Source organism: Pseudomonas sp. BCA17 (genome assembly GCF_004519405.1).
GTDB lineage: Bacteria > Pseudomonadota > Gammaproteobacteria > Pseudomonadales > Pseudomonadaceae > Aquipseudomonas.
The window spans coordinates 287766-345436 of the sequence record NZ_SGWI01000007.1; the positions used below are offsets into that span (position 1 = coordinate 287766).

Annotated in this window: 52 protein-coding genes and 3 pseudogenes (2 of these 55 cut by a window edge); 26 read left to right on the plus strand and 29 right to left on the minus strand. The window is 60.6% G+C overall.

Annotated features, from left to right (window positions below):
* The 12 genes and pseudogenes from hutI to EXW71_RS24070 all read left to right on the plus strand — a co-directional run.
* Positions 1–1163, plus strand: the 3' portion of a protein-coding gene (gene hutI, locus EXW71_RS24015; protein WP_134660426.1) for an imidazolonepropionase. It extends 43 nt beyond the left edge of the window; 1163 of the gene's 1206 nt are visible here — the last part of the coding sequence; its start codon lies beyond the left edge, outside the window; it ends in the stop codon at positions 1161–1163.
* Between the two features lie 11 nt (positions 1164–1174).
* Complete coding sequence (gene hutG, locus EXW71_RS24020) at positions 1175–1975, plus strand: N-formylglutamate deformylase (RefSeq protein ID WP_134660427.1); 801 nt, start codon at positions 1175–1177, stop codon at positions 1973–1975.
* 216 nt (positions 1976–2191) lie between these two features.
* Positions 2192–3139 carry a choline ABC transporter substrate-binding protein gene (locus tag EXW71_RS24025; RefSeq protein ID WP_134660428.1) on the plus strand — a complete coding sequence of 316 codons (948 nt, stop codon included), beginning with the start codon at positions 2192–2194 and terminating at the stop codon, positions 3137–3139.
* 69 nt (positions 3140–3208) lie between these two features.
* Positions 3209–4138, plus strand: a complete 930-nt coding sequence (locus EXW71_RS24030) for an alpha/beta hydrolase (RefSeq protein ID WP_134660429.1) — start codon at positions 3209–3211, stop codon at positions 4136–4138.
* A 103-nt stretch (positions 4139–4241) separates the two neighbouring features.
* On the plus strand, positions 4242–5213 hold the full coding sequence (gene pip, locus EXW71_RS24035; protein WP_123716247.1) for a prolyl aminopeptidase: 972 nt from the start codon (positions 4242–4244) through the stop codon (positions 5211–5213).
* The gene (dtd, locus tag EXW71_RS24040) at positions 5210–5647 is read left to right on the plus strand and encodes a D-aminoacyl-tRNA deacylase (RefSeq protein ID WP_134660430.1); all 438 of its coding nucleotides are present in this window, start codon (positions 5210–5212) and stop codon (positions 5645–5647) included. The genes pip and dtd overlap by 4 nt, the downstream gene beginning before the upstream one ends.
* Before the next feature lie 266 nt (positions 5648–5913).
* A complete protein-coding gene (locus EXW71_RS24045) occupies positions 5914–7659 on the plus strand; it encodes a glucan biosynthesis protein G (RefSeq protein ID WP_134660431.1) in 1746 nt (581 codons plus the stop codon).
* Positions 7652–10260 (plus strand): annotated as a pseudogene (mdoH, locus tag EXW71_RS24050) (glucans biosynthesis glucosyltransferase MdoH). The gene EXW71_RS24045 and the pseudogene mdoH overlap by 8 nt, the downstream one beginning before the upstream one ends.
* A gap of 148 nt (positions 10261–10408) precedes the next feature.
* On the plus strand, positions 10409–11209 hold the full coding sequence (locus EXW71_RS24055; protein WP_123716244.1) for a transporter substrate-binding domain-containing protein: 801 nt from the start codon (positions 10409–10411) through the stop codon (positions 11207–11209).
* A 218-nt stretch (positions 11210–11427) separates the two neighbouring features.
* Complete coding sequence (locus EXW71_RS24060; RefSeq protein WP_134660432.1) at positions 11428–12225, plus strand: transporter substrate-binding domain-containing protein; 798 nt, start codon at positions 11428–11430, stop codon at positions 12223–12225.
* Positions 12226–12398: 173 nt separating this feature from the next.
* Entirely contained in the window at positions 12399–13358 is a 960-nt protein-coding gene (locus EXW71_RS24065; protein ID WP_134660433.1) for an amino acid ABC transporter permease, read from the plus strand.
* Positions 13351–14085, plus strand: a complete 735-nt coding sequence (locus EXW71_RS24070) for an amino acid ABC transporter ATP-binding protein (RefSeq protein ID WP_134660434.1) — start codon at positions 13351–13353, stop codon at positions 14083–14085. The genes EXW71_RS24065 and EXW71_RS24070 overlap by 8 nt, the downstream gene beginning before the upstream one ends.
* A 3-nt stretch (positions 14086–14088) precedes the next feature.
* Here the strand turns inward: EXW71_RS24070 and EXW71_RS24075 are convergent, their stop codons facing one another.
* From EXW71_RS24075 to ubiE, 12 genes and pseudogenes are all read right to left on the minus strand, one after another.
* On the minus strand, positions 14089–15996 hold the full coding sequence (locus EXW71_RS24075) for a methyl-accepting chemotaxis protein (RefSeq protein ID WP_134660435.1): 1908 nt from the start codon (positions 15994–15996) through the stop codon (positions 14089–14091).
* 128 nt (positions 15997–16124) lie between these two features.
* Positions 16125–16997 carry a methyl-accepting chemotaxis protein gene (locus EXW71_RS29490; RefSeq protein WP_372241344.1) on the minus strand — a complete coding sequence of 291 codons (873 nt, stop codon included), beginning with the start codon at positions 16995–16997 and terminating at the stop codon, positions 16125–16127.
* Positions 16983–18041 (minus strand): annotated as a pseudogene (locus EXW71_RS29495) (methyl-accepting chemotaxis protein); the annotation flags it as partial. The gene EXW71_RS29490 and the pseudogene EXW71_RS29495, both read right to left, overlap by 15 nt.
* Before the next feature lie 167 nt (positions 18042–18208).
* On the minus strand, positions 18209–18916 hold the full coding sequence (locus tag EXW71_RS24085) for a 16S rRNA (uracil(1498)-N(3))-methyltransferase (protein WP_123716238.1): 708 nt from the start codon (positions 18914–18916) through the stop codon (positions 18209–18211).
* Positions 18913–19704: a twin-arginine translocase subunit TatC gene (tatC, locus tag EXW71_RS24090; RefSeq protein ID WP_123716237.1), complete on the minus strand. Its 792-nt coding sequence runs from the start codon at positions 19702–19704 to the stop codon at positions 18913–18915. The genes EXW71_RS24085 and tatC overlap by 4 nt, the downstream gene beginning before the upstream one ends.
* Positions 19701–20102 carry a Sec-independent protein translocase protein TatB gene (gene tatB, locus EXW71_RS24095; protein ID WP_123716236.1) on the minus strand — a complete coding sequence of 134 codons (402 nt, stop codon included), beginning with the start codon at positions 20100–20102 and terminating at the stop codon, positions 19701–19703. Before tatB ends, tatC begins: the two co-directional genes overlap by 4 nt.
* A gap of 10 nt (positions 20103–20112) precedes the next feature.
* Positions 20113–20391 (minus strand): twin-arginine translocase TatA/TatE family subunit, encoded by a 279-nt coding sequence (locus EXW71_RS24100; RefSeq protein ID WP_012721795.1) that lies wholly within the window; start codon positions 20389–20391, stop codon positions 20113–20115.
* A 25-nt stretch (positions 20392–20416) separates the two neighbouring features.
* Positions 20417–20749 (minus strand): phosphoribosyl-ATP diphosphatase, encoded by a 333-nt coding sequence (locus tag EXW71_RS24105; RefSeq protein WP_053253935.1) that lies wholly within the window; start codon positions 20747–20749, stop codon positions 20417–20419.
* Positions 20750–20751: 2 nt separating this feature from the next.
* A complete protein-coding gene (hisI, locus tag EXW71_RS24110) occupies positions 20752–21144 on the minus strand; it encodes a phosphoribosyl-AMP cyclohydrolase (RefSeq protein WP_012721796.1) in 393 nt (130 codons plus the stop codon).
* Between the two features lie 41 nt (positions 21145–21185).
* Positions 21186–22790 carry a ubiquinone biosynthesis regulatory protein kinase UbiB gene (gene ubiB, locus EXW71_RS24115; protein ID WP_123716234.1) on the minus strand — a complete coding sequence of 535 codons (1605 nt, stop codon included), beginning with the start codon at positions 22788–22790 and terminating at the stop codon, positions 21186–21188.
* Positions 22787–23410, minus strand: a complete 624-nt coding sequence (locus tag EXW71_RS24120; protein ID WP_134660437.1) for an SCP2 domain-containing protein — start codon at positions 23408–23410, stop codon at positions 22787–22789. The genes ubiB and EXW71_RS24120 overlap by 4 nt, the downstream gene beginning before the upstream one ends.
* Positions 23410–24180, minus strand: a complete 771-nt coding sequence (ubiE, locus tag EXW71_RS24125) for a bifunctional demethylmenaquinone methyltransferase/2-methoxy-6-polyprenyl-1,4-benzoquinol methylase UbiE (RefSeq protein WP_025858682.1) — start codon at positions 24178–24180, stop codon at positions 23410–23412. Before ubiE ends, EXW71_RS24120 begins: the two co-directional genes overlap by 1 nt.
* Positions 24181–24325: 145 nt before the next feature.
* On the opposite strand from ubiE, the gene EXW71_RS24130 reads away from it, so the two are divergent.
* The 3 genes from EXW71_RS24130 to EXW71_RS24140 all read left to right on the plus strand — a co-directional run bounded on the left by EXW71_RS24130 (position 24326) and on the right by EXW71_RS24140 (position 26079).
* The gene (locus EXW71_RS24130) at positions 24326–24601 is read left to right on the plus strand and encodes a polyhydroxyalkanoic acid system family protein (RefSeq protein ID WP_071482648.1); all 276 of its coding nucleotides are present in this window, start codon (positions 24326–24328) and stop codon (positions 24599–24601) included.
* A gap of 104 nt (positions 24602–24705) precedes the next feature.
* Positions 24706–25128 (plus strand): phasin family protein, encoded by a 423-nt coding sequence (locus tag EXW71_RS24135; RefSeq protein WP_123716232.1) that lies wholly within the window; start codon positions 24706–24708, stop codon positions 25126–25128.
* Positions 25129–25140: 12 nt separating this feature from the next.
* The gene (locus EXW71_RS24140; RefSeq protein ID WP_134660438.1) at positions 25141–26079 is read left to right on the plus strand and encodes a phasin family protein; all 939 of its coding nucleotides are present in this window, start codon (positions 25141–25143) and stop codon (positions 26077–26079) included.
* 66 nt (positions 26080–26145) lie between these two features.
* Here the strand turns inward: EXW71_RS24140 and EXW71_RS24145 are convergent, their stop codons facing one another.
* The 6 genes from EXW71_RS24145 to EXW71_RS24170 form a co-directional block, all read right to left on the minus strand.
* Positions 26146–26673, minus strand: coding sequence for a fimbrial protein (locus tag EXW71_RS24145; RefSeq protein ID WP_123716230.1), 528 nt, complete (start codon positions 26671–26673; stop codon positions 26146–26148).
* Positions 26674–26691: 18 nt separating this feature from the next.
* A complete protein-coding gene (locus EXW71_RS24150; RefSeq protein WP_134660439.1) occupies positions 26692–27633 on the minus strand; it encodes a fimbrial protein in 942 nt (313 codons plus the stop codon).
* A gap of 55 nt (positions 27634–27688) precedes the next feature.
* Positions 27689–30256, minus strand: coding sequence for a fimbria/pilus outer membrane usher protein (locus EXW71_RS24155; RefSeq protein ID WP_134660440.1), 2568 nt, complete (start codon positions 30254–30256; stop codon positions 27689–27691).
* Between the two features lie 140 nt (positions 30257–30396).
* Positions 30397–31125, minus strand: a complete 729-nt coding sequence (locus tag EXW71_RS24160) for a molecular chaperone (RefSeq protein WP_256657111.1) — start codon at positions 31123–31125, stop codon at positions 30397–30399.
* A gap of 45 nt (positions 31126–31170) precedes the next feature.
* Positions 31171–31947, minus strand: a complete 777-nt coding sequence (locus EXW71_RS24165) for a molecular chaperone (RefSeq protein WP_134660442.1) — start codon at positions 31945–31947, stop codon at positions 31171–31173.
* A gap of 76 nt (positions 31948–32023) precedes the next feature.
* Positions 32024–32605, minus strand: a complete 582-nt coding sequence (locus EXW71_RS24170; protein ID WP_123716225.1) for a fimbrial protein — start codon at positions 32603–32605, stop codon at positions 32024–32026.
* A 337-nt stretch (positions 32606–32942) separates the two neighbouring features.
* Here EXW71_RS24170 and EXW71_RS24175 point away from each other — a divergent pair, with 337 nt between their 5' ends.
* Complete coding sequence (locus EXW71_RS24175; protein WP_256657110.1) at positions 32943–33638, plus strand: response regulator transcription factor; 696 nt, start codon at positions 32943–32945, stop codon at positions 33636–33638.
* A gap of 22 nt (positions 33639–33660) precedes the next feature.
* Here EXW71_RS24175 and EXW71_RS24180 read toward each other — a convergent pair whose 3' ends face one another.
* The 10 genes from EXW71_RS24180 to EXW71_RS24225 form a co-directional block, all read right to left on the minus strand.
* Complete coding sequence (locus EXW71_RS24180) at positions 33661–34281, minus strand: TetR/AcrR family transcriptional regulator (RefSeq protein ID WP_134660443.1); 621 nt, start codon at positions 34279–34281, stop codon at positions 33661–33663.
* 28 nt (positions 34282–34309) lie between these two features.
* Positions 34310–35992, minus strand: a complete 1683-nt coding sequence (phaC, locus tag EXW71_RS24185; RefSeq protein ID WP_134660444.1) for a class II poly(R)-hydroxyalkanoic acid synthase — start codon at positions 35990–35992, stop codon at positions 34310–34312.
* 89 nt (positions 35993–36081) lie between these two features.
* Complete coding sequence (gene phaZ / locus EXW71_RS24190) at positions 36082–36927, minus strand: poly(3-hydroxyalkanoate) depolymerase (RefSeq protein ID WP_123716222.1); 846 nt, start codon at positions 36925–36927, stop codon at positions 36082–36084.
* A 148-nt stretch (positions 36928–37075) separates the two neighbouring features.
* On the minus strand, positions 37076–38755 hold the full coding sequence (phaC, locus tag EXW71_RS24195) for a class II poly(R)-hydroxyalkanoic acid synthase (protein WP_123716221.1): 1680 nt from the start codon (positions 38753–38755) through the stop codon (positions 37076–37078).
* Between the two features lie 248 nt (positions 38756–39003).
* Entirely contained in the window at positions 39004–39381 is a 378-nt protein-coding gene (locus tag EXW71_RS24200) for a gamma-butyrobetaine hydroxylase-like domain-containing protein (RefSeq protein ID WP_134660445.1), read from the minus strand.
* Between the two features lie 99 nt (positions 39382–39480).
* Complete coding sequence (gene hslU / locus EXW71_RS24205) at positions 39481–40818, minus strand: ATP-dependent protease ATPase subunit HslU (RefSeq protein ID WP_134660446.1); 1338 nt, start codon at positions 40816–40818, stop codon at positions 39481–39483.
* Positions 40819–40855: 37 nt separating this feature from the next.
* The gene (hslV, locus tag EXW71_RS24210) at positions 40856–41386 is read right to left on the minus strand and encodes an ATP-dependent protease subunit HslV (RefSeq protein WP_003171209.1); all 531 of its coding nucleotides are present in this window, start codon (positions 41384–41386) and stop codon (positions 40856–40858) included.
* A gap of 255 nt (positions 41387–41641) precedes the next feature.
* Positions 41642–42343: an SPOR domain-containing protein gene (locus EXW71_RS24215; RefSeq protein WP_123716218.1), complete on the minus strand. Its 702-nt coding sequence runs from the start codon at positions 42341–42343 to the stop codon at positions 41642–41644.
* A 1-nt stretch (position 42344) separates the two neighbouring features.
* The gene (argS, locus tag EXW71_RS24220; RefSeq protein ID WP_134660447.1) at positions 42345–44081 is read right to left on the minus strand and encodes an arginine--tRNA ligase; all 1737 of its coding nucleotides are present in this window, start codon (positions 44079–44081) and stop codon (positions 42345–42347) included.
* 127 nt (positions 44082–44208) lie between these two features.
* Entirely contained in the window at positions 44209–46428 is a 2220-nt protein-coding gene (locus tag EXW71_RS24225) for a primosomal protein N' (RefSeq protein WP_134660448.1), read from the minus strand.
* 216 nt (positions 46429–46644) lie between these two features.
* Between EXW71_RS24225 and rpmE the strand changes: the two genes are divergently transcribed.
* The 3 genes from rpmE (at position 46645) to EXW71_RS24240 (ending at position 49143) form a co-directional block, all read left to right on the plus strand.
* On the plus strand, positions 46645–46863 hold the full coding sequence (gene rpmE, locus EXW71_RS24230) for a 50S ribosomal protein L31 (protein ID WP_010213765.1): 219 nt from the start codon (positions 46645–46647) through the stop codon (positions 46861–46863).
* Positions 46864–46898: 35 nt separating this feature from the next.
* Entirely contained in the window at positions 46899–47693 is a 795-nt protein-coding gene (locus EXW71_RS24235) for a thermonuclease family protein (RefSeq protein ID WP_134660449.1), read from the plus strand.
* Between the two features lie 181 nt (positions 47694–47874).
* The gene (locus tag EXW71_RS24240) at positions 47875–49143 is read left to right on the plus strand and encodes a malic enzyme-like NAD(P)-binding protein (protein WP_123716214.1); all 1269 of its coding nucleotides are present in this window, start codon (positions 47875–47877) and stop codon (positions 49141–49143) included.
* Between the two features lie 229 nt (positions 49144–49372).
* Here EXW71_RS24240 and EXW71_RS24245 read toward each other — a convergent pair whose 3' ends face one another.
* Positions 49373–51838 carry a penicillin-binding protein 1A gene (locus EXW71_RS24245; RefSeq protein WP_123716213.1) on the minus strand — a complete coding sequence of 822 codons (2466 nt, stop codon included), beginning with the start codon at positions 51836–51838 and terminating at the stop codon, positions 49373–49375.
* Positions 51839–52067: 229 nt separating this feature from the next.
* Here EXW71_RS24245 and pilM point away from each other — a divergent pair, with 229 nt between their 5' ends.
* The 7 genes and pseudogenes from pilM to EXW71_RS24280 all read left to right on the plus strand — a co-directional run.
* Entirely contained in the window at positions 52068–52724 is a 657-nt protein-coding gene (gene pilM / locus EXW71_RS24250) for a type IV pilus biogenesis protein PilM (protein ID WP_123716296.1), read from the plus strand.
* Positions 52721–53272, plus strand: coding sequence for a PilN domain-containing protein (locus tag EXW71_RS24255; protein WP_134660450.1), 552 nt, complete (start codon positions 52721–52723; stop codon positions 53270–53272). Before pilM ends, EXW71_RS24255 begins: the two co-directional genes overlap by 4 nt.
* Complete coding sequence (locus EXW71_RS24260; RefSeq protein WP_134660451.1) at positions 53269–54231, plus strand: pilus assembly protein PilP; 963 nt, start codon at positions 53269–53271, stop codon at positions 54229–54231. Before EXW71_RS24255 ends, EXW71_RS24260 begins: the two co-directional genes overlap by 4 nt.
* 141 nt (positions 54232–54372) lie before the next feature.
* Positions 54373–55626 (plus strand): annotated as a pseudogene (locus EXW71_RS24265) (type IV pilus secretin PilQ); the annotation flags it as partial.
* A gap of 4 nt (positions 55627–55630) precedes the next feature.
* Positions 55631–56149 (plus strand): shikimate kinase AroK, encoded by a 519-nt coding sequence (gene aroK, locus EXW71_RS24270; RefSeq protein ID WP_003187914.1) that lies wholly within the window; start codon positions 55631–55633, stop codon positions 56147–56149.
* Positions 56150–56274: 125 nt separating this feature from the next.
* The gene (gene aroB / locus EXW71_RS24275) at positions 56275–57375 is read left to right on the plus strand and encodes a 3-dehydroquinate synthase (RefSeq protein ID WP_123716209.1); all 1101 of its coding nucleotides are present in this window, start codon (positions 56275–56277) and stop codon (positions 57373–57375) included.
* A 10-nt stretch (positions 57376–57385) separates the two neighbouring features.
* Positions 57386–57671, plus strand: the start of a protein-coding gene (locus EXW71_RS24280; protein WP_134660452.1) for an SPOR domain-containing protein. The gene runs 1280 nt beyond the window's last position; only the first 286 of its 1566 coding nucleotides appear in the window; it begins with the start codon at positions 57386–57388; its stop codon lies beyond the right edge, outside the window.

The following is a 57671-nucleotide window of genomic DNA, read 5'->3' on the forward strand; positions in this document are numbered from 1 at the left end:
ACGGCAAATACTCGATCATCGAGGATGCCGCCATGGTGACTGCCGGTTCGCTCATCGAGTGGATCGGCCCCCGCAGCCAGGTGCCGACCGCGGATTACGCTCAGGTGCATGACCTGCAAGGCGCGTGGGTTACCCCCGGGCTGATCGACTGCCACACCCATACGGTGTTCGGCGGTAACCGTAGCGGTGAATTCGAGCAGCGCCTGGAAGGCGTGAGCTACGCCGAGATCGCGGCCAAGGGTGGCGGTATTGCCAGCACCGTGCGTGCCACCCGCGCCGCCAGCGAGGACGAGCTGTTTGCCAGTGCCCATAAGCGCCTGCGCAGTTTGCTGCGCGACGGGGTGACCACGGTAGAGATCAAGTCCGGCTACGGCCTGGACCTGGTCAACGAACGCAAAATGCTGCGCGTGGCCCGTCGCCTCGGTGAAGCGCTGCCGGTCAGCGTACGGGCGACCTGCTTGGCCGCCCATGCATTGCCGCCTGAGTACAAGGACCGCGCCGACGACTACATCGAGCACATCTGCGCCGAGATGCTGCCGGCCCTGGCAGCGGAAGGGCTGGTGGACGCGGTGGATGCGTTTTGCGAATACCTGGCGTTCTCTACCGAGCAGGTGGAGCGCGTGTTCAAGGTCGCCCGGCAACTCGGCCTGCCGGTGAAACTGCACGCCGAGCAGCTCTCGTCGCTGCACGGCTCCACCCTGGCGGCGCGTTACCAAGCGCTGTCGGCGGATCACCTGGAATTCATGACCGAAGAAGACGCCATCGCCATGGCTGCTTCCGGCACCGTCGCAGTACTGTTGCCGGGCGCCTTCTACTTCCTGCGCGAAACCCAACTGCCGCCGATGGATGCTCTGCGCAAGCACGGCGTGAAGATCGCTATCGCCAGTGACCTCAACCCCGGCACCTCGCCGGCGCTGTCGGTGCGCCTGATGCTGAACATGGCTTGCACGCTGTTCCGCATGACCCCGGAAGAAGCCCTGGCCGGCGCCACGCAACATGCCGCCACCGCCCTGGGCATGGGCGACACCCATGGTTCGCTGGAAGTGGGCAAGGTTGCGGACTTCGTCGCCTGGCAAATCGATCGCCCCGCCGACCTGGCCTACTGGCTGGGCGGGGAGCTGGATAAACGCGTTGTGCGCCACGGCGTCGACGTCACCGTTTGAGGAGTGTTGTTGTGGATAAGGTTCTGACATTCAAACAAGGCCGTGTGCCGCTGTTGATCAGCATGCCCCACGCCGGTGTGCGCCTGACGCCGGCCGTCGAGGCCGGCTTGATTGCCGAAGCGCAAAGCCTGCCGGACACCGATTGGCATATCCCCACGTTGTATGACTTTGCCGAAGAGCTGGGTGCCAGCACCCTGTCGGCTGAGTACTCGCGGTTTGTGATCGACCTTAACCGCCCGTCCGATGACAAGCCGCTCTATGCCGGTGCAACGACCGGCCTCTACCCGGCGACATTGTTCGACGGCGTGCCGTTGTTCCGAGAAGGGTTCGAACCTGGCGAGGCCGAACGGGCCAGTTACCTGCAAAAGGTCTGGGGGCCGTATCACCGCACGCTCCAGGAAGAGCTGGCACGGCTCAAGGCTGAGTTCGGCTATGCCTTGCTGTTCGATGCGCACTCGATCCGTTCGGTCATCCCGCACCTGTTTGACGGAAAGCTGCCGGACTTCAACCTCGGCACCTTTAACGGGGCCGCTTGCGACCCTGAGCTGGCCGCTCAACTTGAGGCTATCTGCGCCAGGCATCCGCAATACACCCACGTACTGAACGGTCGCTTCAAGGGCGGACACATCACCCGGCACTACGGCAACCCGGCTCAGGACATCCATGCCGTACAGCTGGAGTTGTGCCAGAGCACTTATATGGAAGAGTTCGAGCCATTCCGTTATCGCGCGGATTTGGCTGAGCCGACACGCGTGGTGTTGAAGCAGTTGCTGGAAGGTTTCTTGTCCTGGGGCCAAGCGCACTACCGATGATTCGGGGCTGAACCAGCGCCTTTCCCATATCTGGATCTGTGAGCATGGCCGTCATGTGGGAGAGGCGCTTGCTCCCGACGACGGCCTTGCAGTCGCTCCAGTGCAACTGCCGGTCGCTGCAGTTCGTGTTAACAGCATTCTTGCTCGGTAAGGTTGTGGATACGGCGCGTCAGACGCCACTTCCCACAATAAAAGCTGCCGAGTGAGACTTCTTCCATGAAAAGACTGTTCAACCGCTTTTTATTGACCCTCACCGGTGCCGCCCTGCTCAGCGCACAGGCGGTGGCTGCAGAACCGGCGTCCTGCAAAACCGTGCGCATGGGAGTGGTCAGCTGGACCGACGTGATCGCCACTTCCGGTATGGCCGACGTACTGCTCAACGGCCTGGGCTATGACAGCAAGCAGACCACCGCCGTGCAGCAGATCATCTTTGCGGGGATTCGCGACAAGCGCCTGGATATCTTCCTGGGGTACTGGAAGCCGGCGATGGACAATAACATCGCGCCGTTCCTGGCGGCCAAGCAGCTCAAGGTCTTCGACAAGCCCAGCCTGGCCGATGCCCAGGCCACCCTGGCGGTGCCGCAATACGTTGCGGATGCGGGCCTGAAGACCTTCGCCGATATCGCCCGTTTCAAGGACAAGCTGGGCGGCAAGATCTACGGCATCGAGCCCGGCAGCGGGGCCAACACCGATATCCAGAAAATGATCGACACCGACCACTTCGGCCTCGGCGGTTTCAAGCTGGTCGCGTCGGGTGAGGCCGGCATGCTGGCGGCGGTGCAGCGCGCGGTGAATCGCAAGGAGTTCGTGGTGTTTGTCGGTTGGACCCCGCACCCGATGAACATCAATATGAAAATGACCTACCTCACCGGCAGCGAAGATGTGTTTGGCCCTGACGAAGGCCGTGCCACCGTCTCCACCGTCACGGCGCCGGACTTCGCCGAGCGCTGTCCCAACGCCAACCGGTTGCTGGAAAACCTGACCTTCACCGCCGCCCAGGAAAGCCAATTGATGGTGCCGATCATGGAGCGCCAGGCGCCCCAGGATGTTGCCAGGCAGTGGTTGCGCGATCACCCCGAGGATCTGCAGCGCTGGCTGGTCGGCGTTACGGCGTTCGATGGCTCCGATGGCGCAGCGGCAGTGCAGGCCAGCCTCAAACCTTAAGCGACATGAAGATCCAAATGTGGAAGGTGCCTCCTTTCACACTTGATCCATCATCAGGGATGTTCGCCCATGTACCCGATTTCTCCCCAGCTTGCAGCGTTTGTCGCCAAGACCGAGTCCTTCACCAGCAACGACGCTTCCCTGGCGGGCCTGCGCCAGCACTACGAGCGCATGTGCCAGGCATTCACCCCGCCGAAACCAGAAGGTTTGCACATCGACGACTTCACCCTGGCCGGGGTTCGTGTGCGCAGCTATTTGCCGGCCGCGCCCACTCCCGCTGAGGGTTGGCCATGCCTTCTTTATATACACGGCGGCGGCTGGGTGGTCGGTGGGTTAGATTCCCATGATTTTATCTGCTTCGAACTGGCCAGTGCGCTGCAGGTGCTGGTCATCGCCGTCGACTACCGCCTGGCGCCGGAGCATCCGTTCCCGGCCGCTTATGACGATTGCCGCGACGTGTGGCAGGCCATCCAGGCAGGGCAGGGGCCGCACTCCATCAACCTGCAACGCAGGGTGGTGATCGGCGACAGTGCCGGCGGTAACCTGGCGGCGGCGTTATGCCTGGGTCTGCGGGATGATGGCCATGCGCTGCCCAAGGCTCAGGTGCTGATTTACCCCGGTTTGGGTGGCCCGGCCGATTTGCCGTCACGCCGTGATTGCATGGACGCGCCGCTGCTCAGCACCGATGACACCGAGTATTACTCGGCGCTGTACCTGCAAGGTGCAGGCAAGCCATCGGCCTATGCCATGCCGCTGTTGGCCGGGGATTTGCGTGGTTTGCCCAGCGCCCTGGTCGCCGTTGCCCAATTCGACCCACTGCGCGACGACGGCATGCTGTATGCCGAGCGCTTGCAGGCGGCGGGTGTCAACGCCGTGCTGTACCCAGGCAAAGGTTTGATCCATGGCTGTTTGCGCGCACGCGGCCATGTGCCGGAGGTGGATCGACTGTATGACTATCTGCTGCAATTCCTGAGGAGCGAAGTGCTGACACAGGTCTAAGTGCTCAAGGACATGCTCATTGCACAATTCGGGTTTATGATGCCAGACGGCAGAATAATAGACGTCCCCCCAGGGATGGACCCGACACCCTACGGAGCGCGCAATGCAGACTTGGTACCCGCAGATCAAACCCTACGCCCGGCACGATCTGGCCGTCGATGACATCCACACCCTGTACGTCGATGAGAGTGGCTCCCCCGAAGGCTTGCCCGTGATCTTCATCCATGGTGGACCCGGCGCCGGCTGCGACGCCAACAGCCGCTGCTACTTTGACCCGAACCTGTACCGCATCGTCACCTTCGACCAGCGCGGTTGCGGGCGCTCCACCCCTCGCGCCAACCTGGAAAACAACACCACCTGGGACCTGGTCGCCGACATGGAGCGCATCCGCGAACACCTGGGCATCGATAAATGGGTACTGTTCGGTGGCTCCTGGGGTTCGACCCTGGCGCTGGCCTACGCGCAAACCCACCCGGAGCGCGTGCATGGCCTGATCGTGCGCGGCATCTTCCTGGCTCGCCCCAAGGACATCCACTGGTTCTACCAGGAGGGCGCCAGCCGCATGTTCCCGGATTACTGGCAGGATTACCTTGCGCCTATCCCTCAGGATGAGCGCCATGATCTGCTCGGCGCCTACCACAAGCGCCTGACCGGCAATGACCAGATCGCCCAGATGCACGCGGCCAAGGCATGGTCGACCTGGGAAGGACGCATGCTGGGCCTGTGCCCGAATCCGGCGCAGGTGGAGCGTTTTGCCGAACCGCAGCGTGCGCTGTCCATCGCCCGCATCGAATGCCATTACTTCACTAACAATTCCTTCCTTGAGCCCAACCAGCTGATTCGCGATATGCACAAGATCGCTCATCTGCCTGGCGTAATCATCCATGGCCGCTACGATATGATTTGCCCGTTGGATAACGCCTGGGAGCTGCATCAGGCGTGGCCCAACAGTGAGCTGCAAGTGATTCGCGAAGCGGGGCATGCCGCGTCCGAACCAGGCATCACTGATGCGCTGGTGCGTGCAACCGGCGAAATGGCTCGCAGCCTGCTTGATTTGCCGCCTGAAGAAGCATGAAAGGCTTGTTGCAACGAGTGCGTGGCGCCAGGGTCGAGGTGGCGGGCGAGATCGTGGGGGCGATCGACCAGGGTTTGCTGGTGCTGGTAGCCGTCGAACCCGAAGATACGCCCGAGAGCGCCGACAAACTTTTGCAAAAGCTGCTCAAGTATCGGGTGTTCAGCGACGATGAGGGCAAGATGAACTTGTCTTTGAAGGATATCGACGGTGGTTTGTTGCTGGTATCCCAGTTCACGCTGGCGGCGGATACCAGGAGCGGGCTACGGCCGAGCTTCTCCACGGCGGCCCCTCCGGCCCTGGGAGCGGCGCTTTTTGAACACTTGCTGTTACAAGCGCAACAATTGCATGGCAAGGTGGCGTCAGGGCGTTTTGGCGCTGATATGCAGGTGCATCTGGTCAATGATGGCCCTGTGACCTTCCTCTTACAGACATGAATGTATTAAAAACGACTTTAATGCCTAAAAACGCAGGGTTTCGCTACAAATACTTCGTTGTCCCTGATGCGTTGTGTCGCGGCCTACTAGATAATCGCGCGCTACGGGGATCAGCGTTGTTTGGTCCATTTTTGACTTAGGTAGAGACTTGTCCGATAGCCTTTGGGGAATCATTTTGACCCAGGGGAGTCGGAACAATGCTCGCCAACCTGGCATATAGATAGCTGGCCGTTGGTTTTTTGATCTGTTTTCGGCGAGGGTTGCTCGTGATTGTTAGTCCCTGTAATGCACCAAAATTGTCTGCCAAACGGTTACGAAACGCACTGGTGACGGGCTCCGCCCTGTTTTGCCTGTTCGGCGCGGGTCAACTGTGGGCATTCAGTCTGGATGATGTGTCGGCCAAGGCAAAAGAGCTGGCTGGGCAGAAATACGAAGCTCCGCGCAGCAATTTGCCAAACGAATTCCGCGAAATGAAATTCGCTGACTACCAAAAGATTCGTTTCCGCAACGAAAAGGCTGAATGGGCCGATCAGAACACCCCGTTCAAGCTTTCGTTCTATCACCAGGGTATGCATTTCGATACACCGGTGAAAATCAACGAAGTGACCGCCGATAGCGTCCAGGAAATCAAGTACGACCCGACTCGTTTCGATTTCGGAGACGTGAAGTTTGATCCTAAAGCCACCGAACAGCTGGGTTATGCCGGTTTCCGTGTGCTGTACCCGATCAACCAGACCGACAAGCAAGACGAAATCATGACCATGCTGGGCGCGAGCTATTTCCGTGTCGTCGGCAAGGGCCAGTCTTATGGTTTGTCCGCCCGCGGCATGGCGATCGACACCGCCTTGCCGTCCGGCGAAGAATTCCCGCGCTTCACCGAGTTCTGGATCGAACGTCCGAAACCGGGTGAAAAACAGCTGGTGATCTTCGCCTTGCTGGACTCTCCACGGGCCACCGGCGCCTATCGCCTGACCCTGCGTCCGGGCACCGACACCATTGTCGACGTCAAATCCCAGATGTACCTGCGTGACAAGGTCAGCAAGCTGGGCGTTGCCCCTCTGACCAGCATGTACCTGTTCGGCGCCAACCAGCCGTCCAAGGTGCTCAACTATCGTCGTGAGCTGCACGACTCCAGCGGCCTGTCGATCCACGCCGGTAACGGCGAGTGGATCTGGCGCCCGCTGAACAACCCTAAACACCTGTCGGTCAGCAACTTTGCCGTGGAAAACCCGCGTGGTTTCGGCTTGCTGCAACGCGGTCGCGATTTCAGCCACTACGAAGACCTGGACGACAACTACGACAAGCGCCCAAGCGCCTGGATCGAGCCTGAAGGCGACTGGGGCAAGGGCTCCGTCGACCTGGTAGAGATTCCGACCGCGGACGAAACCAACGACAACATCGTTGCCTTCTGGAGCCCGGCCGAGTTGCCGAAAGTCGGTGAGCCGCTGGACGTCAGCTACCGCCTGCACTGGACCATGGACGAAAAGGACCTGCACCCGGCCGACAGCGCCTGGGTCAAGCAGACCCTGCGCTCCACCGGCGATGTGAAGCAGTCCAACCTGATCCGTCAACCTGACGGCAGCGTGGCTTACCTGGTGGACTTCGAGGGTCCATCCCTCAAGGCTCTGCCGCCGGATGCCCCAGTGCGCAGCCAGGTGAGTGTTGGCGAGAACGCCGAGATCGTTGAAAACAGCGTGCGTTACAACGAGCACACCAAAGGCTGGCGCTTGACCCTGCGTATGAAGATCAAGGACGCCGGCAAGCCGACCGAGATGCGTGCGGCGCTGGTTCAGGACATCGTGAAGCCGGAGCCTGAGAAGGTTTCGACCCAGGTGCTGAAGGCTGACAAAGTGCTGGCGAAACAGCATGAAAAACAGGCCAAGAAAGACGCCAAAGAAGCGAAGGACAAGGAAGCCAAGCAGCCAGATGCTGCCCCAGCCACCCCGGAGCCGGCCAAGACAGAACAAGTCCTGACCGAGACCTGGAGCTACCAGTTGCCAGCCGATGAGTAATTCACAAGCCAAGCCGGAGACTCTGTCCGAGTACCTGGCACATCTGCCGATGACCGCTGAGCAGCGCGCCGAACTGGCGGGCTGCACGTCCTTCAGCGAATTGCACGAACGCCTGTCGTCCAAGGCGTTCGATGCACCGACCGACGCCGCCCAGGCGTCGGTTGGTACTCGCTTGACCCTCAGTACCGCCGAGGAGCTGCAAGACGCCGAAATGCTGGCGCTCGACGCCAGCGGCCGGGTCACCCTGAAGGCCACGCCGCCGATCCGTCGTACCAAGGTAGTGCCCGAGCCATGGCGTACCAATATCCTGGTACGTGGCTGGCGCCGGTTGACCGGTCGCACCAACCCGCCCAAGCCGCCGAAAGACGAGCGTGTATTGCCGGCCGCGCGCTGGCGTACCGTCGGTTCGATCCGTCGCTATATCCTGCTGATATTGATGCTCGGCCAGACCATCGTGGCCGGCTGGTACATGAAAGGCATCATGCCGTACCAGGGCTGGTCGCTGGTCGACTTCGACGAGATCCGCAACCAGACCCTGCTGCAAACCGCCACCCAGGTACTGCCTTACGCGCTGCAAACCAGCATCCTGATTATGTTCGGGATCTTGTTCTGTTGGGTTTCAGCGGGTTTCTGGACCGCGCTGATGGGCTTCCTGGAACTGCTTACCGGTCACGATAAATACCGGATCTCCGGTAAAAGTGCCGGTGACGAGCCGATTCCGAAGGATGCCCGCACCGCGTTGGTGATGCCGATCTGCAACGAAGACGTGCCCCGGGTATTTGCCGGCCTGCGCGCCACCTTCGAATCGGTGGCGGCCACGGGTGACCTGGACCGCTTCGATTTCTTCGTGCTCAGCGACAGCAACGATGCCGATATCTGTATCGCCGAACAGCAGGCCTGGCTGGATGTGTGCCGCGAAGCCGGTGGTTTCGGCAAGATCTTCTATCGCCGCCGCCGCCGCCGCGTCAAACGTAAAAGCGGCAACCTCGACGACTTCTGCCGTCGTTGGGGCGGTGACTACAAGTACATGGTGGTGCTCGACGCCGACAGCGTGATGAGCGGCGAATGCCTGACCAGCCTGGTGCGCCTGATGGAAGCCACGCCGGACGCGGGGATTATCCAGACCGCGCCACGTGCGTCGGGCATGGACACCCTGTATGCACGCATGCAGCAGTTCGCCACGCGTGTGTACGGCCCGTTGTTCACGGCCGGCCTGCACTTCTGGCAGCTGGGTGAATCCCATTACTGGGGCCATAACGCAATCATCCGCATGAAGCCGTTCATCGAGCACTGCGCCCTGGCGCCGTTGCCGGGCAAAGGCGCGTTCGCCGGTGCGATTCTGTCCCACGACTTCGTTGAAGCTGCGCTGATGCGCCGTGCCGGCTGGGGTGTGTGGATCGCCTACGACTTGCCGGGCAGCTACGAAGAACTGCCACCGAACCTGCTGGATGAACTCAAGCGTGACCGTCGCTGGTGCCACGGCAACCTGATGAACTTCCGCCTGTTCCTGGTCAAGGGCATGCACCCGGTACACCGCGCGGTGTTCCTCACCGGCGTGATGTCCTACCTGTCGGCACCGTTGTGGTTCTTCTTCCTGGTGTTGTCGACCGCGCTGCTGGCGGTGAATACGCTGATGGAGCCGCAGTACTTCATGGCGCCACGCCAGTTGTACCCGCTGTGGCCGCAATGGCATCCGGACAAGGCCGTGGCGCTGTTCTCCACCACCATCGTGCTGCTGTTCCTGCCTAAACTGCTGAGCATCATCCTGATCTGGGCCAAGGGCGCGAAAGAGTTCGGTGGCAAGTTCAAGGTGACATTGTCGATGCTGCTGGAGATGCTGTTCTCCATGTTGCTGGCACCGGTGCGGATGATCTTCCACACCCGTTTCGTACTGGCCGCGTTCCTCGGCTGGGCGGCGACCTGGAATTCGCCGCAACGTGACGATGACTCCACGCCATGGAGCGAGGCGGTCAAGCGCCACGGCCCGCAAACCGTGCTTGGCTTCCTGTGGGCGCTGCTGGTGGTGTGGTTGAACCCAAGCTTCCTGTGGTGGCTGATCCCGATCGTCGGCTCGCTGATGCTGTCGATCCCGGTCTCGGTGATTTCCAGTCGGGTCAAGTTGGGCCTCAAGTCCCGTGACGAGAGCCTGTTTCTGATCCCTGAGGAATACAACCCGCCGCAAGCGTTGTTGTCGACCGAGCAGTACACCCACGAAAACCGTTGGCACGCCCTGCAGGACGGGTTTGTGCGCTCGGTGGTCGACCCGCAGCAGAACGCCCTGGCCTGCGCCCTGGCGACGTCGCGCCACCGTGAGGCGGAGCCGATCGAGCACCTGCGTGCCGAGCGTGTGCGTCATGCGTTGAAAGTCGGCCCGGCCGCCCTCAACAACGCTGAACGCCTGGCCCTGCTCAGCGATCCGGTCGCCCTCGGCCGTCTGCACCAGCAGGTCTGGACTGAAGGTCATGCCGAATGGCTGGGTGCCTGGCGCGCCTCGATCAAGGCTGATCCGCACGCGCCGTTGCTGCCGCTGCAACCGCTGTCGTCCCAGGCCCAACCGGCCTGATTCAAACGCCCCCGAAGGCTCACTTCGGGGGCGCTTGAAACGCTGATCCTACAGCGTTTCGCGCCTCTTCCTTTTGGCGCTAACTCCTTGTTATTTCGAAACAAAATACCTCGATTCGAGGCGTATTGCCGTGCCTGTGGCTGGGGTAGCATCGCCCTCCAAATCTGACTCGCCATGGGGGTATTCATGTTCAAAAGGTACGGTTCAGCATGGCTGATCGGCGCGGTCGTCATGCTGTACGCAGGCTGGTTGAATGCCGGTGCCCTTGATGATGCGGTTCGGCGGGGCGTGCTGAGGGTTGGCACTACACCCACTTACATTCCCTTTGAAATGACGGATAAGCAGGGGCGCATCGTCGGCTTCGAGATTGACCTGCTGCAGGCCATGAGCCGCGCGCTGGGGGTGGAACTCGAGTTGGTCGCGGTGCCTTATACCGAGTTGCTGCCGGGCCTGATGGCAAAGCAGTTTGATCTGATCGGCAGTGGCATGACGGTGACCCAGGAGCGCAACCTGAAACTGAATTTCAGCGACTCCTTTATCGTGGTCGGCCAGACGATCCTGTTGCATCCGAGCCTGGCCGGTACGGTTTCCAGCATCGAAGACCTGGACAACGCCGAGTACCGAGTCGCTGCCACGCAAGGCACCACCGGGCTGGCGGCTGCGCAGCGCTTTCTGGGCGCGGCGCGGATAAGCAGTTTCGCGACCCCCGAACAAGGTGTGCGCCAGGTTGTAGAAGGCAAGGCCGATGCCTTTGTGCATGACGCACCCTACAACCTGATTGCAATGACCCGCGCCGAGAACAGTGCTTTGCTGGCGCTGGAGCAGCCTTTCACCTTTGAGCCACTGGCCTTCGGCCTGAAGAAAGGCGACTACGACAGCCTCAATTGGATCAACCATTTCCTCAACCAGGTGGCCCAGGATGGGACCTACGATCGCCTGCACGACAAGTGGTTCAAGGACACTGCCTGGATGGCGGAAATCGACTGAAGTCATTACCGGTTACACATAAAACCATGGTCGAGCGACCTGAGTGATGTGTCTACGGCTGCGCTTCGCTGCACGGTTGTGGGGCATTTCCGACATACGCCGATAACAATTACCCGTGAAACCTTTGTGACAGGCAACGAGTGGGTTAGGATCGCACCCCGAAATGGTGCAGCCCTTTTGCGCGCCGATCTTATAAGAACCGTTCAGGGGACTTGATGATGAAAAAGTATCTTTCGATGCTGATGCTCGGCGTCACGGCGTTGGTCGCCGCCACGGCGGCCCACGCCGGTGCCATCGATGATGCGGTCAAGCGCGGCACGCTGAAAGTCGGCATGGACCCGACTTACATGCCGTTCGAAATGACAGATAAGCGCGGTGAAATCATCGGCTTCGAAGTCGACATCCTCAAGGCGATGGCCAAGTCCATGGGCGTCAAGCTGGAGCTGGTCTCCACCGGTTATGACGGGATCATCCCGGCTTTCCTGACCGGCAAGTTCGACATGATCGGCAGCGGCATGACCCTGACCCAGGAGCGTAACCTGCGCCTGAACTTCAGCGAACCGTTCATCGTGGTCGGCCAGACCCTGCTGATTCGTAAGGACCTGGAAGGCACCATCAAGTCCTATAAAGACCTGAACGACGAGAAATTCCGCCTGACCTCCAAGCTCGGCACCACCGGTGAGATGGTCGCCAAAAAGCTGATTTCCAAGGCCAAGTACCATGGCTATGACAACGAGCAGGAAGGCGTGCTGGACGTGGTCAATGGCAAGGCCGATGCCTTCGTGTATGACGCCCCCTACAACGTGGTTGCCGAGAAAAAGGTCGGTAACGGCAAGCTGGTGTTCCTGGAAGAACCGTTCACTTTCGAGCCATTGGCATTCGGTTTGAAGAAAGGCGATTACGACAGCATCAACTACATCAATAACTTCCTGCACCAGATCCGCAACGACGGCACCTACGATCGCATCCATGACAAGTGGTTCAAGAGCTCCGAGTGGCTCAAGGACATGGAATAAGGTCGGCTGTTGCGGCGAGGGAGCTTGCTCCCGCTGGAGTGCGAAGCGCTCCGACCAGGCAATGCGGTTTATAGGCCAATTGCCGGTCGCCAGTAGTGGGGTTGCTTTGCAGCCCAGCGGGAGCAAGCTCCCGCGCCACAGAGGGGCTTGCCCCACCTTTTGGATGTTGAGTAATGAAACAGAAAAAAGCCCAATGGCCCTGGCACCTGCTGACGGTGGCCGTGTTGGTCGGCCTGGCCGGCGCCTTGTACTACGCCACTTCGCTGATGTCCTACGAGTGGCGCTGGAACCGCGTACCGCAGTACTTCGCCTACCAGGCTGAAACATCCCAACGTGCCGCCGATATTTCCACCGTGGTTGAACTGGTGCGCAAAGGCGATGTGGCTGAAGTCACCCTGCGCAACGACGCCGGCGCGGAGCAGAAGCTGACCGTGGCCGACAACAGCCTGCAAGTGGCGCGCGGCGATGACGTGGCCGAAGGCGATGTGGTGGGCGTGACCCGCCATTGGGCGTTGGGGCCGCTGATGTGGGGCTTGTGGACGACCTTGTGGTTGTCGGTGGTGTCCGGCGTTCTGGGGTTGGCGATCGGCTTGGCGACCGGCTTGTGTCGCCTCTCCAATAACCCGACTTTGCGCGATCTGTCGACCATCTACGTCGAACTGGTACGCGGCACGCCGTTGTTGGTGCAGATTTTCATTTTCTATTTTTTCATCGGCACGGTGCTCAACCTGTCCCGGGAATTTGCCGGGATTGCGGCGTTGTCACTGTTCACCGGCGCGTATGTGGCTGAAATCGTCCGTGCGGGCGTGCAGTCCATCGCCCGAGGCCAGAACGAGGCGGCGCGCTCCCTGGGTTTGAGCGCCAGCCAGTCGATGCGTCATGTGGTGTTGCCGCAAGCTTTCAAGCGCGTGTTACCGCCACTGGCCGGGCAATTTATCAGCCTGGTGAAAGACACCTCGCTGGTGTCGGTGATCGCCATCACCGAGTTGCTCAAAAGCGGCCGTGAGGTGATCACCACCTCGTTTTCGCCGTTTGAAATCCTGTTCTGTGTGGCAGGCCTGTACCTGTTGATCAACCTGCCGCTGTCGAAAATGGCCAGCCGGCTTGAGCGGAGGCTCGCGCAAAGTGATTGAAGTCCGCGATCTGGTAAAAGTCTTCGACACCCGTGGTCACGTCGTGCGCGCGGTGGACCATGTGACCACACAAGTGGCCAAGGGCGAAGTGCTGGTGGTAATCGGCCCGTCGGGCTCCGGCAAGTCAACTTTCCTGCGCTGTCTGAATGGCCTGGAAGCGTTCGATTCGGGCTCGGTGAGCATCGACGGCCTGCAACTGGCCGATCCGAAAACCGACGTGAACGCCTATCGCCGTGAAGTCGGCATGGTGTTCCAGCACTTCAACCTGTTCCCTCACATGACCGTGCTGGAAAATCTGTGCCTGGCGCAAAAAGTCGTGCGCAAGCGCGGCAAGAAAGAACGCGAGGCCAAGGCCCTGGCGCTGCTGGAAAAGGTGGGCATTGCGCAAAAGGCCAACGAGTTTCCATCACGTCTTTCCGGCGGCCAGCAGCAGCGCGTCGCGATCGCTCGCGCCTTGGCGATGGAGCCCAAGGTGATGCTGTTCGATGAGCCCACTTCGGCCCTCGACCCGGAAATGGTCGGCGAAGTACTGGACGTGATGAAGACCTTGGCCCTGGAAGGCATGACCATGGTCTGCGTCACCCACGAAATGGGTTTTGCCCGCGAAGTCGCCGACCGGGTGCTGTTCTTCGATCACGGCAAGTTGCTGGAAGACGCGTCCCCGGCCGAGTTCTTCGATGCCCCGAAAGACCCGCGGGCCCAAGCGTTTCTGCGCCAGGTCCTGTAAGCGTCATAGCCTGAATTTGCCGATCAGTGTCTGCAGATCCAGGCTGAGCCGCGTCAACTGAACACTGGCGGCCGCCGTTTCTTCGCTGGCGGCTGCCGTCTGTTCCGATACGTCCCGCACCTTCAACACGCTGCGATTGATCTCCTCGGCCACCGCGCTTTGCTGCTCGGCGGCGGCGGCAATCTGCGGATTCATTTCCTGAATGATCGATACCGTGCGCGCAATGGCCGCCAGCGCATCACCGGCATCGCGGGTCAGGCCGACGCTGGCGTCGGTCAGGTTTCGGCTGCTGTCCAGGATATCCGCCACCTGCTCGGTGCCTTTGTTCACGTCAAGGATCAGCCCTTCGATTTCTTCCGCCGATTCCTGTGTGCGTTGCGCCAGGGTGCGTACCTCATCGGCGACCACGGCAAACCCTTCACCGGCACTCCCGGCGCGCGCCGCTTCGATGGCGGCGTTCAGCGCCAGCAGGTTGGTTTGCTGGGACACGGACTTGATCACGTCCAGCACACTGCCGATCTTCTGGCTCTCCTGTTGCAGTGCGAGCATGGCGCGGCTGGACAGTGCCATTTCATTGGCCAGGTGACCAATCTGCTGCACCGCCTGCGTGACCACCTGTTCACCGGCGTTGGCCTGTTGGTCTGCTTCATGGGCGGCGGCCGACGCCCGTTCGGCATGTCGCGCGACCTCCTGGGCGGTGGCGAGCATTTCGTTCATGGCCGTGGCTACCTGGTCGGTTTCGTCTTTCTGGTGGTTGACTCCCGTACGGGTCTGCAAGGTGACGGTGGATAATTGTGCGGCGGCGCTGGCGATCTGCCGCGCGCTGTCACCGATGCTGCTGATCAGGCTGCGCAGGTTGCGCGTCATCTGCCCGATGCTCCGTTGCAATTGGCCCAGTTCATCGCGTCGCGCCACCTGGATGTCGTGGCTCAGGTCGCCGTCGGCGACACGATGGGCAGCGTTGAGGATTTCACGCAGCGGTACGGCAATCTGCCGGGCAATCCACCACGCGGCCAGCGTGCCCAATAGCAAGGCGGACACGGTGACGCTGATCAGCAGTAGACGCGTGTGGCTCGTTTCGTGATCACCCTGGGTGTTCTGGCTTTCAATCAGCAGGAGGTTTTGCTCGCGCAGCTCATTGAGTTGTTGTTCAAAGCGGTTTTGCACGGCCTCAGTGTTGAGCTGGGCGTCCTTGAGCTTGGTGAGTTGCTCGCGATAGTTGGCCAGCTCGGTTTTGAGCGGCGCCGAGTCGACAGGCAGTGTGGCGACTGCGGCCTGTGCGACTTCCAGCGCGTCGAGAGTCCTGGCGATGGCCTCGGCGTAAGCTTGCAGCGATTGTGCGGCCCATGCGGGGCTCTGGACGCGATCCTCGGCCTGCTCCAGGGCTTGGCGCAGTTGTTCGATGGTCTCGAGCGCGTTCCCGTCTTGTTGATCGGGTAATTCGCTGGCGAGTTGCGCGAGCGTCTCGCTGGCTTGCAGCGCCGTCCTTTTGAGCGAAGGGCGAATACTCTCGCGTTGCTCGATCAAGGGTGGCAGTTGCGCCAGTGCCGCCTTGAAACCAGCGACCAATCGCGTCGCGTCCTGCAAGCGCTGCAGGTCGACAGGGTCTTTCAAACGGTTTGAAAGGTTGCCCAGATGCCCATCGATCCGTTCAATCTTCATGGCCATCTTGCCCAGGCTGTCGGCGTCCGTAAGGGTGCGGTACACGATGCGGTCAGCGCGCATGGATTCTGTCTCGACGGCCAATTGCCCCAGGACCGTCAGGCTGCTGGATCGGTACAGGGCGGTATTCAAGGCTTGCCAGCCGGTAACGGCGATCAGGAAGCTGAGGACCAGCACTTGGCCGAATCCCAGGATGAGCTTGATGCGGACGCTGGCATTGACCAGCAAGTGGGTCAGCCGAGAAAACATGGTGAACCTCCAATCAGAAAAAGCGTTCCGTTAAGACGCTAAAACGATTCGAGGTGATGGCGGGCTGATAACTGCGTAGGAAGTTTCATAAATTGCGGCGGCCTTGATGGACCGCCGCGATGAAACGGTCAGACGCGGAAGCGCCCGACCAAGGTCTGCAAATAGATCCCCAGCCGCGCCAGTTCTGCGCTGGATGCGGCGGTTTCTTCGCTGGCCGACGAAGTCTGCTCGGACACGTCGCGCACATTCAACACGCTGCGGTTGATCTCTTCGGCAACGGCGCTCTGCTGCTCGGCGGCGGTGGCGATCTGCGAGTTCATCGCCTGGATGGCCGAGACTGTGCGGGTGATGCTGGCCAACGCACTGCCGGCGCGACGGGTCAGGTCGACGCTGCTGTCGGTCAGGCCACGGCTGTTGTCCAGGATGGTGGCCACATGCTGGGTGCCACTTTGCAAGCCGACGATCAACTCCTCGATCTCTTCGGTGGACTTCTGGGTACGTTGGGCCAGGCTGCGTACTTCATCGGCCACCACTGCGAAACCGCGTCCGGCTTCACCGGCGCGTGCCGCTTCAATCGCCGCGTTCAGCGCCAACAGGTTGGTTTGCTGGGCCACCGACTTGATCACATCGAGTACGCTGCCGATCTTGTCGCTTTCGCGTTTCAGATCGCCCATGGCGACTGTGGAATTGCCGACTTCGGTGGCCAGGCGCTCGATCTGGTTGATGGCTTCATTGACTACTTTGTCGCCTTCGCGGGCCTGTTGGTCAGCGGCCACGGCGGCTTCGGACGCTTCCTCGGCGTTGCGCGCCACTTCCTGCACGGTGGCAGCCATTTCGTTCATGGCGGTGGCCACCTGGTCGGTTTCGACCTTCTGGCTATTGACCCCGGCGCTGGTTTGTTCGGTCACGGCCGACAGTTGTTCGGCGGCGCTGGCGATCTGGGTGACGCCGTCGCTGATGCCGCCGATCAGTTCGCGCAGGCCCACGGTCATGCTTTGCATGGCGCGTTGCAACTGGCCCAGTTCGTCCTGGCGCATCGAGTCCAGGTTGTGGCTCAGGTCGCCAGAGGCCACGCGCTCTGCGACTTTGAGTGTCTGGTTCAATGGGATGACGATTTGGCGGGTAATGGCCAGGGCAGCGAATATGCCGAAAATCAGCGCCAGCACGGTGGCCAGCAGCAACAGCTGTTTGGCGCGCACCACGTCGGCATCACGCACCGCCGTTTGCGAGGTGGTGAGTTTTTCGCTATGGCCCAACAGGATATCGCCTTGGGCCTTCATGGTTGCCATGGCGGCCGCGCTGGCGACTTGAGCGTCGCGATACTGGCTGACGGCAGCGCGATAGGCTTGCAGCGACACGCCGGCTTCTTGCAGGTTGGCCTGGTAAGGCGCTGGTAGCTGGCCTTGCAGGTCGCTGATTTTTTTCAGGGCGTTGTCGATGGCATCCAGGGCAGGTTGTTCGGCCTCCGTCTTGCCGCTGTAGGTGTAGCCGCGAACCTGGAAGCGCGATTGCTGGATCAGTTTGCTCAACTCCACCACGCTATTGAACTGGGTGACGCTGTCACCTTGCAGCAGGGCTTTTTCGATTTCATTGATCTTGACCACCGCATTGTCGGCGGTGTCACCCAATTGGCTGCGGGCGCCTTCACGCTTGAGGCCGGCCTGGACCATGGTGGCGAAGGCGTTTTTGTATTGGTTCAGGGCCTCCAGTTGTTGCTCGACCAGCGCCTTGTCGCTGGGCTGTTCGATCAGGCCCTGGGCGGTTTTCAGGCCACTGTCCAACTGCGTGAGCAGGCCATTGACCGCATCCGTGCCTTGTTCGCCGCGACGCATTTCGAAGTCCAGGCGTGCCAACCGCAGGTCTTTGGTCAGGCTGTTCAGGCTGGAAATAAACCCCAGTTTGTCGCCACGGCTGGTCACGTCGCTCAAGCCGGTCCAGCCGGTGAAGGTGATCAACAGCGTCAGAATCAACACCAAGCCAAAGCCTACGCTCAGCTTGCGATTGACGCTCACATTCCCCAGTTTTTCGGCTAACCAACGATACATGCTGCGTTCTCCTTTGGAACAAGGCTTGGACTTATTCAAAGGCTATCGGCTGGCAGGGAGATATCTGTAGGAAAGGCTGAAGTTGTCGTGAGCGAGCTGGCCCTGACGGGCTGGCCAGGACCTGCCCCGCGCAGGGCTGGCGCTCACTGCAACATGCCGGTTCGTCGCTAGAAGAGACGGGCGAGCAGGGCGGTGACGGCAGTTTCCACGCGCAGGATGCGTGCGCCGAGTTGCACCGGTTGCAAGCCGGCCTTGGTCAGCAGGTCCACTTCGTAGGGAATCCAGCCGCCCTCGGGGCCAATGGCTAGCGTCACCGGCTCATCCAGCCCGCGTGGGCAGGCCGGGTAATCACCGGGGTGGCCGATCAGGCCCAGGGTGCCTGCGGTCATGGCCGGTAAACGGTCTTCAACGAACGGCTTGAAGCGCTTTTCGATAATGATCTCCGGCAGCACCGTATCCCGCGCCTGTTCCAGGCCCAGGATCAGCTGCTCACGGATCGCTTCAGGCTCCAGGAACGGTGTTTGCCAGAAGCTCTTCTCCACCCGGTAGCTGTTGACCAGCACCACCTTGGGCACGCCCATGGACGCTACGGTTTGCAGCACCCTACGCAACATTTTCGGGCGTGGCAGTGCCAGCAACAGGGTCAGGGGCAGTTTGGCCGGCGGTGGTTGATCGAAGCTGACTTGCAGCTCGGCCTCGCACGTTTCCAGGCGCACTAGTTGGGCGTTGCCCATCAGGCCGCCAAGGCTGCCCACTCGAAGGCTGTCGCCCACTGCAGCGCGGTGGACTTCCTGCATGTGCACCAGGCGTCGATCACGCAGAATGACCCGGTCGGCCGCGATAAAGTCGGCCTCCTCCAGCAGCAGCAGGTTCACGGCTGGGTCGCTGGCGGCTGGTCGTTGTCAACGGGCGGGTCATCCGGCTGGTCGCTGCGCTTGGTGATCAGGCTGCCGAACAGGATACCGATCTCGAACAGCATCCACATGGGCACGGCCAGCAACGTCTGGGAGAAGATGTCCGGCGGCGTGAGAATCATGCCGACCACGAAGCAGCCGATGATCACGTACGGGCGGATCTTTTTCAGGTATTTGACGTCGACCACGCCGATCCACACCAGCAGCACCACGGCCACCGGAATTTCGAAGGCCACGCCGAAGGCGAAGAACAACGTCATCACGAAATCGAGGTAGCTGGTGATGTCGGTCATCATCTCCACGCCGGCCGGAGTGGCTGCGGCGAAGAATTTGAAGATCAGCGGGAACACCAGGAAATAGGCGAACGCCATGCCGGTGTAGAACAGCAGGATGCTCGACACCAGCAGCGGCACCGCGATGCGCTTCTCATGCTTGTACAGGCCCGGTGCGATAAAGCCCCAGATCTGATGCAGGATCACCGGGATCGCCAGGAACAGCGACACCATCATGGTCAGCTTCAGCGGCGTGAGGAACGGCGACGACACATCGGTGGCGATCATCGTTGCACCGGCCGGCAGGTACTGGCGCAGAGGCGTCGAGACAAACGTGTAGATTTGCTGGGTAAAGGCGAACAACCCGGCAAAGATGATGAAGATGGCCGCTACGCAACGCAGCAGGCGGGTACGCAACTCGGTGAGGTGCGAGACCAGCGGCATGTGCTGGTCGTTTTCCGGTTTATCAGCGCTCATGGGGCTCGCGGCGGCAATGTAGGGTCATGGGGCGCGGGCGACGCAACGGGCGTCGGCGCAGGCTCGGTGGGCGCAGCGGGCGTGGTTTCTGCAACGGGGGCCGGTGCAATGCTGTGTTCGGCCACAGGCTCGACCGGCTTGGCCGGCTCCTGTACCGGCGACAGAATCTTCCGGGCTTCCTGTTCCAACGACATTATGTGTTCGTTGTGCAGTTGGCGGCGGATCTCATCGGCACCGATTTCCCGTTCAACTTCCTGTTTGATGGCATTGAAACTGCGTTTCAGGCGCCCGATCCACAGGCCGGCCGTGCGCGCGGCACCGGGCAGGCGTTCCGGCCCCAACACCAGCAAGGCCACGAGGCCGACGAGTAACAGTTCAGAGAAGCTGATACCAAACATTAGTCAGTGCTCACGAGTCTTTGCGGGTCGGCTCTTCGACTTTTTCAGCCTGCACGTCGAAGGTCCGACGCTCGGTGATCGGCTGGGTGGCCTGCGGGTGTACCGGTTGGGCCGGCGGCACCGGATTGACGACCGGGTCGGCTGGTTTTTCGTCGTCGTTCATGGCTTTGCGAAAGCCCTTGATCGACTCGCCCACGTCGGTCCCCAGGTTCTTGAGTTTCTTGGTGCCGAATACCAGTACCACCACCACCAGAATGACGATCCAGTGTTTCCAGTCAAAAATGCCCATGCTGCAATTCCTCTGTAGAAGTTATTCAGGCGGACGGGCGCGAGGCCTTTTCGACGTGCCCGGACAAGCCGAAGCGACGGTCCAGTTCGTCCAGTACGGCCTGTGGATGCTGCCCCAATTGGGCGAGCATGACCAGGCTATGGAACCATAGGTCGGCGGTTTCGTAGATGACATCGCTGCAGTCGCCGCTGATTTGCGCGTCCTTGGCGGCGATGATGGTCTCGATGGATTCTTCGCCGAGTTTCTCCAGGATCTTGTTCAGGCCCTTGTGGTACAGGCTGGCGACGTAGGAGCTGTCGGCATCCGCGCCTTTGCGGTCTTCCAGCACCTGGGCCACACGGTTCAGGGTATCGCTCATGTTCAGTGTCCTGCCGAGTAGATGGCGTGCGGGTCTTTGAGCACCGGCTCCACAACTTTCCATTCGCCGTTCTCGAACACGCGATAGAAGCAGCTGTGACGGCCGGTGTGGCAGGCGATGTCGCCGATCTGCTCGACCTTGAGGATCACCACGTCGGCGTCGCAGTCGATGCGCATCTCGTGCAGGGTCTGCACGTGCCCGGACTCTTCGCCCTTGCGCCACAGTTTGCCACGCGAGCGTGACCAGTAGATGGCGCGCTGCTCAGTGGCAGTGAGGCTCAGGGCCTCGCGGTTCATCCAGGCCATCATCAGTACGCGCCCGGTCTTGTAGTCCTGGGCAATGGCCGGCACCAGGCCGTCACTGTCCCACTTGATCTCGTCCAGCCAGTCTTTCATGTTCGGCTCCGGCAATTTGCGACAGTGTATAACCGGATTGGCTATCGACGCACGATCAGATAAACGCCCACGGCGACCATGATACCGGCCGGCCAGTGGCCCAGCTGGTTCAGCGGGCCACCAATGGCCAACATCACCCCGCCGACCAGGTGCGCGGCGCCCAGCAGGCGCAGGAACCAGTCGTCCTTGCGCTTCTGCCAGGGCGGCGCCGGGTCCTTGGCGTGGGGCTGGGACATGCGCTCGAGCAGGTCGCGAGTCATGTTGGCCAGGTGGGGCAGTTGCTCGAACTGGCTGTGCAGATTGCCGATCAGGGTCTTCGGGCTGACCCGCTCGCGCATCCAGCGTTCGAGGAACGGTTGTGCGGTGTTCCACAGGTCGAGGTCCGGGTACAGCTGGCGACCCAGGCCTTCGATGTTCAGCAAGGTTTTCTGCAGCAGCACCAACTGCGGCTGCACTTCCATATTGAAGCGCCGCGCGGTCTGGAACAGGCGCATCAGCACCTGGCCGAAGGAAATATCTTTTAACGGTTTTTCAAAGATCGGCTCGCAGACGGTGCGGATCGCCGCTTCGAATTCGTTGAGCTTGGTTTCCGCCGGCACCCAGCCCGAATCGATGTGCAACTGTGCCACGCGGCGGTAGTCGCGCTTGAAGAAGGCAAACAGGTTGCGTGCCAGATAATCCTGGTCTTCCGGAGTCAGGCTACCGACGATGCCGCAGTCGATCGCAATGTACTGCGGGCTCCACGGGTTCACGGTGCTGACGAAGATGTTGCCCGGGTGCATGTCGGCGTGAAAGAAGCTGTCGCGGAACACCTGGGTGAAGAAGATCTCCACGCCACGTTCGGCGAGCATCTTCATATCGGTACGCTGGTCAGCCAGGGTCGCGAGGTCGGTGACCTGCACGCCATAGATGCGCTCCATCACCAGCACTTTGGGGCGGCACCAGTCCCAATACACTTGCGGCACGTACAGCAGCGGCGAGCCTTCGAAGTTGCGCTTGAGCTGGCTGGCATTCGCCGCTTCGCGCAACAGGTCGAGTTCGTCGTAGATGGTTTTTTCGTAATCGGCGACCACGTCCACCGGGTGCAGCAGGCGTGCGTCGGCGGAGAAGCGTTCGGCGGCGCGGGCGAGGATGAACAGCCACGCCAGGTCCTGGCCGATGATCGGCTTGAGACCGGGGCGAATCACCTTCACCACCACTTCTTCGCCGGTCTTGAGTTGTGCGGCGTGCACTTGCGCCACCGAGGCCGAAGCCAGCGGCTCGATGTCGAAGCGTCTGAACACCTCGCTGATCTTTTTGCCGAGCTGTTCTTCGATCAGCTTGACCGATTGCTGGGAGTCGAACGGTGGCACGCGGTCCTGCAGGAGCATCAGTTCGTCGGCGATGTCTTCCGGCAGCAGGTCGCGGCGGGTGGAGAGGATCTGTCCGAACTTGATGAAGATCGGCCCCAGGTCCTGCAGTGCCAGGCGCAGGCGCGCGCCACGGCTCAGTTCCAGCTGCTTGCGCGGGAACCAGCGCCATGGCAGCACATAGCGTACCGCCAGAAGAAACCACGGCAGGGGCAGGGCGAACAGCAGGTCATCGAGGCGGTAGCGGATTACGACGCGCTGGATACGAAACAAACGGCGGACGGCGAGCAGCTTCATGCGTTATCGCTTGGATCAAGGGAACGGCTCAGGCGCTCGAAGCGGGCCTCAAGGCGTTCCAGGTCGATTTTGGCCTTGTCGAGCTCACGAAAGCGCGCTTGCGCTTCCCGTTGTCCGACCAGAGTGCGCGATTCTTCGCTCAGGTATTCGGCAAGGTTCTGGTTGAGGCTGGCGAACCCTTGCTGGTACCAGCGCGAGCGGCTGCGCAGGTGCCCGCTGATCAACTGGGTGGCGACGGGGCCGATCCAGCGCGACAGCTCGTATTCCCAGTCCAGCTCCAGGTCTTGCAGCACGGCGGCCAAGTCCATCAGCACCGCGCTGTCGCCTTCCAGCTCCACTTCGGCGCTGTGCAGGATGGCGGTCTTGTTGCGGCTCAGGGCCAGGTGCAACAGGCTCGATGCCGGCGCACGCAGGGTGCAGTCAGCTTCGGCGGCCCAGTTGCCGGCGAGCATCAGGCCTTCATCGCTGGGCAGGATAAACAGCTGCAAGGCGGGGCTGCGGCAGTCGACGGCGATGATCTTGCCGTTGAGGTGAGCGAGCCGCGCCAGGGCAGTGCCGTCCAGGCGCAGCACACGGTTGATGCCGTGTTCCACGCTGGCGAGGAGACCTTTGAGCAGCATCAGGGCTTGATGCCGCGATGCAGGGCGACGATGCCCGAGGTCATGTTGTGATAGGTCACGCGGTCGAAACCGGCTTCTACCATCATCGACTTCAGGGTTTCCTGGTCAGGGTGCATGCGGATCGATTCGGCCAGGTAGCGATAGCTGTCGGCGTCATTGGTGATCAGCTTGCCCATCAACGGCATGAAGGCGAAGGAGTAGGTGTCGTAGACCTTGGACATCAGCGCATTGGTCGGTTTGGAGAACTCCAATACCAACAGGCGGCCACCGGGCTTGAGTACGCGCAGCATGGAGCGGATCGCGTCTTCTTTGTGGGTGACATTGCGCAGGCCGAAGGCGATGGTCACGCAGTCGAAATGGTTGTCCGGGAACGGCAGCTTTTCCGCGTCGGCCTGGACGAACTCGATATTGCCGGCCACGCCTTTATCCAGCAGGCGATCGCGACCGACCTTGAGCATCGAACCGTTGATGTCCGCCAGCACTACCTGGCCGGTAGGGCCGACGAGCTTGGAGAACTTGGCCGCCAGGTCGCCCGTGCCGCCGGCGATGTCCAGCACGCGGTTGCCGGTGCGCACGCCCGACAATTCGATGGTGAAGCGTTTCCACAGGCGGTGCATGCCGCCCGACAGTACGTCGTTCATCAGGTCGTACTTGGCGGCCACGGAGTGGAACACCTCAGCGACTTTTTCCGCTTTCTGGCTTTCCGGGACGTTCTTGAAGCCGAAGTGAGTGGTGGGTTCGGCATCGCTGCCTTTGCGCTGATCAGTCATATCGCTGTCACCAAGAGAGAATGCGGGACATGATAATCCCCATGGCCTGCTTTGTCTTGGCAAGGCTGAAGGTAAGATAGGCGGTCACCGGGACCTTTTGCCGCATGGCAGGTGTTCCACTCGCTATTAAAGAGGAGTCATAGCAATGGCCCGTATTACCGTTGAACGTGCACACACCTTGGGTAAGGAAGGCGCGCGGGCGAAGGCCGAGAAGTTGGCGCACAAGCTCAAGGAGCAATATGGTCTGGAGCCATCATGGTCTGGCGATACCTTGAACCTCAAGCGTTCGGGGGTTAAAGGCACTGTATTAGTGGCCGATGATTCGCTGCGTATTGATGTGGAATTGGGCCTGTTGATGTCGGCCATGAGCGGCACTATCAAGTCCGAAATCGAGAAAGCGTTGGATAAGGCGCTGGCTTGATCCTCTGCGCTTAGGGTGCCGATTCTAATTTTTCATCCTACTTTGTGCCCAGGCCCTCAACTCCTGCGGGCTGTTCCTCCACCCTATTTTGCGTGAGGTGCACCATGGCCAAAGTTATTTTGAAGAAAAAAAACGACGTACAGTCCACCGCCCTGAGTGACGTTAAAAGCTATGCCCGCAAGATCTGGCTGGCGGGTCTTGGTGCGTATGCCAAGGTCGGCAGCGAGGGCGGCGAGTACTTCAAAGAGCTGGTTAAGACTGGTCAACATGTTGAAAGTAAAGGCAAAAAAGTTGTGGTTGAACAACTTGATGCTGCCAACAGTCAGATTGATCAAGTCAAGAGTAATGTCTCAGGTGTCAAAGGCCTGGTAGAAGTTCAACTGGATAAAGTTGAAAAAGTCTTTGACACGCGTGTTGCAAGTGCCTTGAATCGGATCGGCATTGCGTCTAAACATGACGTTGAGACACTCTCTGCTAAGCTCGAAGAGCTGACGGCATTGCTCGAACGTGTCGCGCGTAAACATTAAGGAGACAACGGGATGGCTGTTCAAAAGAAAACTCAAAAAGATGGCAGCTCGTGGATCGGGGAAGTTGAAAAATACTCCCGTAAGATCTGGCTTGCTGGTTTAGGCGTGTACTCGAAGGTGAGCAGTGACGGCGGTAAATACTTCGAGACCTTGGTTAAAGATGGCGAGAAAGCCGAGAAGTTGACCAAGACCACCGTGGGCAAGAAAGTCGAGGCGGCCAAGGCCAGCGCCGGCTCCGCCAAGTCCAGTATTTCTGATACCTGGGGCAAGTTGGAAGAGTCGTTCGACAAGCGTCTGAACAGTGCAATTTCTCGATTGGGCGTACCCAGCAAGGCTGAGCTGAAGACGCTGCACAGCAAGGTCGACACGTTGACCAAGCAAATCGAAAAGCTCACCGGCGCGAAAGTGGCTCCGGCGAAAACCGCAGCCGCCAAACCGGCAGCCAAGCCTGTTGCTAAAACCGCAGCTGCCAAGCCTGCCGCGAAAACGGCTGCCAAGCCGCTGGCAAAAGCCGCCGCCAAGCCTGCAGCCAAGGCTCCGGTAAAAGCCGCTGCCAAACCAGCCGCCAAAACCGCCGCCGCTAAACCTGCGGCCAAGCCTGCTGCTAAACCAGTGGCCGCCAAAGCCGCTGCCAAGCCCGCCGCCAAAACCGCCGCCGCTAAACCTGCTGCCAAACCGGCCGCCAAGCCTGTTGCTAAAACCGCGGCTGCCAAACCAGCCGCTAAGCCGGCCGCCACTAAACCAGCTGCCAAGCCAGCGGCAAAACCAGCCGCCGCTAAAAAGCCAGCAACTGCTAAGAAGCCTGTGGCACCGAAGCCAGCTGTTGCGGCCAAGCCTGCCACCGCGTCTGCTTCAACCGCCTCCACAGCCAACTCGGTTTCCGCACCGGCGTCTGCTGCCAATACTGCGACTGCAACGCCGGCCACCCCGACGCCATCCAGTCAGTCCTGATTTAACCGGGACAAAAATGCCCGGCCTGCGAAGGCCGGGCATTTTTTTTGCGCGCTCAGGCACTCGTCAGTTGTAAGTGATGGACACGGTAACGGCGCTGACCAGGCTGCCTTGGCTGATCGCTGCGCCGGTTTTATGGTAGGCGGCCCGAAGCGGCAGAACCGCCTTGTTGTCGCTGGTCGGCACCGTTCGGCTACGTTGGGCGGGCGTGCCATTGGCGGGGATCGTTGCAAGAGTGGAGGTGCGATGCGCCAGCCAGAGGGCTGTCCCCGCGGAGGTGCCGGCGTTGGCAAATAACAGCCCGTTGCCCGTGGAGACGGTGCCGGCAAACAGGAAAATCACATTGCGGATGTCCGATTCGCAGTCGGCGGAAATCTCAAAGTCATGCTCCCCTGTGAAATTGACCGAATCAAAGTCAGATACTTTGACTGTTGGCAGGGTAATGGTGCGGTTCACATCGCCAGCGGCCAGGTTGCAGGTACCCGCGTCGACCTGGCCCTTGAAGTTAAGGATGCCAGTGGTCGCGGCGTGTACCGTGCTGGCGGCCAGGCCCGCGGTCATTACCAGCGCTAAAGGCAGGATTCGAAAGCTCATCAGGTAGTCCTTGTTGTTTCAGTTATAGGTAATGTTGACGGTGGCAGTACTGGCGAGCGTGCCTGAGCTGACCGTGCCGTTTTTGTGATAAGCCGCGCTGAGCGGCAGGATGGCGCGATTGCCGGAAACCACCAGCGTGCGCGTGCCGTTGTTGCTGATGGTCTGGGGTACGCCGTTGATGCGTGAGTACAGCCACAGCGCTACACCGGCGGCGGTGCCGGTGTTGGCGAACAGCGCGTCGTTCCCTGAGGCGGGAGTGCCGGTGATGCTGAAGGTGACGCTGGCTGCATCGGTGCAGTTGGCTGTCAGATCGAAGTCTTTTGCGCCCGCGTAGACCTCGTCTTTCAAGGCACTGACTTGGATGGGCGGGAGCGTGATGGTGCGGTTGACGTCACCGGCAGCCAGGTCGCAGGTGGCGGCAGGCCTGACAAAGCGGACCGGGCTGCCGAGCTGCAGTTGAAAGCGCTCTGGAGTGATAACCCAGTGCTTTTCCCAGAATCTTCCACTGGGTATTGTCCCTGTCGTCACCGGTCCGATTTTGTAGAAGGTGGCTTGCGCTGAGGTGAAGCTGGGTATCTTGCCGTAAACCTGTTGGTAACCTTGGTCATACAGTGCAAAGGCTGTCGGGCCGCCACCGCCGGCCCACGTCATCGTGATCCGCAGGCCTACACCTGGAACCTCCGTGTGGTAGGCCTCGGTCCCTGGGTGTTGCAGTCGGGTATATCGACCCCAGACCCCGCTATGGGTAGCAACACTGCACTGCGCAAAGTAGTCGGGAGCCGTGCCGTTGAACGCCACGCTAGTGATGACGCTTCCTACCGGGAGGCTGTCCGGTACAGTGATCGTCGCCGGCAGATTCAAGGTAAACGTATCATTCTGGAATCTGTCGCAGTTCGCCTGGGCGGCGACCGGTATGCCAAGGGCCAGCAGTGCCGAAACGAGCAGGATAGGGTGTTTCATCGTCAGTCCCTTAGTCAGAAATAGGGGGTTGGGCGCGATGCGCGCGCTCGCGGTATCAATCGCTTGTCCTGGCTGTGCAAGTGCCGGCGTCCAGATGGCGCAAGCGCTGGGCACCTTTCGTTCCCGGCGCTTTGCCCAGGCCGTAGTGCAGCCGGCAAGACGCGTCGTCATGGCTACCCCACTTGACGGTCAAAAGCCCCTGGTCACGCGGCACGCGTACGAACGCCTTGCCGCCCTGGCCGACGATCCCCACGCTTGCTCCGTCTTCATCGAACACATCCGACCCGAACGGCAGCAGGCTGCCATCCTCGCGCAGTGCCGTGATCAGCACGGCTTGGCCGCTGACTGTGTCGAACTGCAGCTTCACCACCGAGCCTGCACGGGGCGCCACATTTTGCGCGGCGGTCTTGAGTTCCACGTCGACCGACAGGTCCTTGGGGTCCAGCTCGACCACGTTCTGGCGATACGGCGTGAGGTGGGGCACTACGGCAAAACCACGCTTGCCGACCTGTGCACCGTGGTTGCCATTGACCCTTGCACCTTGGGCATCCGGCGCCTGGACGATGCCGATGGTGTCGCCCAGCTCCGGGGCAAAGGTCACGTCGTCAGCGTGGGCGACAACGCCACCGGTCATGCCAAATGACATGGCGCGGTAGGTGTTGCTCTGGCCATACCCTGCGGACAGCACGCCATGACTGGCCTGGTACTTGACGTCGGCGGTCACGGAGTTACCGCTGCCTTGCGTACGACTGCCTCCCACCCCATAGGTGAATTCACTGCGTTCGCCCAGTGTGCCGCCAAGGTTCACGCGCTCGCCGCTGCTTTGATTGCCGCGAAAGGCCGTGCTGGTCAGGGTCGGTGACCGCGCGTCGCTGCCCAACGGCATGCTCACGGTCAGCTCCAGTTGTTTATCGACCCGGTCACTCAGCAGATCCTTGGTGCGCTGGGCACTGACGGTGTAGTGCATGCCCTTCCAGCTACTGGTGTAGCCGGCGGTGAAGGTCAGGTTGCCGCTTGCGCGATTCCAGTAGTTTTGTGAAGAACCGGTCAAGTACACCGAGCCGTTGCCCAGGCTCTGGTTAAGGCTGATGTCCATCCTGTCACGCAGGCGCGACAGGTTGTCCAGGCTGCGCCCGTCGATGGCCAGGTCGCGGACCCGTGCCGCGTCCGCGATGCTCAGGAAACCTTCCGTGGAATAACGGTAGGCACCGAGGGCAAAGTGCGTACCGGTGTCGGTGAAGTTCTTGCTGTAGCGTAACTGCAGGCTTTGTCCGCCACGCGGTTCGTGACCCGGCAGGGCCGCTCTCGAGGTGGTCAGGTCAAGAGACAGGGCTCCGACCGGGGTATTGAACGCCGCACCCAGCAGTTGCGACAGATAGTCCTCGCTCACTACCGCGCCCATGTAGGCAGTGAGCAGGTTGTTGAGCCCGTTCTGGTAGGTCGCCTGCGCCAGAACAGGTGGATGGTGCAGCCCGATTTCGTCCAACTGGCCGACACTCAGCGAGTAGCGGGTATGGCCCGTCCTCAGCAGGTTGGCGTTGGCGGCGAATGGCACGATGAATTCGCGCTGACGGCCGTCGGCTTCAGTCACCGTAACGGTCAAGTCGCCGCCATAACCTGTAGGAAACAGGTCGTTGAGGACAAATGGACCGGGCGCCACAGACACTTCATCCAGCAGCACGCCACGTTGGCGCACGGTGACTCGGGCATTGGTCTGGGCGATGCCCCGTACGACGGGCGCAAAGCCGGCCAGGGAGTCCGGCAGCATTCGGTCATCGCTGAACAGGCTGGCGCCGCGCAGGCGTACGCTGTCGAACAGCTCCCCTGGGGTGTAGATCTCGCCCAGCATCAGTTGTGAGCGCAGTAGGGGCAGTTCGCGTTGCACGTAGGTGCTGCTGCTTTGATAGCCTGATGCGGCGTCGGTCTGGCTGAAGCTGCCATTGTGGCGCCAATGCCAGTCACCCAGATTGAGCCCGGTGTTCAGGCCCAGATAATGAGAGTTGAGCGAGCGGCCTTGGGTGCGGGTGGCAAAGGTGTTGACGTTGTAGCGTGCGAAGGCTGCATCGACCCCGCCATCCCAGTGCTTGGGGTCAACATAGCCACGCGCTTTGCGCGCCAGGTAGATCTGCGGAACCTGCAGCGTCAGGCGGTTTTCGCCCGAGTCGAATTGGCTGGTGCTGCCTGGCAGGTAGGTGGACATCTCGGCGCACGCGGCAAACGCGGGGATGGGCGTTCGACCGGCCTCGGCGGGTTGTTTCTGAGGCGCATCCAGGTCGACACCAAACCTGAGCAGCGCGTCTCGCTCCAGGCACATCTGTGCAGAGTCCTGGCCCTTGACGGCGACGAAGGCCACGGTTTCGCGCCCTATCCACTGGCCGTTGAGGTAGACATCGGTGCGGTAGCTGCCGGGGAGTACGACATTGCCCCGGCTGAATTTTGAAATATCGACCTGTTGGCCGCCCGTACCGTCCGGAAAGAAGGCCGGGTTGAACTCGACATTCTCGACCGCGTGGGCCTCGATGGCATGAGCACCGCTCAGCAGTAACAGGCAACGCGCCGTATGCGTCAACCGATGACGTGTCAGGGGCCAGTGTCTTACGCTGACAGGCGTATTCAAACTCATGTTTACCATTTCCAAAAAAAAGGTGCTGTCCGAATTCGGGCAAAGCGAAGCCCTGCCCTGAAAAATGGGCATCAAACGGGTGTGTTCAGTGAGGTGAGTAACGGGGGCGGGAAGCTACGGTGCTCGGCAGACCACGTCGCTCACATCGAAATCCTGGCGCGGTGAGATGTCTTCACTCCAAAGTCGTCGAGCGTCTGGAATTCCACAGTGGTTGCGCTGCCCGGCGGTGACTTGAGGCTGGGTACTTCAAAGCGGTTACGACCACCCGGGGCCACCATGTTCTCGGTGCTGGATGCCGCGGTCTTGCGTGCATGACGCAGCTTTGACTCCAGCACGTCGATGTCCTCGAACGTCACGTGATAGGGGGTGGGGTTGTAGACTTCCAGGACTTGCCCCTGCTCGGTGGATTCACGCCGCCATTGCAGTTTCCCCGGCGCAGCCTCAACCCCATAAGGCAGGTTCGGCGGGCGAAAAAACAGCTTGATCCGCGAGCGGAAGGCGAGCTGTAGCTGATTGGCCTGCTGAGCGTCTTGCGCCTGTGCGGGCACTTCCAGCAGGTTGAACCAGAACAGGCTTTCCTGTTTCGACGGCAAGCTTTCGCCGGTGTATGCCAGGCGAACAACCTGCTGCTTTCCGGGTTCCATGCGGAAGATCGGCGGCGTGGCGATAAACGGAACTCCGGCAAGATCCGGTGTGGAGTGTTCGTCGCCGTTGTCCAACCATGCCTGTATCAATACCGGTGACTGGTTTTTGCTTTCAAGCCTGACCGTCACCTCTTTGTCGTTCTGCGGGTAAATGATCCGGGTGTTGTTGATGACAACGCTGGCATGCGCGATGGCGCCGCCGAACAGCGCGAATGCCAAGGCCATCAGATTGAAAAGCCGATATGAAATAGAGGTTGCGTTCATGGGAGGTCATCGGGTGGTTGAAGAGGCAAGGTTTGCCGAATGGCGCACTCGGGCACCGAAGTCGCTGACGGTCGTGAACTCGACCTTGGAGGCGCCACGGGGGGGATCGCGCAGTTCTGGCAGGGCGAACAGTTTCACGTCGCCGGCCGGCATCAGCAGGCCATCGTTGGCCTCCTGGTTCGGCGCTTTGCTGAAGCGTTTACCTTCACTGAGCAAGTCAACGGTGGTCAGGGAAATATGGTACGGAGTCGGGTTGGTCGCCTGCAGCGCGTAGCCCTGATCCCGGGGCACCAGTTTCCATTGCAGTTTTGCCGGGGCGCTCCCCACCGGATAGGGTAATGACTGGGGGCGCAGGAACACGCGCAAGCGCGTACGGAACGCCAGTTCGATCTGGTTGTTTTGCTCGGCACCGGTAGCCACCGGGGGCACTTCCAGTACGTTCAGCCAGTACAGGCTTTCGCGGTCGGTGGGCGGTGTTTCGCCGGAGTAGCGCAGGCGCAATGCCTGCTGTTGATGAGGCTCGATGCGAAAGATCGGTGGTGACAAGGTGAACGGTGTTTGTGCCGTCGCCGGTGTCGAGCGCAGATCACCCGTGTCCAGCCAGGTCTGCACCAGCGCCGGGCGGTCGCCTTTGTTTTCCAGACGCACGACGACTTCCTGCTGTTCGGCAGGGAAGATCACGCGAGTGCCATAAATAATCACCCCTGCATGGGCGGGAATCGCTTGCAGCGATAACAACCCAACAGCACAGGTGGCCAGCGCGAGGCGAGCCATTGTTTTCATGTCCAAGGTCTCTTCGAATCAAGGGTGGGACCTGCAGGGCCGCTGCAGGTCCGTTACCTACAAGGCGTGGTGCTCCTTAATCGGCGTACACGACCATAAAGCCGACGCGCGTCTTGACCGTACCTTCGGTGGCAGGTGCCGTGGCGTACATTTGCGCGGCCAGTGGGATGACGGCCTGGTTGTCGGCGATGACTACGCCCTCCGATTTTTCGGTGTAGACGTTGATCGGAGTGCCGTTACGGTTAGTCACTTCAACCTGGACGTTCTTGGCGTTGGCGGTGTCATCAGGGTTGTCATAGCCATCGATGTTCAGGCGCCCGGTCGCCACGTCAATGGCCGGGCTGGTGGGGTCGAACGCGACCATGGCGGTGCGGCCATTGGTGCAGCTGCCTTCGCCTGGCGCGCCAATCCGGATGGTGAAGCCGGTCAGGTTGGCACGATCACCGGGTCGTGCCAGGCGCGCCGCAGAAACACCACCCAGGTTCACGTCCTTGACCACTGCACCGGTACCCGGCGCCGCGCCTTCGATGGTGCAGGTCGTATCGTTCACCAGCCCGGTGAAGTTGATGGTGCCGTCATTGGCTGCATGTGCGGTTTGCGATACGGCGGCAGCCAATGCAAGGGCTGTTGCAACGGTGGAGAGAGCATTGAATTTCATAGTATTTCCAAGCGTGATTTGTCTGGGATATGCCTCGCAGGCTTGTCAATTGTTTAAAGCGCTGCAAGTTGACGAGGCACACAGATAATCGGCTGGGACCGTTGATGCTGCCTATAGAGAAGTAACGATATTGGTCTCGTGATTGTTCGAAATTTTGTATTTAGAATCCAAATAGTTGTATTGACTATGGCGTGTAAGATTGCGCTGTAAGTTCGAGATGTAAGAGGAATCCTTATTGTTGTTATTGATTGATCCTCCCGAGCGGCTGGGATATACCGTGCTACTAATGATCGGCAAGTTTTTGTAATTAGCGGTACTCACAAGATCGGGTTTTTCGATGCCTACTTCAACTTCCAGTACGCACACCATCATGTTGCTTGATGATCATGAGATGGTTAGACAAGGGATCGAGCTGGGTCTGGGCAAGGAGGCCGACCTTGAGGTCATCGGTTCCTTCGGGACAGGCAAGGCATTATTGGAGGCGCTTGCCCTGCGATCTGCCGATGTGGTCGTGATGGATTTTATCCTGGGGCCTTCAGACATTGATGGCCTCAGTCTGATACAGACGCTGAGTCGACGTTTCAAACAGTGCAAACCTATCGTCCTGTCGTCCCACTACACACCGGCAACGGTGTTAATGGCGTTGAAGGCAGGAAGTTGGGGGGTATTGGGCAAAACCCAGAAGTTGACGGAGTTGATTGCGGCTATTCGAACAGTCGCACAGGGGCGCATTTACCTGCAGCCCTGTATGTTGCCGGAACAGCAGGGCACCCAACATGTCTTTAATGGCGCAGACATACAGTCAACGTTGGGTGGGGGCGGTTCGTTACCCACCAACACCAGCCTTACACCCAAAGAACAGGAGGTACTGCGGTGCTTTCTCGATGGCATGTCGGTGAGTTCAATTGCGGCAAAGTTCTCGCGCAGCGCCAGTACTATCAGTACGCAAAAACAATCGGCCTATCGAAAGCTGGGCATCAAGACCGATAGCGAGCTTTTCAAGTTCACTCAACAGTTTGGCAAGCCGGAATAGGCAGGCGGCAGACTGCAGGGCCTCAGCCCGGGTTATCCAGGTAACGCAGGGCGAACTGTTCTGTCGCCAGGCGGGCCGGTGCCAACAGGTGTGGCGCCACCAGCATCATGATTTGGTAGACCACCACCTGAACTTCACCTTCACGATCGAGAACCCTCTGGTAATCCAGGGAAAACAACAGGGTCAGGGTGATCTGTTCCACCAACTGGCCCAGGGCCTGGGTACTGCTGACCAACTGCCCCGCGGCTTTCAACCGTGCCAGCAGTGAAGCCAAGGTGCGCTTGAGTGCCGTCAGCAGGGTGCGAATGCCCTTGGCCAGTTTCGGCAGGCGCCCGGCGAGGTTCGACAGGTCCTGGAACAGAAAGCGGTAGTGGGCCATACGCTCGACGATCAGGTGCAGGAACAACCAATAATCTTCGGCCTCCAGTTGCGCGTTCGCGGGTGGATCGAGCAAGGGTGCCAGCTCACACTGAAAGCGCTCAAACAGCCCGAGTACCAGCGGCTCCTTGCCATGGAAGTGGTAGTAGAGGTTGCCGGGACTGATCCCCATCTCATTGGCCACCTCCATGGTCGACACGTTGGGCTCGCCCTTGCGGTTGAACAATTGCAGGGCACATTCAAGGATACGGTCGCGGGTCTTCATCCAGTCTTCTTAAATGAGTTCGTTGAGCTCAGCGCACCCGCACATAAGTGCCTGGCGCCGCTTCCATCGGTGGGTAATTCTGGTTGCCCAGGGCAGTTAGGGTTTCGCGTAGCACGCCCGAACGCTGCGCAATCCACTCCAGCCATTGCGGCCACCAACTGCCTTCGACGTGTTTGGCGTCGTAGTACCAGGCGCGTGGATCGCTGCTCAGCTTGGCGTTCTCGACGTAGTTGGCCTTGGGGTTGCCCGGCGGGTTGAGGATGCTCTGGATATGCCCGCTGTTGGACAGCACGAAGCGTCGCTCGCCGCCAAGTAATTGGGTGGAGCGGTACACCGCGTCCCACGGCGTGATGTGGTCGTTGATCCCGGCGACGCTGAAGCTGTCCACCGTGACCTTTTGCAGGTCGATCGGCGTGCCGCACACTTCCAGGCCGCCGGGGTGGCTCAACGGGTTGTGCTTGAAGAAATCCAGCAGGTCGCCATGCAGCGCGGCAGGCAGGCGCGTGTTGTCGTTGTTCCAGTACAGGATGTCGAAGGCCGGTGGCTCTTTGCCCAGCAGGTAGTTGTTGATCCAGTAATTCCAGATCAGGTCATTGGGGCGCATCCAGGCGAACACCTTGGCCATGTCGCGACCGTCCAGCACGCCCTGCTGGTAGGAGTGGCGTTTGGCGGCCTCCAGGGTTTGCTCATCGACAAACAGGGTGGCGGGGCTGTCGATCTGGCTGTCGAGCAGGCTGACCAGATAAGTGGCGCTGGAGATGCGCCGTAGCTGGCGCTTGGCTTGCAAGTGGCCTTGCAGGGCCGCAATGGTCAGGCCACCGGCGCAGGCACCCATCAGGTTGACCTCCCGGGCCCCGGTGATCGCCCGGCATACATTGAGCGCTTCCTCCAGTGCCGCAACGTAAGTGGACAGGCCCCATTCGCGATGGCGCACATCCGGGTTGCGCCAGCTGATCATGAACGTCTGCAGGCTGTTCTTCAGGGCGTATTGCACAAAGCTGTTGGTGGGGCTCAAATCGAAAATGTAGTACTTGTTGATTTGCGGCGGCACGATCAGCAGCGGCTTGGCGTACTGTTTTTCGCTCATGGGCTTGTACTGGATCAGCTCCAGCAGCTCATTGCGAAACACCACCGAGCCCGGCGTGGTGGCTACCGTCTTGCCCACCTCGAAGGCGTGCTTGCTCACCTGGCGCGGCAGGCCGTTGTTGTGCAGCAGGTCTTCGAACAGGTTGCTCACACCGCGCACCACGCTGTTGCCACCGGAGTTCAGCAGCTCCTTGATGGCCAGTGGGTTGAGCAGGGTATTGGAGGGTGAAATGGCGTCATTGAGCAAGGAGAAGGCGAAGTGCGCACGGGCGCGGTCATCGGCACTCAAGTGGCTGTCATCGATCCAGTGGCGGGTCTGCTGCTGCCAGCTCAGATAGGCTTGCAAGCCGCGCCGGTAGAGGGGGTTGAGCTTCCATGTGGGGTCGATGAAGCGGCTGTCGTTGGGGTTGGGCTCGTGCACGGTTTCGCCCAGCAGCACGCGCCCCAACTGACCGCTCAATGCCAGGGCATGACGGGCGGTATGTATCGGGTTGCGCAAGCTGTGGGTGGCCACGCTGCGTAGGGTCGACAGCAGGTCTCGTCCCCTGAGACCGGTGATCGCGTTTTGCGCATTAATGAACGCAGCGGGGGTGGGCGCCGGGTTCGTCACGGGTCTTTCTCGCATGAGCCAACACTCCTTGGTCAAGTCATCAAGCTGGCACGCCAATTCAGAACCATAGTCGGTTCCTGGGAAGTTGCGCGGCGGTGTGGTCCTTACACCGCGGGGCGCGGGTGAATCACAGCCCGCAGGCGCTCCTCCTCGAGAAACTTCATGATGATCGGCGCCACCGCTTCCGCCCGAGTGATCAGAAACAGGTGGCCGTCATCGATGATGTGCAACTGTGCGTTGGGGATGCGCCAGGCCAGCAGGCGCATATTGATCAGCGGGATCAGCGGGTCGTCGTCCCCCGCCAGCACCAGGGTCGGCTGGCGGATCTTGTGCAGCCAGTGGATGCTGGTCCAGCCCAGCCCGGCAAACAGTTGCCAGTAGTAACCCAGCTTGCCGGCCGAGCGCACTTTGCTGGCGTGTTCGGCGGCCAGTTTGGAATCGCGGCGGAACGAGCCGCCATAAATCATTGGCGCAATGCGTACCACATGGGATGGCTGGATATAACGGCGGGGGCTGGCCATCAGCCACAGCACTTTTGGCTTGCCCGGTACCATTACCGCGCCCGCCGCCGTCGCCGCCAGGATCAGTTTCTTGCAGCGCTCCGGGTAGTCATAGGCAAATTGTTGCGCCAGTGCACCGCCCCAGGACACACCCACCACATTGACCTGGCCGTAGTCGAGATAATCGAGCATGCGCGCGGTGAGCTTGGCCAGGCCGGGAAAACGATAGGGTACGCTGGGCGTCGACGACCCACCCACGCCCGGCACGTCGAAGGCGATCACTTCCAGGTCCGGGTCCAGCGCCTGGGCGAACGGAAATACCAGCTCAAGGTTGGCGCCGATGCCATTGAAGATCAGCAGCGGCGTCAAGTGAGGCTTGCCCGGGCGTACCGCCGTGCGGATAGTCTGGCCATCCAGGTCGATGGTACGGAAGATGAACGGTTGCGGCATGCTCAAGCCCTGTGAGGTATGACGGTTGGAATGCAGGCCAAACGAGGGAGGGGGCTGGCTCCCGAAGGCGGTGTATCAGTCACCCGATCCATCGGCTGATCCCCTGTAATCGGGAGCTAGCCCCCTCCACATTCGATCTCATTTCAATCTAGCGTTCATGTACATAAGTGCCCGGCGCAGCTTCCGCCGCCGCGTAAGTCTTGTTACCCAAGCTCGCAGGCGCTTTCTTCAGCTTGCCCGCTCGCTCCGCCAACCAACCCTGCCAATGCAACCACCAGGAGTCGGTGTGCTTGGTGGCATTCTCCTGCCAGTCCAGGGCCTTGCCGGTCAGACTGTCGCTGGTCTGGTAGCGGGCCTTGGGGTTGCCCGGCGGGTTGAGAATGCTCTGGATATGCCCGCTGCTGGACAGCACAAACTCCACCTTGCCACCAAACAGCTGCGCCGACCTGTAGCATGACTGCCACGGCGTGATGTGGTCGTTGGTGCCGGCCAATGAGTAGATATCCGCGGTGACCTGCTTGAGGTCAATCGGCGTGCCGCACACTTCCAGGGCGTTGGCACGCACCAGCGGGTTGTTCTTGAACAGTTCGATCAGGTCGCCGTGGAAAGCGGCCGGTAAGCGCGTGGTGTCGTTGTTCCAGAACAGAATATCGAACACCGGTGGTTCATTGCCGAGCAGGTAGTTGTTGACCCAATAATTCCAGATCAGGTCGTTGGGGCGCATCCAGGCGAACACCTTGGCCATGTCGCGGCCTTCCAGTACGCCGGCCTGATAGGAGTGGCGCTTGGCCGCCTCCAGCGTCTGTTCATCTACGAACAGTGCCACCTGGGTGTCCAGGGCGGTGTCCAGCACGCTCACCAACAGGGTCAGGGCGTTGACCTTCTTTTCCCCCAGCGCCGCGTAATGGCCGAGCAAGGCCGTGCAGGTGATGCCGCCGGAGCAGGCGCCAAGCATGTTGACGTCCTTGCTGCCGGTGATCGCCGTGACCACATCCACCGCCTCCTTGAGCGCCTCAATGTAAGTGGACAGGCCCCATTCGCGCTGGGCCTTGGTCGGGTTGCGCCAACTGACAATGAACGTTTGCTGGCCATTGCGCAGGCAAAAGCGCGCCAGGCTCTTATCCGGGCTCAAGTCAAAGACATAGAATTTGTTGATCTGCGGCGGCACCACCAATAGAGGGCGCTCGTGCACCTGCTCGGTGATCGGTTTGTACTGGATCAGCTCCAGCACGTCGTTGCGAAACACCACCGCGCCTTCGCTGGTGCCCAGGGTCTTGCCTACTTCGAAAGCGCCCATGTTGACCTGGCTCGGCATGCCGCCGTTGTGCACCAGGTCTTTGGCAAGATGGGAAAGGCCATCGAGCAGGCTTTTGCCACCGGTTTCAAAAAAGCGTTTGACCGCCGCCGGGTTGGCCGCGCTGTTGGTGGGGGCCATGGCTTCGGTCATCAGGTTGATCACGAAGTGGCCGCGGCTGATGTCCTGTTCGGAGAGGTTGCTGTCGCCGATCCAGTCGTGCAGTTCCTTGCGCCATGCCAGGTAGGTTTGCAGGTAGCGTTTATAGAGCGGGTTCTGGCTCCAGGCCGGGTCGTTGAAGCGACGGTCATCGCTCTCGGGCACCAACTGGGATTTGCCGAACATCACGTTTTTCAATTCAACGCCGAAGTGGGCGACGTGTTTGACGCTGTGCAACGGTTGCTTGATGGCTTGGGTCAGTACCATCTTCGCCGAGGCCAATAAATCCTTTTTGCGTAACGCGATGATCGGGTTCAGCCCCAAGGTGTTTTCCGAGGCTTGGCGTTTCAAGTCATCGTTGTTCTTGTTACTCATCTACGACGCTCCATTGTCCGAAAGACGAGTACCGGGTACCGCTGTGCACCAGGTTTCGATACACAACACAAGCCAGGTACGCGACTCGGGTGACCGTTGATACCGCATCGTCAAATGCAGGGAACTTGCCAGTTCCATTGGTTACCCGAGTTTAATTTTTTTCGCAAGCGGGCCAATCGTTGACCACGAGACAGGGCATTCAAGCAGATGAAATTAGAAAATGCTCTCTAAAGCACCGGAGGCCTGAGCTAGAGCATCAGCCGCACGACAGACTCACTGGGGTCGCGGGTTTTTCCGGCTGCCTTGAGCTCGGCGAGATAGTCGGCCCACAGCGCGTCCTGACGCACGGCCAACTGGTAGAGGTAGTCCCAGGTGAACAATCCGCTGTCATGACCGTCGTCGAAGGTCAATTTCAGTGCGTATTGCCCGGCCGGTTCCACCTTGATCAAGCGCACGTTGAGTTTGCCGAATTGCAGGATGGGTTTGCCGTGACCCTGGACCTCCGCGGAAGGTGAGTGGGTACGCAGCAGTTCGGCGGGAAGTTGGTACACCTCGTCGAGCCCATAGGTGAGGCCGAGGGTGTTGGAGGTTTTGTGGAGATTTACAGCGGTGGGAAATTTCGACATTGGGGGAGACCTGGGCGGTAGGCTGCAAGCTTCAAGCTTCAAGCGGCAAGTTAAATGCGATCAACTTGCCGCTTGTAGCTTACTGCTTACAACTTAGCCCTACAGAATGTAGCGCGACAAGTCTTCGTTCTGCGCCAGTTCGCCCAAGTGGCTGTTGACGTAGTCGGCGTCGATCTTGATCACTTCGCCATTCTGCGCACCGGCCAGGTCGCCAGCACTGAAGGACACTTCTTCCAGCAAGCGCTCCAGTAAGGTATGCAGGCGACGCGCACCGATGTTCTCGGTTTTCTCGTTGACCTGCCAGGCGATTTCGGCCAGGCGCTTGATGCCGTCCGGCTGGAACTCGATACCCAGGCCCTCGGTTTTCAGCAGCTCACGGTACTGCTCGGTGAGCGAGGCATGCGGTTCGCTGAGAATGCGCTCGAAGTCACCCGGCGTCAGTGCCTTGAGTTCCACGCGAATCGGCAGGCGGCCTTGCAGCTCCGGCACCAGGTCGCTGGGCTTGCTCAGGTGGAAAGCACCGGAGGCGATAAACAGGATGTGGTCGGTCTTGACCATACCCAGCTTGGTGTTCACGGTGCAGCCTTCGATCAGCGGCAGCAGGTCGCGTTGTACACCTTCGCGGGATACATCGACGCCGCCGGCGTTGCCGCGCTTGGCCACCTTATCGATCTCGTCGATAAACACGATACCGTGCTGCTCGACGGCTTCCAGGGCCTTGGCCTTGAGTTCTTCCTCATTCACCAGGCGCCCGGCTTCTTCATCGCGCACCAGTTTCAGGGCTTCCTTCACCTTGAGCTTGCGGCTTTTCTTCTTGCCCTTGCCCATGTTGGCGAACAGGTTCTGCAACTGGCTGGTCATTTCTTCCATGCCGGGCGGGGCGGAAATGTCGACGCCGGAAATCTCGGCGACTTCGATCTCGATTTCCTTGTCGTCCAGTTGGCCTTCACGCAGGCGCTTGCGGAACAGCTGGCGGGTGTTGGAGTCGGAGGCCGGTGCGGCGTCTTCGTTGAAGCCCATGCGTGCCGGTGGCAGCAGGGCGTCGAGGATGCGCTCTTCGGCGGCATCTTCGGCACGGTGGCTGACCTTGGTCATCTCCTGCTCGCGCAGCAGCTTCAAGGCAGCGTCGGCCAAATCACGGATGATCGACTCGACGTCGCGGCCCACATAGCCCACTTCGGTGAATTTGGTGGCTTCGACCTTGATGAAGGGGGCATTGGCTAATTTGGCCAGGCGACGGGCAATCTCGGTTTTACCGACGCCGGTCGGGCCGATCATCAGGATGTTCTTGGGCGTTACTTCAACGCGCAGTTCTTCGGGCAGTTGCATCCGGCGCCAGCGGTTACGCAGCGCAATGGCAACGGCGCGCTTGGCATCGTCCTGGCCGATGATATGGCGGTTGAGTTCATGGACGATTTCGCGGGGAGTCATGGACATAGTGTTTGGCGGCCTCAAGCGCAAATAAGCCTGCGGCTTACTCGGCGAGGTCCTGCTCCTCAATGGTCTGGTTGTGGTTGGTGAACACGCAGATATCGCCGGCGATACCCAGGGCGGTTTCGACGATTTCCCGGGCCGACAGGTCGGTTTTCTTCAAGAGTGCGCTGGCTGCCGCCTGGGCATAGCCACCGCCGGAACCCATGGCGATCAGGCCATGTTCAGGTTCGACTACATCGCCGTTACCGGTGATGATCAGGGAAGCATCTTTGTTGGCAACGGCCAGCATGGCTTCCAGACGGCTGAGGGAGCGGTCGGTGCGCCATTCTTTGGCGAGTTCGACAGCGGCGCGTACGAGGTGGCCCTGGTGTTTTTCCAACTGCCCCTCGAAACGTTCGAAGAGGGTGAAGGCGTCGGCGGTAGCGCCGGCAAAGCCTGCGAGAACCTGGCCGTGGTACAGGCGACGGACCTTTTTGGCGTTGCCTTTCATCACGGTGTTGCCAAGGGAAACCTGGCCGTCGCCGCCCATGACGACTTTGCCGTGGCGACGTACTGAAACGATGGTGGTCAAGGGGAGAGTCTCCACGCAGCGGGGCGAAAATGCCCTGATGGAAACTCATATGGGGGTGACGAGGGGGATTTCAACCGTAGGGGGACGTGGCGGACGAGTGGCGTTTATCGGTCTTACGCATTTGCGAGAACACCACGAAACCAAATGTGGGAGAGGGCGTGCCCCCGATAGCGGTATGTCAGTCAATGCAATCTTGGCTGACCCACTGCTATCGGGGGCAAGCCCCTCCCACAGGTTGATCGGCGTTGAGCCTGATCAGCGGCTCTGGCGTTGTTGTAACAACAGGTTGCTAAACCCGGCGCCGGCCAATTGCTTTTGCGCAACGGTCAGCTGCTCACGGTTGCTGAATGGGCCTACCAGCACGCGATACCAAGTCGCATCCTTCACCGTGCCGGATTCCACCGTCACCGCCTGGCCCAACAGAATGATCTGTGCGCGTACGCGGTCCGCATCTGCCTGTTTCGGGAACGAGCCCGCTTGCAGGAAGAACTTGGTCACCGGCGCTGCCTTGGTGGTTGCTACCGGTGGCGGCGGGGGCGGGGTGATACCCGCCAACGCGGCCTGGGCGCGCGCCGTGTCGATCTTCGCCGCTTCCGCAGGCGTGACCGGTGTGGTCGGCACTTGTGGCGTCGGCAGGGTTTTCTCCGGCACGGCGTCGGGCGGCACGATCACTTCCGATTCCGGCAGCAGCGTGTAGAAGTCGTACTTAGGCTTCACCGGTACGGTCGGGCTCGGCGCAGTCTTGTTGGCTTCGGCTATTTTCGTGGCCTTCTGCTGCTCTTGCTTGACGCGTTTTACGTCATCGCCTTTGCCCGGCTCCAGCTTCATCAGGATCACCACAAACGCGCCGACCGCCAGGCCGATGGCCATCCACAGCCAGCCCGGAATCGGTTTCTTCGCCGGAGCCTGGTAGCGGCTGGCGCCGCGCTTGGGTGCAGGTTTTTTCTTGGCAGCCAACTTACATACGCTCCAGAGTTTCCAGGCCCAAGAGTTCCAGGCCTTGCTTGAGGGTCCGTCCAGCCAGTGCGGCGAGGCGCAGGCGACTGTGCTTTTGAGCTTCGTCGTCGGCGGTGAGGATCGGGCAATTCTCGTAGAAGCTGGAGAACAGACCGGCGACTTCGTACAGGTAAGTGCAAAGGATGTGTGGTGTGCCTTTTTCGCCAACGCTGTTCAGCACTTCACCGAATTGCGCGAGCTTGGCCGCCAGTTCCTGTTCCTGCGGCGCGACGAGCACGATCTGGCCTTCGACTTCGCTGAAGTCCTTGCCCAGCTTGCGAAACACGCCGGCCACGCGAGTGTAGGCATACAGCAGGTAGGGCGCGGTGTTGCCTTCGAAGTTGAGCATCAGGTCGAAGTTGAAGCTGTAGTCGCTGGTGCGGTGCTTGGACAGGTCGGCGTACTTCACCGCGCCAATGCCGACCACGCGGGCGATGTTGCGCAGGTCGGCTTCGGCCAGTTCCGGGTTCTTTTCTTTCACCAGATTGTAGGCACGTTCCTGGGCTTCGGTCAGCAGGTCGATCAGCTTCACGGTGCCGCCGTCACGGGTCTTGAATGGACGGCCATCGGCGCCGTTCATGGTGCCGAAGCCCATGTGCTCCATTTCCATCGGGTGAGTCACGAACCCGGCCTTGCGTGCCACGGCGAAGACTTGCTGGAAGTGCAGGGCCTGACGCTGGTCGACGAAGTACAGCGCGCGGTCAGCCTTGAGCTTGCCGCTGCGGTAGCGCACGGCGGCCAGGTCGGTGGTGGCGTAGAGGTAGCCGCCATCGGCCTTGACGATGATCACCGGCAGCGGCTCGCCCTCGGCGTTTTTGAACTCGTCGAGGAACACGCATTGGGCGCCGTTGCTCTCGACCAGCATGCCTGCGGCCTTCAAATCGTTGACGACGTTGATCAAGTCATCGTTGTAGGCACTTTCGCCCATCACGTCGGCCATGGTCAGCTTGACGTTGAGCAGTTCGTAGATCTTCTGGCAGTGCGACAGCGAGATGTCCTTGAACCTGGTCCACAGTGCCAGGCATTCGGCGTCACCGGCTTGCAGTTTGACCACCAGGCCGCGGGCGCGGTCGGCGAACGCTTCGGACTCGTCGAAACGCTTCTTGGCAGCCCGGTAGAAGTTCTCCAGGTCCGACAGCTCGTCGCTGGTGATCGGGTTTTCCTGCAGGTAGGCCATCAGCATGCCGAACTGGGTACCCCAGTCACCGACGTGGTTCTGACGAATCACCTCATCGCCGAGAAACTCCAGGACGCGGGCTACGCCGTCGCCAATGATGGTCGAGCGCAAGTGGCCGACGTGCATCTCTTTGGCCAGGTTGGGGGCCGACAGGTCGACCACGGTGCGCTGTGCCGGGCCGGCCTTGCGCGCGCCCACGTGAGCATCGGCCAGTGCCGCGTCGAGACGATTGGCCAGGGCCTGCGTGTTCTGGAAGAAGTTGATGAAGCCAGGGCCCGCGATTTCAGCCTTGGTGACACTCTCGTCGGCAGGCAGCGCGGCGATGATTTTTTCCGCCAGGTCGCGCGGCTTCATGCCCGCAGGCTTGGACAGCATCATCGCGATGTTGCTGGCGAAGTCGCCGTGGGTCTTGTCGCGGGTGTTCTCCACCTGGATCGCCGGCGTCAGGCCTTCAGGCAACACACCTTCGTCGACGAGTTGGGTGAGGGCTTGTTGGATCAGCTGGCGAATGGTGTCTTTCATGGTGTTCTCTTTCGACCGCAAGCGGCGGCGCGCGAAGCGCAGGTGGAAAAACTGGGCATTATCCGTGGCGAGGGCGGGCTTGCCAACCTTCGAAGGTCCTTCACGGACGATTAACCTGTGGGGGGATTCAGTACAAATCGACCGGATCCACATCCAGCGACCATCGCACCTGCCGGCCACTGGGCATTTGCTCCAGGGCAAGCAACCAGTTGCTTAACAGCCGATGCAATGGTGCGCGTGACGTTGCCTGCAAGAGTAGCTGAGCGCGATAGCGTCCGGCACGGCGTTCCATGGGCGCAGGCACCGGGCCGAGCAATTCGATGCCAGTCAGACCCAGTTCGCCCAATAAACGTTCGGCAACGCTGCACGCTTCATCCAGAAAACCTTCGGCCTGGCCCGGCTTGTGTGCTTCAGCTCGCAGCAGCGCCAGATGGGCGAACGGCGGCAGGCCCGCGGCGCGGCGTTCGCTGAGCGCTTGTTCGGCAAAGGCAAAGTAACCTTGTTCCGTCAGTTGAATCAGCAGCGGATGGTCGGCCAAGTGTGTCTGGATAATCACCTTGCCGGGCTCTTCGGCGCGCCCGGCCCGGCCTGCGACTTGTACGATCAGCTGCGCCATACGCTCACTGGCGCGGAAGTCGCCGGAAAACAAGCCGCCATCGGCGTCCAGGATCGACACCAGGGTCACCCTTGGAAAGTGATGCCCCTTGGCGAGCATCTGGGTGCCGATCAGGATGCACGGCTGGCCCTTCTGGATGGTAGCGAACAGCTGGTTCATGGCGTCTTTGCGCGACGTGCTGTCGCGGTCGACCCGCAGCACCGGGTAGTCCGGGAACAGAATCCCCAGACGCTCTTCGGCGCGCTCGGTGCCGGCGCCTACCGGCCGCAGGTCCACCTTGCCGCACTGTGGGCAGTGGCGCGGCACCCGCTCTACGTGGCCGCAGTGGTGGCAGCGCAGCTCGCCGTAGCGCTGGTGCACGGTCATGCGCGCGTCGCAGCGCTCGCACTCGGACATCCAGCCGCAATCGTGGCACAGCAGCGTCGGCGCAAAACCGCGGCGGTTGAGAAATACCAACACCTGCTGGCCGGCGGCAAGTGTCTGGCCGATGGCTTGTTGCATCGGCCCGGAAATACCGCTGTCCAGCGGCCGGCTTTTTACGTCCAGGCGCAGGAAACGTGGTTGTTTGGCGCCACCGGCACGCTCGTTGAGGCGCAGGAGGCCGTAACGGCCGGTGTAGGCGTTGTGCAGGCTCTCCAGAGAGGGCGTGGCTGAGCCCAGCACAATGGGAATGTCTTCCTGGCGCGCCCGCACCAGCGCCAAGTCGCGCGCGTGATAGCGCAAGCCTTCCTGCTGTTTATAGGAGCCGTCATGCTCCTCGTCGATGATGATCAGCCCAGGGTTCTTCATTGGGGTGAACAGCGCCGAGCGGGTGCCGATAATGATGTCGGCCTCGCCGTCACGCGCAGCCAGCCACGCCTCCAGGCGCTCACGATCATTGACCGCCGAATGCACGAGGGCGATGCGGGCGTTGAAGCGCTGTTCGAAACGCGCCAGGGTTTGCGGGCCGAGGTTGATCTCGGGGATCAATACCAAAGCTTGCTTGCCGGCTTGCAGGGTTTCGCGGATCAACTGCAAATAGACTTCGGTCTTGCCGCTCCCCGTGACACCGGCCAGCAGGAACGCGTGGAAGCTGTCGAAGCCTGCACGAATGGCTTCATAAGCCGCCCGTTGCTCGGCGTTCAGCGGCAGTTCGGGCTGGGCCAGCCAGTGTTCATGGCGTGGGTCGGGGGCGTGCTTGCGGATTTCCACTTGTACCAGCCCCTTGGCCAGCAGCAAATCCAGGCTGTCCTTGCTCAGCATCAGTTTGCTTAATAGCTGATGGGCGACGCCATGAGGATGCTGGGCCAGCGTGGCCAAGGCTTCACGCTGGCGCGGCGCGCGGGCGATGCGCGGGTCGTCGAGGCCTGCGCCGGGGGCTATCGACCAGAAGCGCTCCTGGCGCGCCTCCGCCAGTTCGCCTTGGCGCAGCAACACTGGCAGCGCCCAACTCAAGGTATCGCCGAGGCTGTGCTGGTAGTACTGGGCGGTCCACAGGCACAGCTTGAACAGTGCGGGCGGCAGTGGTGGTGTGGCATCGAGGATGGCCAGGGCCGGCTTGAGCTTTTCGGCGGGCACTTCGCTGTGGTCGGTGACCTCCACCAGGATCCCGATCATCTCCCGACGCCCAAACGGCACACGCACGCGCATGCCGGGCTGCAACTGCGCACGCAGCACACCGGCCGGGGCCCGGTAGTCGAACAGGCGGCGCAGGGGCGAGGGCAGGGCTAGGCGCAAAATGGCGTCGGGCACGCGGAGGGTCTCATCTGAAGGCAGGCGGTGGCGCAGGGGCGCGAGCCTAGCAGACGGGGAAGGGCTTGGGGTAGCTGATGCTTTTCTGATGAAAGGGAGGTTTGTGCCCTAAGCGTCGCTTGCACGATTTAAAAGCTCTGGTACAATCCGCGGCCTAATTACGTGCGGTATTCGACAATAGTGTCGAGTGGCGGCACGCTAGCCCGAGGAAGTGCCATGAAAGCCGATATCCATCCAGCGTACGAAACCATCGAAGTCACCTGCAGCTGCGGCAACAAGTTCGAAACCCGTTCGAACCTGTGCAAGCCACTGGGTACTGACGTATGCAACGAGTGCCACCCGTTCTACACCGGTAAGCAGAAGACTCTGGACACCGGCGGCCGTGTACAGCGCTTCGCAGATCGCTTTGGTGCTTTCGGTGCCAAAAAGGCCTAAGGCCGATCAACTTGGGAGGCCGTTACGGTTTCTCCATGCTGATGAAAAAGGCGTCCCTTGTGGGCGCCTTTTTTGTGCCCGGGATTTGGCTCTGCGCCGCACAGGCCGAGGCTTATTGTCCGGCGCCGGCGTCCGTGACGCAGGTCGAAGTACGGCGTGTGGTGGATGGCGACACGGTACGCCTCAAGGATGGTCGCAGTGTGCGCATGATCGGCATCAACACGCCGGAGACCGGTAAAAAAGGTCGCACGGACGAACCTTTTGCCATTGCGGCCCGCCAGCGCCTGCAGGCATTGGTGACGGCCAGTGGCGGGCGAGTCGGCCTGGTGGTGGGGCGCGAGGGCAAAGACCATTATGGACGGACCCTGGCTCACCTCTACGGTACTGATGGCGAGAACCTGGAAGCGCAGTTGCTGGCCGAGGGGCTCGGATTTCAAGTCGGTGTGGCACCCAATAACGCTCTGGTCGCTTGTCAGCAAACCGCCGAAGACGTCGCTCGCCGCGCTCGGCTGGGCCTATGGCGACAATCACCTGTGCAATCCGTAGCGCAACTCTCGCGGTCCGGTTTTGCCCTGGTCAGCGGCCAGGTGAGAAAGGTTGAGCGCAATCGCGGTGGCATCTGGATTGAATTGCAGGGTGCGCTGGTATTACGTATTGCGCCTGAGCACGCCAGTCAATTCGACAGTGCCCTGCTCAATGGTCTGCAAGGCCGGGTCATCGAGGCGCGGGGGTGGGTGCAGGATCGCTCGAGGCGTGGCGGGGTGAAAAGCAGCCAAGTACGTTGGCTTCTACCATTGACTGATCCCAGCATGCTCAAATTGACGTCTTGAGAAAAAATTGTAGACATTTTTTAAGTCAATTGTGAACAGTTGAGCCCTTGTATCCTGCGGCTCTTGGCCGAAAGTCGTAGCGCAGGGCCCTTGACACCTGTGACTGCCCAGTCTTGTAGGGACTTTGCGACACGCGTATCCTCGGCGGTCCGTCGACCAACAGTAAAAGCGGAATGCCGATATGTCTGATTTGAAAACTGCCGCTCTCGAATATCATGCCCATCCTCGTCCAGGAAAGCTGAGTGTAGAGCTCACCAAGGCCACTGCCACCGCCCGCGACCTGTCGCTGGCCTACAGCCCAGGTGTTGCCGAGCCCGTACGTGAAATCGCCCGCGACCCTGAGCTGGCGTACAAGTACACCGGCAAAGGCAACCTGGTTGCAGTGATTTCCGATGGCACCGCGATTCTTGGCCTGGGTAACCTCGGCCCATTGGCTTCCAAGCCAGTCATGGAAGGCAAAGGCGTGCTGTTCAAGCGCTTTGCCGGCATCGACGTTTTCGACATCGAAGTCGATTCCGAAAGCCCGCAGGCTTTCATCGACACCGTAAAGCGCATTTCCATCACGTTTGGTGGCATCAATCTGGAAGACATCAAGGCACCTGAGTGCTTCGAGATTGAAAAGGCCCTGATCGAACAATGTGACATCCCGGTATTCCACGATGACCAGCACGGCACCGCGATCGTTACCGCGGCCGGCATGATCAACGCCTTGGAAATCGCCGGCAAAACCCTGGCTGACGCCAAGATCGTCTGCCTGGGCGCCGGCGCCGCGGCCATCTCCTGCATGAAGTTGCTGGTGAGCATGGGCGCCAAGCTGGAAAACATCTTCATGGTCGACAGCAAGGGCGTAGTTCAGTCCGAGCGTACCGACCTGAACCAGTACAAGGCGATGTTTGCCCACGCTACCGACAAGCGTACCCTGGCTGACGCCCTGGACGGTGCAGACGTGTTTGTCGGCCTGTCCGGCCCGAACCTGCTGAGCGCCGAAGGCCTGAAGTCCATGGCGGCCAACCCTATCGTGTTCGCATGCTCCAACCCGGACCCGGAGATCTCCCCGGAACTGGCTCATGCCACCCGTAACGACGTGATCATGGCTACCGGCCGTTCGGACTACCCGAACCAGGTCAACAACGTTCTGGGCTTCCCGTTCATCTTCCGTGGGGCCCTGGACGTTCGCGCCAAGCGCATCAACGAAGAGATGAAAGTGGCTGCCGCCAACGCCCTGCGTGAACTGGCCAAGCTGCCGGTACCTCAGGAAGTGTGTGACGCCTACGGCGGTATCAAGCTGGAATTCGGTCGTGAGTACATCATTCCGAAGCCAATGGATAAGCGCCTGATCACCCTGATCTCCGATGCCGTGGCCAAGGCCGCCATCGAGACCGGCGTGGCGACCCTGCCGTATCCGAAGCACTACCCGCTCAAAAGCGTGGATGATGTGTTCAACGGCTAAGCCGTTGTAGCGCGCCAACAAAAAGCCCCGGCTCTCGCGAGTCGGGGCTTTTTTTGGTCTGTAGGAGCGAGCTTGCTCGCGAAAAACCTCAACGGTAACGCGTGTTGCCTGAATAAAACGCGGCGTCTGTGAGTTTTTCGCGAGCAAGCTCGCTCCTACACAAGTCTTAACTGGCTGGCGTTATGGCCAGCCCCTCCTACAGTGGCTCTGTATCGAGCCACCGATCGCGTTAGAACAAGTCGATCGGCGCGCCTTCATCCGCCGGCAGTGGGCTGCCCGGAGCGACGCCATTGCCCAGTTCGTTGACCGACGGCGGCGTGTCCTCGCTCTTGAACAGTTCGAAGTACGCATTCGGGGTGCTTGGCGAGGCCGCACGGCCACTGACCGGATCGATCCGCAGGCTGAGGATGCCTTCGGGTTCGGCTTGAGTGTGCAGTGGCTTGTCCTTCAAGGCGGCGCCCATGTAGCTCATCCAGATCGGCAGGGCCACGGTGCCACCGAATTCGCGGCGGCCCAGGCTTTCCGGCTGGTCGTAGCCGGTCCACACGGTGGTCACGTAATCCGCGTTATAGCCCGAGAACCAGGCGTCCTTGGATTCGTTGGTGGTACCGGTCTTGCCCGCCAGATCCGCGCGGCCCAAGGCCAGTGCGCGACGACCGGTGCCCTTCTTGATCACGTCCTCAAGGATGCTGTTGAGGATGTAAGTGGTGCGGCCATCCACCACGCGTGGCGCAACGGCGGGGGCTTGAGGTTCGGTCGGCGCCGTGGTGCTGGCGACGGGCGCGGCGCCCGGGGTCGGCTCGATGGTGATGCCGCCATTGCCCGGTGCCGCGATGCCGTCGGGAGCGGCCACGCCATTGACGACGTCACCCGGCACGCGTGGTGGGTTGGCGGTGAACAGGGTATCGCCATTGCGGCTTTCGACCTTGTCGATCAGGTACGGCGTAATCTTGTAGCCACCGTTGGCAAAGGTGCTCCAGCCAGTGGCGATTTCCATAGGCGTGAGAGTGGCGGTGCCCAGGGCGAGGGACAGATTCGGCGGCAGGTCCGACTTGTTGAAGCCAAAGCGCGTGATGTAGTCGATCGTCTTGCCGACGCCCATTGCTTGCAGCAGTCGGATCGACACCAGGTTGCGCGACTTGTACAACGCCTCGCGCACGCGGATCGGGCCGAGGAAGGTATTGGTGTCGTTCTTTGGGCGCCAGACCTTGTCCAGGTACTCGTCGACAAACACGATCGGTGCATCGTTGACCAGGCTGGCGGCGGTATAGCCGTTGTCCAGCGCGGCGCTATAGATAAATGGCTTGAAGCTCGAACCCGGCTGGCGCTTGGCCTGGGTGGCGCGGTTGTAATTGCTCTGCTCGAAGGCGAAGCCGCCGACCAGGGCACGGATTGCACCGTTCTGTGGGTCCAGGGACACCAGGGCGCCTTGTGCCACCGGCACTTGGCTGAATTTCAGGCTGTCATCCTTCTGACGTTGCACGCGGATCAAGTCGCCCACCTGGGCCACGTCCGACGGCTGCTTGGGCATCGGGCCCATGCTGTTGGTGTTCAGGAAAGGGCGCGCCCATTTCATGCTGTCCCACGCCACATGCGCTTCGCCAGTGCGAGTCAGGACCTGCACGCCATCTTTCTTCACCTGGGTGACGATGGCCGGCTCCAGGCCGCTGATCGAGCGTTGCTTGCCCAGCTCCGCGGTCCAGGCGCTCAGGGTCTTGCCGGGCAGGCGCGACTCGGGGCCACGGTAACCGTGACGCTGATCGTAGGTGATCAGGCCCTCGTGTACCGAGCTGTTGGCGATTTCCTGCAGGTTGCTCGGAACGGTCGTGGTGACGCGGAAACCCTCGGTGTAAGCGTCGCTGCCATAACGGCCGACCATTTCGGCGCGGGCCATCTCGGCGATATACGGCGCGTTCACTTCCGGCGTCGGCACGTGGTAACTGGCGTTCAGCGGTTCGGCCACGGCACTTTCGTAAGCGGCCTGGTCGATCTTGCCCAGCTTGTACATGCGGCCCAGGATCCAGTCGCGACGCTCTTTGCTGCGTGCCGGGTTGGCCAGGGGGTTGAAGCGCGACGGGGCTTTCGGCAGGCCGGCAATCATGGCCATCTGCGCCAGGCTGGCATCGCGAATCGACTTGCCGTAGTAGACCTGCGAAGCCGCCTCGATCCCGTAGGCGCGGTTGCCCAGGTAGATCTTGTTGACGTACAGCTCAAGGATCTCGTCCTTGGTCAACTGACGTTCGATTTGCAGGGCCAGCAGGATCTCGGTGGCCTTGCGCGAAAAGCTGCGCTCGCTGGTGAGGAAGAAGTTCTTCGCCACCTGCATGGTGATGGTGCTGCCACCGGACTGAATGTGTCCGCTTTTTACCAACTGCGTCGCCGCACGCACCAGGCTGCTGGGGTCGACACCGTAGTGGTTGGCGAAATTGTCGTCTTCGGCCGAAAGCAACGCGCTGATGAAATTGGGCGGAATGTCGGCGAAACGGATGGGTGTGCGGCGCATTTCGCCGAACTCCGCGATCAGCTTTTCATCGCTGCTATAGACCCGCAAAGGAATCTGCAACTGGATACTTCTGAGCGCCTCTACGGAAGGCAAACCCGGACTAAGGTAGAGGTAGGCACCGCTGAGTACGAGCAGCAGCCCGCAGACGATCGCGACAATGGAGTACCCGAAAAACTTCAGCAGACGAATCAAGGCTTTTGGATTTCCAGAGAAAAGAATGGGTTACGCGTCGGGGCATGCATGGCAAACGATGGATCGACCCGAGCTGCAGATAAAAAGCAGGAAAAAACGCTGGGCATTAAAGCATTTTCGGCTTGGGGCGTCATTCGCGCCACTCAAACAAGTCGACCGAATGCATTCAGCCCCGTGGCAATCAGAGGGTATGACTGCCGGTATGACCGGCAAATTTTTTGGGAGTTTTATGAGAAAGGGATTTTTCAGGCGAAAAGTCGACACCGTCCTGGGCGTCGATATTCATGGCAGCGGCATCAAGCTGGTCGAGCTGGGACGTTCGGTCGCCGGCTATACCGTCGAGGGCTACGCCACGCAGGAGCTGCCGGCGCATGCGGTGGTCGATGGCACGTTGCTGGACCTCGAGGGGATAGGGCAGGCGCTGCGCCAGGCTTTGGCGCGCTTGCATACATCGGTTCGCCAGGCAGCGGTCGCCGTGGTTGGGCCTTCGGTCATCACGCGGGTGATCGAAATGGACGCGGGGCTCAGTGATGAGGAGATGGTCTGGATGATCCAGATGGAGGCCGATCAGTACATTCCCTACCCATTGGACGATGTGGCTATCGACTTTCAAGTCCGCGGCCCTTCGGCGCAAGACTCGCGCAGGGTCGAAGTGTTGCTGGCGGCGTGCCTCAAGGAACAGGTCAAGGCTCGCGAAGCGGTTCTGGCCCTCGCCGGGCTTGTCCCGCGGGTGGTGGATATCGAGGGGTTTGCATTGGAGCGTGCGAGCCGTCAGGATTTCGCCAGCTTTACGCCGGGTCGTCGTGTCGATGGTGCACAATGGACCATCGATGCCCAGGCGCTGGGAGTGGCTTGCGGGTTGGCTCTGAGGAGTTTCGCTGAATGACACGAATCAATCTTTTGCCTTGGCGCCAGGCGCTGGCGCAGCGGCGGCGCAAATATTTCCTGATGCTGTTGTTGGCGTTCGCCTGTGTGGCACTCGCTGCGGTGTGGCTGGCTGATCAGGTGATCGTTCGGGCGATAGATCGGCAAGTCACGCGCAATCACCTCTTGGGCAAGGAAATCGCCGTCCAGGACGCGCGTATCAAGACCATCGACGAGTTGCAGGAGCGAAGCCAGCAATTGGCGGAGCGCATGAAGGTTGTGCAGGACCTGCACGACGCCCGATCTTCCAGTGCCCAGCTGTTTGAGCAGTTGGCCCGCGCAGTGCCTGATGGCGTCCGGCTGCATGAAGTACTGGCGAACGGCGACACCGTCAACGTCAGCGGCAGCGCTGAAACCAGCGAGGACATCGCCCAGTTGATGCGCCGTCTGGAAGCCTCTCAAGGCACCCATGCAACACGGCTCCAGCATGTACGTGCGGACGCCGGGAGTGGCGACAGTGCATTCCAATTGATGGTGCGCCAGGGCGAATCCACCGAGGCGCAACCGTGAGCCTGCCCAGGCTCGACTTTCTCGCACTCACTCACAACGCTGCAACATGGCCCTGGCCTGGCAAGGTTCTGTGCGCCTGCGCATTGGCTGGCCTGCTGTTAGTGGTGGGAGAAGTCTGGTACCTGAGCCCGCCGCGAGAGCGATTGCGCGTACTTGAGGCACGGACAGCGGCGCTGCAACAACAGCTCGCCCAACGAGTGGACGTGGCCGCTGGTCTGGAGGTACGTACCCATCAATTCAGGGTAATGGAGCAGAAAGCCGCGGGGGTACTTGGAGGCATTCACGGCCAGCCCGAGGTGCCTGAATTGCTTGAGGACATTGCTCGCCTGGCGGCAGCCAATGGCCTGGTGGTGGAGGGCATCACGGTACTGGATGAGCAACCTCGGTCGTTTCTCATTGAGCAACCCATGCAGATCGGCACCAGCGGGGCTTACCACGACCTGGCGATGTTCGTGGCTGCCTTGGGACGGCTGTCGAGGATCGTGACGGTGCATGATGTTGCGCTTCGCCCGGACGGCACCTTGCTGCATCTCGATCTGCTGGCCAAGACCTATCGCAGCGATGCGCCGCCCGGGCTGCCTCTCGAGTCGGCGGCGCGCTTTGCCTACGATTCATCCTCCCGGCGCGATCCGTTCCAACCTCTCGCTTTTCAGGATGAGCGGGTATCCGGTCGGTCGGCGCTTGCGCCTGACCTCATTCGTGCGAGGGGAAAGCTGGAAGGTCTGGCGACCGACCAGTTCGAAATGGTCGGCACACTGTCCCGTGGCGGGCAGATGTTTGCCTTGCTACGTGCTGCGTCAGAGGTCTACCGGCTGACGGTGGGCGACTACCTGGGGCCGAATCATGGCCGGGTCAAGACTATTCATGAGGGGCACATCGAACTCGTCGAGCTGTTCCCCGATGAACAGGGCGCCTGGCTGGAACGCTCACGAACCTTGAAGCTGAACGTCAACTCATAACGGAATCAATCAATGAAAAGGACTTTCTTGTCCTTCGGTGTGGCGCTATGGATAGCGTTCACGGCACCGATGGCTACCGCTGTGCCCAATCGCCTGGACCTGACCCAGTTGCCGCCTCTCGGCAGCGTGTCGCCGGGGGAGTATTCCGGCGAAAAACTGAACCTCAATTTCCAGAACATCGAACTGCGTGCGGTGCTGCAACAAATTGCCGACATTGCGGGCCTCAACCTTGTGGCCAGCGATGAAGTGCAGGGCTCGATCACCTTGCGGCTCAAGGGCGTGCCCTGGGACCAGGCGCTGGACCTGGTGCTGCACACCAAGGGCCTGGATAAACGATTGAAGGCGGGTGTATTGCTGGTCGCCCCTGCCGACGAGCTGGCTGCTCGCGAACTGCTGACGCTGGAGTCGCGCAGGCAAATGGCTGAGCTGGCGCCGTTGCGTCGAGAGTTGTTGCAGGTCAATTACGCCAAGGCGGCAGACCTGGCCAAGCTGTTCCAATCAGTCAGCGGGCTTGAAGGCACCACCGATGAGCGTGGTTCGGTTGCGGTGGATGACCGCACCAACAACATCATTGCCTACCAGACCGGGGAGCGACTGGAAGAGTTGCGACGCATTGTGGCGCAACTGGATGTACCGGTGCGGCAGGTGATGATCGAAGCGCGCATCGTCGAGGCCAATGTTGATTACGACAAGAGCCTGGGCGCGCGCTGGGGTGGTGGGTTCAGCCGCGGAAAGTGGGGCGCCGGCGGTATTCGCAAACCGCTGCCCGACGGCGCGGAACCACCGCAAGACCCTCCCTCTTCGCCCTTTGTCGACCTTGGCTCGCTGACGGGGACATCAGGCCTGGGGATCGCCTATATCACCGACAACCTGTTGCTGGACCTTGAACTGACGGCCATGGAGAAAACCGGCAACGGTGAAATCGTCTCTCAGCCCAAAGTGGTGACGGCAGACAAGGAAACCGCGCGCATCCTCAAAGGCACCGAGATCCCCTATCAGGAGTCCAGCTCCAGTGGTGCCACCTCGGTGTCGTTCAAGGAGGCTTCGTTGTCCTTGGAAGTGACCCCGCAAATCACCCCCGACGACCGGGTCATCATGGAGGTCAAAGTCACCAAGGATGAGCCCGACTACCTGAACAAACTCAACGATGTGCCGCCGATCAAGAAGAACGAGGTCAATGCCAAGGTGTTGGTCAAGGATGGCGAGACCATTGTTATTGGAGGGGTTTTCTCCAATACCCAAAGCAAAGTGGTAGATAAAGTGCCATTTTTGGGCGATGTACCGTATCTTGGCCGCCTTTTCCGGCGCGATGTGCTGGCGGAGAAAAAATCCGAGCTGCTGGTATTCCTGACTCCGCGTATTATGAATAACCAGGCGATTGCTGTGAGTCGTTGATTCTGTGCGAAATTTGATTCTTGTAGGACCGATGGGGGCTGGAAAAAGCACCATCGGCCGTTTGCTGGCCAAAGAGCTGCGCCTGCCGTTCAAAGATTCCGACAAGGAAATTGAATTGCGCACGGGCGCCAATATCCCATGGATCTTCGATAAGGAAGGCGAGCTGGGCTTTCGCGACCGCGAGCAGGCGATGATTGCCGAGCTGTGCGGCTGCGACGGCGTGGTATTGGCCACCGGCGGCGGCGCAGTGATGCGTGATGAAAACCGTCGGGCGCTGCATGCCGGCGGTCGGGTGGTCTACCTGCATGCCTCAGTGGAACAGCAAGTAGGCCGGACTGCCCGCGACCGGAATCGCCCGTTACTGCGCACAGCCGACCCGGCAAAGACTTTGCGGGATTTGCTGGCGCTGCGCGATCCGCTATATCGGGAAATCGCCGATCTGGTGGTGGAAACCGATGAGCGGCCGCCTCGAATGGTGGTACTCGACATTCTTGAACGCCTGCAACGGCTGCCACCCCGTTAAAGCCAGGCCCGAAATGCGCTATTCTCGGCGGCGCGTCATTACCTTCCAGGGTGTGGCGTAGAGCCATTAGACGACGTCAGATTTCGACGTTAGCGGTCGTCAATACATCTTCAACGCGGGGACACATGCAGACACTTAAGGTCGATCTAGGCGAGCGCAGCTACCCGATCCATATTGGCGAAGGTCTGTTGGACCAGCCCGAGTTGCTCGCACCGCATATTGCCGGGCGACAAGTGGCGATCATCTCCAATGAAACAGTCGCGCCGCTGTATCTTGAGCGTCTGAGCCGCAGCCTGGCGGCTTACTCGGTGATCTCCGTGATTTTGCCCGACGGTGAAGCCCACAAGAACTGGGAAACCCTGCAACTGATCTTTGATGGCCTGCTCACTGCACGCCATGATCGCCGCACCACTGTTATCGCCCTGGGCGGCGGTGTCATCGGTGACATGGCCGGCTTTGCCGCCGCCTGCTACCAGCGGGGCGTGGACTTTATCCAGGTGCCGACCACCCTGTTGTCCCAGGTTGATTCGTCGGTGGGCGGCAAGACCGGCATCAATCATCCGCTGGGCAAGAACATGGTCGGCGCGTTCTACCAACCAAATGTCGTGCTGATCGACACCGCGACACTGAACACCCTGCCGCCGCGGGAATTGTCGGCCGGGCTGGCGGAAGTCATCAAATACGGGCTGATCTGCGACGAGCCGTTCCTGACCTGGCTGGAAGAACATGTCGATGCCTTGCGCAGTCTTGACCCGGTGGCATTGACCGAAGCGATATCCCGCTCCTGCGCCGCCAAGGCGCTGGTGGTAAATGCCGACGAACGGGAGTCCGGCGTACGGGCCACCTTGAACCTGGGTCACACCTTCGGCCATGCGATCGAGACACACATGGGCTATGGTGTGTGGTTGCATGGGGAAGCCGTAGCGGCTGGCACAGTGATGGCATTGGAAATGTCACAACGCCTGGGCTGGATCAGTGCCCAGGAGCGTGATCGTGGCATCCGCCTGTTCCAACGTGCGGGTTTGCCGGTCATCCCGCCTGAGGAGATGACCGAGTCGGATTTCCTCGAACATATGGCAATAGACAAGAAAGTGATCGACGGTCGACTGCGACTGGTGTTGCTGCGCCACATGGGCGAAGCGGTAGTGACCGACGATTATCCGAAAGAGATTTTACAGGCCACGCTGGGAGCGGATTACCGCGCCCTGGCCCAGCTGAAAGGTTAATAAGATCCCGATGACTAGTTTGCATGCCGACGAGGCGTTTCTCGGCCATTACCATCTAAGCCACGACCCTTTTGCTCCACGGGTGCCTGGTTTCAAATTCTTCCCGGCGCAGCGCAAGCCGGTGCTCGGTCAGTTGCATCACCTGGCGCGCTACAGCCAGCTGTTGCTGGTGGTGACTGGCCCGCTGGGCAGCGGCAAGACCTTGCTGCGCCAGGCGCTGGTGGCCAGTACCAACAAGCAGACGGTGCAGAGCGTGGTGGTGTCGGCCCGTGGTGCCGGCGATGCGGCTGGCGTGT

Coding starts and splice junctions, on each gene's coding strand:
- EXW71_RS24025 (WP_134660428.1), top strand. CDS start 2,192: ATGAAAAGACTGTTCAACCGCTTTTTATTGACCCTCACCGGTGCCGCC.
- EXW71_RS24030 (WP_134660429.1), top strand. CDS start 3,209: ATGTACCCGATTTCTCCCCAGCTTGCAGCGTTTGTCGCCAAGACCGAG.
- pip (WP_123716247.1), top strand. CDS start 4,242: ATGCAGACTTGGTACCCGCAGATCAAACCCTACGCCCGGCACGATCTG.
- dtd (WP_134660430.1), top strand. CDS start 5,210: ATGAAAGGCTTGTTGCAACGAGTGCGTGGCGCCAGGGTCGAGGTGGCG.
- EXW71_RS24055 (WP_123716244.1), top strand. CDS start 10,409: ATGTTCAAAAGGTACGGTTCAGCATGGCTGATCGGCGCGGTCGTCATG.
- EXW71_RS24060 (WP_134660432.1), top strand. CDS start 11,428: ATGAAAAAGTATCTTTCGATGCTGATGCTCGGCGTCACGGCGTTGGTC.
- EXW71_RS24065 (WP_134660433.1), top strand. CDS start 12,399: ATGAAACAGAAAAAAGCCCAATGGCCCTGGCACCTGCTGACGGTGGCC.
- EXW71_RS24075 (WP_134660435.1), bottom strand. CDS start 15,996: ATGTTTTCTCGGCTGACCCACTTGCTGGTCAATGCCAGCGTCCGCATC.
- EXW71_RS29490 (WP_372241344.1), bottom strand. CDS start 16,997: ATGCAAAGCATGACCGTGGGCCTGCGCGAACTGATCGGCGGCATCAGC.
- tatC (WP_123716237.1), bottom strand. CDS start 19,704: ATGAGCGCTGATAAACCGGAAAACGACCAGCACATGCCGCTGGTCTCG.
- tatB (WP_123716236.1), bottom strand. CDS start 20,102: ATGTTTGGTATCAGCTTCTCTGAACTGTTACTCGTCGGCCTCGTGGCC.
- EXW71_RS24100 (WP_012721795.1), bottom strand. CDS start 20,391: ATGGGCATTTTTGACTGGAAACACTGGATCGTCATTCTGGTGGTGGTG.
- EXW71_RS24105 (WP_053253935.1), bottom strand. CDS start 20,749: ATGAGCGATACCCTGAACCGTGTGGCCCAGGTGCTGGAAGACCGCAAA.
- hisI (WP_012721796.1), bottom strand. CDS start 21,144: ATGAAAGACTGGCTGGACGAGATCAAGTGGGACAGTGACGGCCTGGTG.
- ubiB (WP_123716234.1), bottom strand. CDS start 22,790: ATGAAGCTGCTCGCCGTCCGCCGTTTGTTTCGTATCCAGCGCGTCGTA.
- EXW71_RS24120 (WP_134660437.1), bottom strand. CDS start 23,410: ATGCTGCTCAAAGGTCTCCTCGCCAGCGTGGAACACGGCATCAACCGT.
- ubiE (WP_025858682.1), bottom strand. CDS start 24,180: ATGACTGATCAGCGCAAAGGCAGCGATGCCGAACCCACCACTCACTTC.
- EXW71_RS24130 (WP_071482648.1), top strand. CDS start 24,326: ATGGCCCGTATTACCGTTGAACGTGCACACACCTTGGGTAAGGAAGGC.
- EXW71_RS24135 (WP_123716232.1), top strand. CDS start 24,706: ATGGCCAAAGTTATTTTGAAGAAAAAAAACGACGTACAGTCCACCGCC.
- EXW71_RS24140 (WP_134660438.1), top strand. CDS start 25,141: ATGGCTGTTCAAAAGAAAACTCAAAAAGATGGCAGCTCGTGGATCGGG.
- EXW71_RS24145 (WP_123716230.1), bottom strand. CDS start 26,673: ATGAGCTTTCGAATCCTGCCTTTAGCGCTGGTAATGACCGCGGGCCTG.
- EXW71_RS24150 (WP_134660439.1), bottom strand. CDS start 27,633: ATGAAACACCCTATCCTGCTCGTTTCGGCACTGCTGGCCCTTGGCATA.
- EXW71_RS24155 (WP_134660440.1), bottom strand. CDS start 30,256: ATGAGTTTGAATACGCCTGTCAGCGTAAGACACTGGCCCCTGACACGT.
- EXW71_RS24160 (WP_256657111.1), bottom strand. CDS start 31,125: ATGGCCTTGGCATTCGCGCTGTTCGGCGGCGCCATCGCGCATGCCAGC.
- EXW71_RS24165 (WP_134660442.1), bottom strand. CDS start 31,947: ATGAAAACAATGGCTCGCCTCGCGCTGGCCACCTGTGCTGTTGGGTTG.
- EXW71_RS24170 (WP_123716225.1), bottom strand. CDS start 32,605: ATGAAATTCAATGCTCTCTCCACCGTTGCAACAGCCCTTGCATTGGCT.
- EXW71_RS24175 (WP_256657110.1), top strand. CDS start 32,943: ATGCCTACTTCAACTTCCAGTACGCACACCATCATGTTGCTTGATGAT.
- EXW71_RS24180 (WP_134660443.1), bottom strand. CDS start 34,281: ATGAAGACCCGCGACCGTATCCTTGAATGTGCCCTGCAATTGTTCAAC.
- phaC (WP_134660444.1), bottom strand. CDS start 35,992: ATGCGAGAAAGACCCGTGACGAACCCGGCGCCCACCCCCGCTGCGTTC.
- phaZ (WP_123716222.1), bottom strand. CDS start 36,927: ATGCCGCAACCGTTCATCTTCCGTACCATCGACCTGGATGGCCAGACT.
- phaC (WP_123716221.1), bottom strand. CDS start 38,755: ATGAGTAACAAGAACAACGATGACTTGAAACGCCAAGCCTCGGAAAAC.
- EXW71_RS24200 (WP_134660445.1), bottom strand. CDS start 39,381: ATGTCGAAATTTCCCACCGCTGTAAATCTCCACAAAACCTCCAACACC.
- hslU (WP_134660446.1), bottom strand. CDS start 40,818: ATGTCCATGACTCCCCGCGAAATCGTCCATGAACTCAACCGCCATATC.
- argS (WP_134660447.1), bottom strand. CDS start 44,081: ATGAAAGACACCATTCGCCAGCTGATCCAACAAGCCCTCACCCAACTC.
- rpmE (WP_010213765.1), top strand. CDS start 46,645: ATGAAAGCCGATATCCATCCAGCGTACGAAACCATCGAAGTCACCTGC.
- EXW71_RS24235 (WP_134660449.1), top strand. CDS start 46,899: ATGCTGATGAAAAAGGCGTCCCTTGTGGGCGCCTTTTTTGTGCCCGGG.
- EXW71_RS24240 (WP_123716214.1), top strand. CDS start 47,875: ATGTCTGATTTGAAAACTGCCGCTCTCGAATATCATGCCCATCCTCGT.
- pilM (WP_123716296.1), top strand. CDS start 52,068: ATGAGAAAGGGATTTTTCAGGCGAAAAGTCGACACCGTCCTGGGCGTC.
- EXW71_RS24255 (WP_134660450.1), top strand. CDS start 52,721: ATGACACGAATCAATCTTTTGCCTTGGCGCCAGGCGCTGGCGCAGCGG.
- aroB (WP_123716209.1), top strand. CDS start 56,275: ATGCAGACACTTAAGGTCGATCTAGGCGAGCGCAGCTACCCGATCCAT.